The organism is Streptomyces sp. (genome assembly GCF_019510245.1).
Taxonomy (GTDB): Bacteria; Actinomycetota; Actinomycetes; order Streptomycetales; family Streptomycetaceae; genus Streptomyces.
In genome coordinates this window covers 1-56,791 of record NZ_JAEKKT010000146.1, presented here as the reverse complement: position 1 = coordinate 56,791, position 56,791 = coordinate 1, and the positions used below count along the sequence as shown (strand labels likewise).

Here is a 56,791-nt window from a genome sequence, read left to right as displayed (position 1 = left end):
GCCCGTCGGGACTCGCGGAAGTAGTAGCCCTGGTTGTCGCGGTAGCGCCCACCGGCCGGCCAGCCGTCGGCGTCCAGCAGGAGGAGGGTGTTCTGCTGGTGCGCCTCCAGGGCGATGCCGGCCTCGCCGTCCAGCCAGAGGATCGGGCGGACGACCTGCTCCAGGTAGCGCAGGAACCACTCGGCGCTGACGGCACCCACGGGCCGGCCGGTGCGCTCGGCGAGCAGGGAGACCACCCTGGCCAGCCGGGACCGGTACGGGCGGGGCCCGCCGTTCGCCGCCGGGACGTCGAGAGGCCGGGGCGTGACCAGTCCGGCGACACAGGACACGTCGTCGGTGGGGGTGAACGGATTGTGCCGGATCACCACGTCGAGCCCGGGTACGGGCCGGCCGTCCAGGCCGTCGACGGCCAGCCAGGCGGGGTCGCGCAGGATGTCGAAGCCGGGGTGGGCGGCCTGCCACTGCTTCGCGAGGCCGGTACGCAGCAGGCGGTGCACCTCGACACCCCGATGGAGTTCCTTGCGGAGGTTCTCCCGGCGGGAGTTGGTGATGCGCAGGCCGAGGGACAGCTTGAGCATGGCGGGGGCACCGGTGCGGTGGACGGTGCGCACGGAGGAGGTGGGAGACCAGGAGGCGCCGAGCGGTCCGAGGTCGCGCAGGAGCCCGGCGTCGAGGAGGGCGGCGGTCTGCTGGCGGTGCCCGATCTCGCGGACCTGCCAGGGGTGCAGGGGCAGGGCGGCGGCGCAGCCGTCGGGCAGGGGCAGGCCCGTGCCGGCCAGACGTTCCATGAGGTGCGGCGCGGGGACGGGACGGCCTCGCTCGGTCCAGGCCGAGTCGGTGGCGAGCAGGGAGGAGGCGACCGCGATCCAGTGCAGGGGGAAGGAGCCGCGCAACTCCGGTGAGTAGAGCCGGGCTTCGGACTCGGTCAGGCCCTCGCGGCTCTTCGGGGTCGGGTGCAGCGGGTGCCCGAGGAGCAGCGCCTGCTCGGCGGCGAGGAAGCGGTCGGGGCTGTCGGCGGGGCGGGCGCGCCGGTCCGCGATGAAGGTGGCGGTGCGGCGCAGGGAGTCGGCGACCCGGGCCACGAGGTCGGCGGTGTCCGCCGGCCCCGTGGGCGTCTCGCGGGTGAGCAGGGCGGCGAGGGTGACGGCGTCGACGGGTGGGGCGGTGTCGGGGGCGCCGGCCAGCCGGGGCGTGCCGAAGCGGTGCCATCCGGTCGGGGACCAGTGGCGGACCGGGGTGACCAGGGCCGTACCGCTGCCGGGGAGCGGGATGCGGAGGGTGCCGGTGTCGGGCGTGGGCAGGTTCGTCTCGCGTACCCAGCAGCGGAGCAGGTTCTCCACGGCGGCGGCCTCGGCGGCGATGTACGGGTCGGGGTGCTCGAGCAGGTCTCCCGTGTCGTCGCGTGGCCGCTCGGTCGGAAAGGTGCGGCCTCGTTGCTGGGGGACCGCCTCGGCGAGCGGAAGGGGGCGTCCCTGTGCGCCTTGGTCTCCGTTGTCGTCGGGCGCGGGGGTGGCGTTCAAGGCGGGTTCCTCGGGGCTCGGGCGGTGCGGTGTTCGGCGGCGTGCCGGCGACCGGGCTGGTCGGGTGGTGAGTCGACTGGTGAGTGTCCTGGTGAGAGGAGTACGGATGATCCGAGCGGTCCGGACGGCACCGGCCGTCCGAGCGGCCCCGACGGCGGTTCGAGCGGTCCCGACGGCGGTTCGAATGGCCCTGGCGCGCCGGGCGATCCCGGTGACGGGTTTCCTCCGCAGGGTTCGGTCGGCGGGTTCGTGCCGGGGCCGCCGGCCGGTCGGGGCCTTCCCGGTACGCGGGTCAGCCGTCCGGTTCGTTGCGGCCCTCGTCTCGTCGGGGCCGGACGCCGTGGGCGGCCGGGTCGCGGGCCACGGCGGTCACGGCATCGGCGAGGCGGTCCAGTACGGCGGCGGCCTGTTCGTCGGTGATGGTCAGTGGCGGCAGCAGTCGTACGACGCCGGCGTGGCGGCCGCCGAGTTCGACGATCAGGCCCCGTTCCAGGCAGGCGCGCTGCACGGCCGAGGCCAGTTCCGGAGCGGCGGGACGCGGCCCGGGCCGGAGGTCACCGTCCCACCCGTTCGCCGCGGCGTCCCGCGCGGCGATCGCGTCACCGCCCCCGTGGGCGCTCGCCCGACTCTCGTGGTCCTCCGCCTCTCCCGTGGGCTCTTCCCGCTCCGGGTCCACCAGTTCCATCCCGATCATCAGGCCGCGCCCCCGCACGTCTCCCACGCACGCGAAGTCGTCCTGGAGCCGGCGCAGCTGGGCGAGCATCCGGGCGCCGAGCACGCCCGCTCGTTCGGCGAGGGCGTTCTCGCGGACGTGGGCGAGGGTGGCGGTGCCGGCGGCCATGGCGAGCTGGTTGCCGCGGAAGGTGCCGGCGTGGGCTCCGGGCTCCCAGACGTCGAGGTCGTCGCGGTAGACGACGACGGCGAGGGGAAGGCTGCCGCCGATGGCCTTGGAGAGGACCATCACGTCGGGGGTGACGCCGCTGTGTTCGACGGCCCAGAAGGCGCCGGTCCTGCCCACCCCGGTCTGGATCTCGTCGGCGATCAGGGGGATGGCACGGTCGGCGGTGAGCCGGCGCATCCGGCGGAGCCAGTCGTCCGGCGCGGGGATCACCCCGCCCTCGCCCTGGACGGGTTCGAGGATCATGCCGGCCGGGAGGGGGACGCCGGACTTGGGGTCGTCGAGGACGGTCTCGGTCCAGCGGGCGGCGAGTTCGGCGCCGCGGGGGCCGCCGACGCCGAACGGGCAGCGGTAGTCCTGGGGATAGGGCAGCCGGGCGACGCGGACGTCGCCGGCTCCGCCGGAGGCGGCCAGGGCGCCGGTGGTCATCCCGTGGTAGGCGCCGGTGAAAGCGAGGATGCCGGTGCGGCCGGTCGCGGCCCGGACGAGTTTGAAGGCGGCCTCGACGGCGTCCGTGCCGGCGGGCCCGCAGAACTGGACGCGGGCGCGGTCGGCGAGGCCGGGCGGCAGGGTCCGGAACAGTTCGGTGATGAAGGCGTCCTTGACGGGGGTCGCCAGGTCGAGGACGGAGAGTGGGGCACCGGAGTCGAGGACCTTGCGGACCGCTTCCAGCACGACGGGGTGGTTGTGGCCGAGGGCGAGGGTGCCGGCGCCGGAGAGGCAGTCCAGGTAGCGGCGTCCGTCGGCGCCCTCGATGGTCAGGCCGCGGGCCCGCACCGGCACGATGGGCAGGGCGCGCGCGTAGGTGCGTGCCCGCGACTCACGCGCCGACTGACGCCTCAGGATCCCCTCCTGTGCCGCGCGCGCTCCCCCGAAGGTCTCACCGGTCACCGGTTCCGTCACGGCCACGGCTCGCTGTCCTCCCCGCTGTCCAGAGGCGAGTTGATCGGCGGGCACCGGGCACAGGCAGCCGGACCCCCACCGCTACCAACCGCGGACCGCCCAGCGGGTTACGGGTCGTCTCAAGATCATTGCCGAGAGCCGCTGGAACGCGCACTCGCGACGACACCGGTCACCTGCGACGCGTCGATCCCACCTGCGAACCGGGGTCGCCCCGCTGGTGGGGGCCGTAGCAGAACCGTTGCCCATCCATCGGGAGCGCCGCACAGCGAGCGCATAGTGTGTGGCGCTGAAGTTCTTCAGCAACAGGGGGAGTCACCACCATGCGATCCATCCGGCCGTCGTTCGCCCTGCCAGGTGGAGGGGGCGCGCCGCGTGCGGTGGCGGCCGTCGCCCTCGCCTCGGCGCTGGCGCTGACCGCCACCGCCTGCAGCGGCTCCGGGGACGACAACGCCGGCGGCCCGGCGTCCGCGTCCGCCACGGCCGACACCGGTGACGGCAAGATCAGGATCCCGGACGACATCAGGAACAGGCTCAAAGAGCACGGGATCGACATCGACAAGTGGAAGCACGGCGCCTGGAAGAACTGGGACAAGGACGACTGGCTGCGCGAGGCCAACGACTTCATCAACCCCATCATCAAGGGCCTGTGGAACCCGGACCGGATGCGGGACGCCGACGACCCCGACAAGGACAAGGGCGTCGACGACAACGACCTCTCCGGTGACCAGGGGGTCACCGACCCGACGCCGCAACCGGTCCAGGCTACGGCGGTGCGGCCGGCGTACCACGCGAGCGCGGCCACGGCCGGGAAGGTCTTCTTCGACTCCCCCGAGGGCACGATGGTCTGCTCGGCGACGATCGTCGAGGACCCGGCGCACCCGGGCAAGTCCAACCTGGTGTGGACGGCGGGGCACTGCGTGCACGCCGGCAGGAACGGCGGCTGGTACCGCAACATCGCGTTCGTGCCGTCGTACAACGACAAGGGGCTGACCGGTTCGGCGCTGGCGGCGGCGACCCGTGCGGAGGTCGCACCGTACGGCGTCTGGTGGGGCGACGGGGCGCAGACCTCGCAGCAGTGGATCGACCAGGGCGGTGAGACGGGCGGCCAGGGGGCGTCGTACGACTACGCCGTGATCCATGTGACGCCCGAGCAGGGCAGTGGTGGCAAGTCGCTCGAGGAGACGGTCGGTTCGGCGTTGCCGGTGAACTTCGACGCTCCTGCGGTGCCGAAGGTGTCGAAGATGACCGCCACCGGGTATCCGGCGGCGAAGCCTTACGACGGGTCGCTGTTGTACCAGTGCGCCGGCAGGCCCGGGCGGCTGTCGGTGGACGCGGCGGCGCCGACGATGTACCGGATCGGGTGCACGATGACCGGCGGGGCGTCCGGGGGCGGCTGGGTGGAGACGGGTGCCGACGGCAAGCCGGCGCTGGTGTCCAACACGTCGATCGGGCCGGTCAGTTCGGGGTGGCTGGCGGGGCCGCGGTTCGGGGACGTGGCCAAGGGGGTTTACGAGGGGGTCAGCAAGGAGTTCGCCGATCAGTGAGGAAGGTGGGTGTCGCCTTCGCGCCGTGGTGCACCTGGTGCGCCGGCGACTGACTCGCCGTCATGGCTGATCGCGCAGTTGTTCCCCGCGCCCCCAGGAAAGCGAACGGGCCGCCCCCTGAAAAGGGAGCGGCCCGTTCGCTTACGAACTGTCACGCGGCCGGAGCCGGGACGTACGGCGCGAGTTCCGCCGCCAGTTCCTCGTGGACGCGGACCTTGAGGAGGGTGCCCTCGGCGGTGTGCTCCTCCGAGAGGACCTCGCCCTCGTTGTGGGCGCGGGCGACCAGCTTGCCGTGGGTGTACGGGACCAGGGCCTCGATCTCGACCGACGGGCGGGGCAGCTCGTTGTCGATCAGGGCGAGGAGTTCCTGGATGCCCTGGCCGGTGCGGGCCGAGACCGCGAGCGAGCGCTTCTCGTTGCGCAGCAGGCGCTGGAGGACCAGCGGGTCGGCCGCGTCGGCCTTGTTGATCACGACGATCTCGGGTACGTCGGTGGCGCCGACGTCCCTGATCACCTCGCGTACCGCGGCCAGCTGCTCCTCCGGGGCCGGGTGCGCGCCGTCGACCACGTGGAGGATCAGGTCGGAGTCGCCGACCTCCTCCATGGTGGAGCGGAACGCCTCGACCAGGTGGTGGGGCAGGTGACGGACGAAGCCGACGGTGTCCGCGAGGGTGTAGAGCCGGCCGCTGGGCGTCTCCGCGCGGCGGACGGTCGGGTCCAGGGTCGCGAACAGGGCGTTCTCGACCAGGACACCGGCGCCGGTGAGGCGGTTGAGCAGGGAGGACTTGCCGGCGTTGGTGTAGCCCGCGATGGCGACGGACGGCACCTTGTTGCGGCGGCGCTCCTGGCGCTTGATCTCGCGGCCGGTCTTCATCTCCGCGATCTCCCGGCGCATCTTCGCCATCTTCTCGCGGATCCGCCGCCGGTCCGTCTCGATCTTGGTCTCACCGGGACCGCGGGTGGCGAGGCCGCCGCCCTTGCCGCCGCCCATCTGGCGGGACAGCGACTGACCCCAGCCTCGCAGCCTCGGCAGCATGTACTGCATCTGCGCGAGCGAGACCTGCGCCTTGCCCTCGCGGGACTTGGCATGCTGGGCGAAGATGTCCAGGATCAGGGCGGTCCGGTCGATGACCTTGACCTTGACGACGTCCTCCAGCTGGATCAGCTGGCCCGGGCTGAGCTCACCGTCGCAGATGACGGTGTCCGCGCCCGTCTCGACGACGACGTCGCGGAGCTCCAGGGCCTTGCCGGAGCCGATGTAGGTGGCCGCGTCGGGCTTGTCGCGGCGCTGGATGACGCCGTCGAGGACGAGCGCGCCCGCGGTCTCGGCGAGGGCGGCCAGCTCCGCGAGGGAGTTGTCCGCGTCCTGCATGGTGCCCGAGGTCCACACCCCGACCAGCACGACCCGCTCCAGGCGGAGCTGCCGGTACTCGACCTCGGTGACGTCCTCGAGCTCGGTGGAGAGGCCCACGACACGGCGCAGGGCCGCACGCTCGGAGCGGTCGAACTGGTCGCCGTCCCGGTCTCCGTCGATCTCGTGGCTCCAGGCGACGTCCTCTTCCATCAGGGCATCGGCCCGAAGACCGTCGGGGTAGTCCTGCGCGAGGCGCCTGGTGTCCTGGGAAGGGGAAGAAGAGGAGGTCATTGGGTCCTTACGTCGATGGGAGTGCCGAAGCCGGCCTTCGACTTCTCAACGTACGAGTACCCCGGGAGATTCCCCGCGACCCGTACCGTGCGACCTGAGCCGGCCCGAGCCGGCCTGTGGCCGGCGGTGCCGGCCTGTGCCGGCCCCACGATGGTCGCACGGTACGCCCCGTCCCGGCACCGTGTTATTCCGGGGGCCGCCGTGCCGTCACTTCTTGGTCTGCTTCTTCGGGGCCGCGACCTGCTTCCAGTCCGGGTGGCCGGGCATCGGCGGGGTCTTCTCGCCGTACAGCCAGGCGTCGAAGAAGCCGGTCAGGTCGCGGCCCGCGACCGCGGAGGCGAGGCGGACGAAGTCGGCGGTGGTGGCGGTGGCGTCCCTGTGCCGCTGGACCCAGATCCGCTCCAGGCGCTCGAAGGCGGGCTTGCCGATCTCCTGGCGCAGGGCGTAGAGGGCGAGGGCGGCGCCGTCGTAGATGTTGGGGCGGAAGATGCTGATCTTCTGGCCGGGCTCGGGCGCCTTGGGCAGGGCGGGCGGTCCGCCGGCGGCGCGCCAGCGGTCGGAGGCGCCGTACGCGGCCTTCATGCGGTCGATCATGGGCTGGTGGCCCTTCTCCTCGGCGTACAGCTCCTCGTACCAGGTGGCGTGGCCCTCGTTCAGCCAGACGTCGGACCAGACGCGGGGGCTGACGCTGTCGCCGAACCACTGGTGGGACAGCTCGTGCACCATGACCGACTCGATGTACCACTTGGGGTACGCGGGCTCGGTGAAGAGGTTCTTCTCGAAGAGGGAGAGGGTCTGGGTCTCCAGCTCGAACCCGGTGGACGCCTGTGCCATGAGCACGCCGTAGGTCTCGAACGGGTACGTCCCGACCTTGCTCTCCAGCCAGGCGATCTGGTCCGGGGTCTTGGCCAGCCAGGGTTCGAGCTTCTTGGCGTCGGCGCTCGGGACGACGTCCCGGACGGGCAGGCCGTGCGGTCCGGTGCGGTGCAGCACGGCGGAGCGGCCGATGGAGACCTGGGCCAGCTCGGTGGCCATGGGGTGCTGGGTGCGGTAGGTCCAGGTGGTCTGGCCGCCGACCCGGGCGGAGTCGGTGGGCAGGCCGTTGGCGACGACGGTGTAGCCGTTCGGGGCGGTGACGTGGAAGGTGAACATCGCCTTGTCGGACGGGTGGTCGTTGCACGGGAAGACCAGGTGGGCGGCGTCGGCCTGGTTGGCCATGGCGAGGCCGTCGGTGGTGCGCACCCACCCGCCGTCCTGGCCCTTGGCGGAGACCGGGTCACTGGTGTGCTTCACCGTGATCCGCGTCCAGTCGCCCCGCCGCAGCGGCCTGTCCGGCGTGACGACCAGGTCCTCTCCGGCGGCCGCGAAGGCGGCCGGCCGGCCGTCGACCTCGACGGACTCGACCTTGCCGTGTGCGAAGTCGAGGTTGAGGCGTTCCAGGTCGGCGGTGGTCCAGGCGTCGATGGTGGTCACGGCCTGCAGCGGCTTGTCGTTGCTGCCCCGATAGGTGAAGGAGAGGTCGTACGACGCCACGTCGTACCCCGGGTTGCCGAGGTACGGGAAGAGCCGGTCGCCGAGGCCGAGCGGGGCCGGCGGGGCGCTCGCGCCGAGGAGGGCGACGGTGACGGCGGAGGCGAGGAGGGCGGCGGCCCGCCGGTGCCGGAGCGGTCGGGCGGCACGCTGTGACGGGCGGGTGCGGAGGGTGAGCGGCATGGACCACCGCTACCAGCACACCCCACGCTCACGGCGACGACGCGCGACCGAACCACTCGAACGAGTAGGTCACTGGTGTTGCGCTCGGCCGACGTCGTATACACCGGGCACGTTGCGCATCGCGCGCATCAGGGCGGGCAGGTGGGCCGCGTCGGGGAGCTCGACGGTGTACGTGTGCCGGACGCGCTGCTGGTCGGGGGGTTCCACGGTCGCCGAGACGATCTCGGCGCCCTCCTGGGCCATCGCCTCGGTGAGGTCGGCGAGCAGGTGGGGCCGCCCGAACGATTCGGCGACCAGGGTGACCCGGCAGGCGGTGCTGTCGCCCCAGGTCACGGCCACTTCGGGCCGCCCGGTGCCCTTCATGTGCGCCACCGAGGCGCACTCCACGCGGTGCACGGTGACCACTCCGCCGCGCACGGCGAAGCCGGTGACCTCGTCGGGCGGTACGGGGGTACAGCAGCCGGCGAGCCGCACGGTCGCGCCGGGGCGGTCGGCGACCACGGCGCTGGCGGTCCGGGAGGGGGTGCCGGGTGCGGTGCCGGTGGCCGGGAAGTCGGGGACGGGGCGGCTGGGGGCCGGGGCCGGCGGTTCCCCGGTGCTGTCCGGGTGGGCGGCGAGCCAGCGCTGGATGGCGATCCGGGCCGCCGGGGTGTGGGCGTGCTCCAGCCACTCCCGGGAGGGTTCGGAGGCCGGGTCCTGGCCCATCAGGAGCTGGACGGTGTCACCGTCCGTGAGGACGGTGCTGAGGGTCGCGAGGCGGCCGTTGACGCGGGCGCCGATGCAGGCGTGGGCGTCCTCGCCGTACTGGGCGTAGGCGGCGTCGACGCAGGTGGCGCCCTCGGGGAGGCCGAGGGTGCCGCCGTCGGGGCGGAAGACGGTGATCTCGCGGTCCTGGGCGAGGTCCTCGCGCAGGGTGGACCAGAAGGTGTCGGTGTCCGGGGCGGCCTTCTGCCAGTCGAGAAGGCGGGAGAGCCAGCCGGGGCGGGTGGGGTCGGCGCGCTCGCCGTCGGCCGGGGCGTCGGCGGTCTCGGCCGCGGGGGCGTCGGCGGCCGGGGCGTAGGGGTTGCCGAGGGCGACGACGCCGGCCTCGGCGACCTTGTGCATCTGGTGGGTGCGGATGAGGACTTCGGCGACCTGTCCGTCGGCGCGGGCGACCGCGGTGTGCAGCGACTGGTACAGGTTGAACTTCGGTACCGCGATGAAGTCCTTGAACTCCGAGACCACCGGGGTCATGCACGTGTGCAGTTCGCCGAGGACGGCGTAACAGTCCGCGTCCTCGTTGACCAGCACCAGGAGCCGGCCGAAGTCGGCGCCGCGCAGCTCGCCGCGTTTGCGGCTGACGCGGTGGACGGAGACGAAGTGCCGGGGGCGGATGAGGACTTCGGCCGGGATGTCGGCCTCGCGCAGCACGCCGCGCATCTCGTCGGCGATCCCCGCGAGGGGGTCGTCGGTGCGGGCCGCGTTGGCGGCGATCAGCTCCCGGGTGTGCTCATACTCCTCGGGGTGCAGGATGGCGAAGACCAGGTCCTCCAGCTCGGTCTTGAGCGCCTGCACGCCGAGCCGTTCGGCGAGCGGGATGAGGACGTCACGGGTGACCTTGGCGATGCGTTCCTGTTTCTCGCGGCGCATCACGCCGAGGGTGCGCATGTTGTGCAGACGGTCGGCGAGCTTGATCGACATCACCCGGACGTCGCTGCCGGTGGCGACGAGCATCTTCCGGAACGTCTCGGGCTCGGCGGCGGCCCCGTAGTCGACCTTCTCGAGTTTCGTCACCCCGTCGACCAGATAACGGACCTCCTCGCCGAACTGTTCCCGCACCTGGTCGAGGGTCACATCGGTGTCCTCGACGGTGTCGTGGAGCAGAGACGCCGTCAGGGTCGTGGTCTCGGCGCCGAGTTCGGCGAGGATCAGGGTGACCGCGAGGGGATGGGTGATGTACGGCTCGCCGCTCTTGCGCATCTGGCCACGGTGCGAGGACTCCGCCAGCACGTAGGCGCGGCGCAGGGGCTCGAGGTCGGCGTCGGGGTAGTGGGCGCGGTGCGCCTCGGCGACGTGCCCGATGGCGTCGGGGAGTCTGCCGCGAGCGGCGTTCCCGAGCAGCGCGGCCCGGCCGAGCCGGCGCAGGTCGATCCGGGGGCGGGCCTTCCTGCGGACCGCCGCCGCGGGCGCTACGGGACCGGGCGTCGCAGGGTTCGTGGCGTCCGCGCTCATGGGCACCTCCGGCTCGTGGACCGGTGGACGGGGCCCCAGGGCATACGAGGCTCAGGGATTGGCGACGTTCCCCCGTCCGTGCCGGTGCTTGATGCTATCGAGCCCACCGCGCCCGATTGACCGCCTCCCGCCGAGCGTGAAACGGATCACCCAATCGAGCGACAATTTCGAGGTTTACGATTTTGCGCCACCTGTTCGGGGGGTGGCCCACGTTTCTCGCCATGCAGGGCAACGCGAGCCGTGGATCCGGGTGTTGGAGTATCGCCCGGACCACCGATTACGACCTGCGGTCAGCTCAACGGACGGCGTTTTCCAGCCATTCGGCGTCGATCTCGCCCGTGGCGACAATCACTGCGGGGCCGGTCATCTCGATCTCGCCGTCGGGCCGCTCGGTGATGACGAGCCGTCCGCCGGGCACGTCCACGGTGTACGTCGCCGGGGCGCCGGTGACCGAGGGGTCGGCGCCGTCGCGGCGGGCGGCGGCCACGGCGACCGCGCAGGCGCCGGTGCCGCAGGAGCGGGTCTCGCCGGAGCCGCGCTCGTGGACGCGCATCGCGACGTGGCGGGGGCCGCGGTCGACGACGAACTCGACGTTGACCCCTTCGGGGTAGGCCGACGGTGGGCTGAAGGGGGGCGGGGTGCGGAGGTCGCCGGCGTCGGCGAGGTCCGCGACGAAGGCGACGGCGTGCGGGTTGCCCATGTTCACGTTCCGCGCGGGCCAGGTGCGGTCGCCGACGCTCACGGTCACGTCGCCCTCGGGGAGGCGGGCGCTGCCCATGCCGACGGTGACGTCCCCGTCCTTCGCGAGGTGCACGGTCTTGGTGCCGCCGCGGGTGGCGACGGTGAGGTCGCCCTCCGTGACGTGGCCCGCGTGCTGGAGGTAGCGGGCGAAGACGCGGACGCCGTTGCCGCACATCTCGGCGATCGAGCCGTCGCCGTTGCGGTAGTCCATGAACCACTCGGCGTCGGCGGCCATCCCCTTGGCCTCGGGGTGCGCGGCGGACCGTACGACGTGCAGCACGCCGTCGGCGCCGATGCCGGCGCGGCGGTCGCAGAGGGCGGCCACGGCGGCCGGGGTGAGGTCCAGGGCGTTGTCGGGATCCGGGACGATCACGAAGTCGTTCTGGGTGCCGTGGCCCTTGAGGAAGGGGATGCTCATTCTTCGAGGGTAAGGGAGGCGTGGGTGGTGGTTCGGGTGGTGGGTTCGGCTGCGGGCCGGTGGGGGCTGGTCGCGCAGTTCCCCGCGCCCCTTTCGGGGCGCTCCGGTGACGGGCGCTTTCCGCGCAGCCCTACTTCGGCGCGGGTCAGCGCAGGCGCGCTACGCGCCACACCGCCAGGACGGCCACGATCGCCACCAGGACCACGTAGCCGATCACCACGCGCCAGTCGGGCCTGCGGCCCGAGCCCCGGGCCGGGAGGCCGGGCCAGGTGTAGCCGACCTTCCTCGCCGCCATCATGCCCCAGCCCGCCGCGCAGGAGCAGATCAGCAGGCCCAGCATGGCGATCACCGCGCCGCTGTCGCCGAAGTCGAAGGCCAGCGGGAAGGCGAACATCAGGGAGCCGACCGCGGCCAGGCCGACGATGGGGGCCAGCTGCCACAGGCGCAGGCGCCGCTGCGGGCGGAGCTCCACCTCGACCTCGGGGCCGCTCGCGAACATCTCCTCCGGCTCGGGGCCGTCGGCGGTGACGCCGCCGCCCACCGTGTCGTCCGGACCGTCCGGCGAGAGTCGCCCCTCGCCTTCCTCGACGTCACCCGGTTCAAGGGCCTCTACGGCGACGTGCTCGGTGTCGTGTGCGGTGTCGCGAGGGCCGGCCTCCATCGCCACGCGCCCTCCCAACCTAGGACTCCACTTGCGATCGAAGCTCGATGATGGCACGGCGCCGGAGCCCTCGATGACCGGTGGCGCATCCCGATGCCATGACGTGATCAGGCTGTGACCGGTCGTTCGACCAACGCCAGGGCCTGCCGCGGAAGTTCCTCGCGGTCCGCCGCGGCCCCACTCAACCAGTGCACCCGGGGGTCGCGCCTGAACCACGAATCCTGCCGGCGCGCGAAGCGCTTGGTGGCACGGACGGTCTCCGCCCGCGCTTCCGCTTCCGTGCACTCGCCGGCGAGCGCCGCCAGGACCTGCTGGTAGCCGAGGGCACGCGACGCCGTGCGTCCCTCGCGCAGCCCGTGCGCCTCCAGTGCGCGCACCTCGGCCACCAGCCCGGCCTCCCACATCCGGTCGACGCGCAGCGCGATGCGCTCGTCGAGTTCGGGGCGGGCCACGTCGACGCCGATCTGGACGGTGTCGTAGACCGAGTCGTGGCCGGGCAGGTTGGCGGTGAAGGGGCGCCCGGTGATCTCGATCACCTCCAGCGCGCGGACGATACGGCGGCCGTTGCTGGGCAGGATCGCGCGGCCCGCCTCGGGGTCGGCGGCGGACAGCCGGGCGTGCAGGGCGCCGGAGCCCCGCAGGGCGAGCTCGTCCTCCAGGCGGGCCCGGACCTCGGGGTCGGTGCCGGGGAACTCCAGGTTGTCGACGGCGCCGCGGACGTACAGCCCGCTGCCGCCGACCAGGATCGGCCAGCGGCCCTCGGCGAGCAGGGCGTCGATGCGGGCGCGGGCGAGCCGCTGGTACTCGGCGACGGAGGCGGTGACGGTCACGTCCCAGATGTCGAGCAGGTGGTGCGGGACGCCGGCGCGCTCCTCGGGCGTCAGCTTGGCGGTGCCGATGTCCATCCCCCGGTACAGCTGCATGGAGTCGGCGTTGACGACCTCCCCACCGAGCCGCTGGGCCAGGAAGACGCCGAGGTCGGACTTTCCGGCCGCGGTGGGGCCGACGACGGCGATGACACGGGGGGCGGAGGGTGCGCTGCTCACCGCACCAGTCTCGCAAACCTCCGGGACCGGTCTCGAACGAGTTACGTGACGGAGCGTGTCCGGCTTCGTTGCCCGTTGCGAGGCTCCCGCCACCGCCGCCGAGAGGCCGCGACCGGTCCGGCGCAATCGGACGCACCGGGGTCACGCGGGATTTCGCTCGCACGAGTAACGTATGGAGTGGATATGGGCGTTTTTGCACGGTTCCTTGGGAAGAAGCAGAAGGCGTCGGAAGAGCCGAGGACGCCGGAAAAGCCGGAGGTCGAGGCGTCGGCCGGCGCCGAGCCGGACGGGCCCGGACCGGAGAACGCCGCCGAGGAGGCGGCGGAGGCCGTGGCCGAGGCGAAGGGCTCCGGCGAGGACGACGGCCGGGACGCGGACGCGAGGACGGAGACGGAGCGCGCCGCGGCCACCGCCGACACCGAGATCCCCCAGCAGCAGTCCGCCAGGGAAGCCGCCGACAACGAGGCCGGCGAGGGCGCCCGCACATAACGGCCTGCGAGGGAAGCCATAGGGAAGGTAACCATGGGTCTTTTGGACAATTTGAAGGCCAAGCTCGCCCCGGCCAAGGACAAGGCCTCTCACTTCGCGCAGCAGCACGAGGACAAGGTCGACAAGCTCCAGCACGGCATCGACAAGGCCGCACGGGTCGTCGACGAGAAGACCAAGGGCAAGTACAGCGACAAGATCCAGACGGGTACGGGCAGGGCCAAGGGCGCCATGGACCGGTTCGTGCACCCGGACGCCATGGGCGGTACGACGCCCGGCATGGGCGGTACGACGCCCGGCCCCACCGCCCCGACCCGGCCGGAGGGGCCGCCGCCGGCTTCCTGAACCGGGCGGGTCCCGGAAATGATCGGCGGACGGCCGAGAGTCACCCGACTCCCGGCCGTCCGCCGTTTCGGCACGCGTCCGGCACGGGGGCGCGGTGCGGCCGGCGCTCAGGACCAGGTCGCCACCAGGTAGCAGACACCGTACGGTGCGTCGTCGTGGAGGAGGGCCCCGCCGAGGTCCGCGCCCTCGGCCGCGCCGGCGAGGACCTGCCAGGGGGCGCGGCCGGCCGCCTTGAGCTGGTACGCCAGGTCGGCGTCGAGGGCCTTGAGCGCCTCGATGTCGGCCGCGCCGAGCGCCCGGGCGACCTCGGCGTCGAAGGGGGCCGCCCGTTCGTCGAGGTAGCCGGGTGCCTTGAGGGTGCGGCAGGCGCTGGCGTCACCCATGACCAGCATCGCCACCCGCGCGGCCCGGCCGGCGATCTCCCGGCCGGCCCGGACGCACCGCTCGGCCTCCAGCGACTCGCCGACGCCGAGCCCCTCGACGGGGGCGCCGGACCAGCCCATGCGCTCCAGCAGCCAGGCGCCGACGGCGAGCGACGGCGGCAGCTCCCGCTCACCGGCCGCGTCCGGCCCGCCTGCCGGTCCGCCGCCCAGCCGTACGTCGACCTCGGCCCCGAAGCCCCGGAAGGTGCCCCGGCTGCCCTGCGGGAACACGCCCCGCCCCGGCTGTCCGGCGGGCCCCACCACCACCAGGAGGTCCGGCCGGGCGGCGGCGAGCACCCCGAGCGCGTCGGCACAGGCGGCACGCGCGGCGTCCAGCTCGGCCGCGGCCCCCGCGGCGACCTCCGGGACGAGGACGGGCGGGCAGGGACAGACTGCTGCTGCGACAAGCATGATCGGCAGCCTACTGCGGGTACACGGGCGCGGGACCGCTGCTCCACGCCAGTTCCGCCAGCCGGTAGAACACGCGGTGCGTGGACACCATGCCGTCGATGTGGACGTAGTACTCGTCCCCCTCCCCCATCCGGAACACCTCACGGCGCTGCTGGCGCAGGCCCGCGCGCGGGCGGTGGGTGCAGGCGACCTCGTACAGGGTGGCCCGGGCCTGCTCCAAGGTGCCCTCGAAGCGGGTGACCTCCTCGACCCTGTAGTACTCCCCGTTCCCGAACTGCACGACAACCACCCAGCGCGCCATGCTCCGCCCCCGGCTTCTGATCGACGTGGGGAGTATGGCGCGTGTTCAGTGCGCCGCACAGCCTCCGGTGACCGCCGGCAGCGGCTCCGGCACGCCGATCTTCGGCAGCCCCAGCAGCACGCCGGCCGGCTTGGCCGCCTCGGCCGCGTTCCGCTTCTCCCAGGCGTCGCCGGCACGGGTGCGGCGGACGGCGAGCGTCGGGCCCTCGGCGAGGAGGTGGTGCGGGGCGGCGTAGGTGATCTCGACCGTGACGACGTCGCCGGGGCGGACGTCCTGGTCGGGCTTGGTGAAGTGGACCAGGCGGTTGTCGGGGGCGCGGCCGGAGAGGCGGTGGGTGGCGCCGTCCTTGCGGCCCTCGCCCTCGGCGACCATCAGGTCCAGCGTGCGGCCGACCTGCTTCTTGTTCTCGTCCCAGGAGATCTCCTCCTGGAGGGCGACGAGACGCTCGTAGCGCGCCTGGACGACCTCCTTGGGGATCTGGTCCTCCATGGTCGCGGCGGGGGTGCCGGGCCGCTTGGAGTACTGGAAGGTGAAGGCCTGCGTGAAGCGGGCCTCGCGCACGACGTGCATCGTCTGCTCGAAGTCCTCCTCGGTCTCGCCGGGGAAGCCCACGATGATGTCGGTGGTGATCGCCGCGTGCGGGATCGCGGCCCGCACCTTCTCGATGATCCCGAGGTAGCGCTCCTGCCGGTAGGAGCGGCGCATCGCCTTCAGGACGGTGTCCGAGCCGGACTGGAGGGGCATGTGCAGCTGCGGCATCACGTTCGGGGTCTCGGCCATGGCCGCGATCACGTCGTCGGTGAAGTCACGGGGGTGCGGGGAGGTGAACCGGACCCGCTCCAGGCCCTCGATGCTCCCGCAGGCCCGCAGCAGCTTGCTGAACGCCTCGCGGTCGCCGATGTCGGAGCCGTACGCGTTGACGTTCTGGCCGAGCAGGGTGATCTCGGAGACGCCTTCGGCGACCAGGGCCTCGATCTCGGCGAGGATGTCGCCGGTGCGCCGGTCCTTCTCCTTGCCGCGCAGGGCCGGGACGATGCAGAAGGTGCAGGTGTTGTTGCAGCCTACGGAGATCGACACCCAGGCCGCGTAGGCGCTCTCGCGCCGGGTCGGCAGGGTGGAGGGGAACGCCTCCAGCGACTCCGCGATCTCCACCTGGGCCTCTTCCTGGACCCGGGCGCGCTCCAGCAGGACCGGCAGCTTGCCGATGTTGTGCGTGCCGAAGACGACGTCGACCCAGGGCGCCTTCCGCACGATGGTGTCGCGGTCCTTCTGCGCCAGGCAGCCGCCGACCGCGATCTGCATACCGGGGCGGGACGCCTTCCTCGGCGCGAGCCGGCCGAGGTTGCCGTAGAGCCGGTTGTCGGCGTTCTCCCGGACCGCGCAGGTGTTGAACACGACCACGTCGGCGTCGCCGTCCGAGCCCTCGGGGGCGCGCACGTAACCGGCGTCCTCCAGCAGCCCGGACAATCGCTCGGAGTCGTGGACGTTCATCTGGCACCCGTAGGTGCGCACTTCGTAGGTCCTGGGTGCCTGAACGTCCACTACCGGGCTCCGGTCGCTGCTGCTGGTCATGGCTCAAGGGTAGGCGGTCGTGAACGCGGCCCGTGTCGGCCGCCGCCGCTTCACCGACGCACCGGGAACACGCACTCCCCTGCCCTGCCGATGTCCCGGTTGCGACCTGAGTCGTGCTGGTGGGCAGGCGGTCCCCGGAGACCCAGGTCCCGGCCCTTCGGGCAGGGCGCACCGTCAGGCGAAGGCGACTGAGCGGAACGCGTCGCGGATGTGACCGAGGGGTCCGGGGTCGCCGGCGTAGTAGAGCTCGTTGGTCAGCAGGACGGCCCAGCGGCCCTGTTTCGGAGAGAGCCAGGCACCCGCCCCTGCGGGGCCGTGGGGCACCCAGATGTCGTCGGTGCCGGGATCGGTGCCCGGGGCAGGGCGCCAGAACAGTCCGCCGGCGGATGTGGGGTCGTCGCCGGTCCTGATCCGCAGCGACTCCCGGGTCCAGGCGGGGCCGAAGCCGGGTCGTCCGCCGTCGTGGCCCGGCTGCAGCACGTGGCGGAGGAAGGCCGCGAGGTCGGGGAGGGCGGAGAACGCACCGCAGCTGCCGCAGACTCCGCCCAGCAGCCGCGCGGGCCGGCCGTGGGCGGTGCCGCGCAGGCGGGTGCCCGTGACGTCGTCGAGTCCGGTCGGTGCGCAGCGGGCGGCCGCCTCGCCGGGCAGGGGTCCGTAGCAGGTGCGTGTCATGCCGAGGGGCTGCCACACGCGGGTGGCGGCGAGGGCGTCGAGGCCCTGGCCGGAGACTTCCTCGGCCAGGAAGCCGAGGACGAGGGCGGCGCGGTCGGTGTGCTCCACGGCCTCCCCGGGTGGACGGCGCACGGCTTCGCGGAGGACGCCGTCGCGGATGTCCCGGGGGCGGGTGCCGTACAGGTCCCCGAGGTCGGTGAGGGGCGGGACGCCTGTGGTGTGGGTGAGCAGGTGGCGGGCGGTCACCCGGCCCAGGGGGTGGCCGCGCACCTCGGACCAGAAGTCGCCCAGTTGCTCGTCGAGGTGCAGCTTGCCGTCCTCGACGAGGGCTCCGACGACCGGCCACACCGCGAGGATCTCCGTGAGGCCGCCGACGTCGAAGACGGTGTCGTGCCGCATCGGTTCGTCGGGGCGGTCGGGATCCAGGACGCCCGGGGTGCCGATGACCATGTTCGAGCGGTCGCCGACGGCCCAGACGGCGCCGGGGTAGACCTTGTCGCGGACGCCTTCGCCGACGAGCCGGCGGATGCGGTCGATGTCTAGGTCGAGGGCCATGGTCTCCCGATCTGTCCGTCCTGGGCCGTGCGGCCTCGCGTCGCTCAGCGTAGTGAGATGCGTGCGGAGGGTGTGGCTGCGCCACGGGCGGGCCTTGCACGCAGGCCGCCGAGGCGGCGGGCGCGGCGTGCCGGCCACCGGGGCGGCGCGCCTGCCGGCGCGGCGTTGCACGGGTGGCGGGCGCCGCCGACCGGCTGAGGTCGCGCCGCCAACCGGCGGGATCTCGGTGCCGGTAGCCGGGAGGACGGCTTGCGCGGGGTACGCCTCGACAGGGCATGCGAGGAGCGGAGCGCACGTGATCCGGGTACTGGTGGTCGATGACGAAGCCCTGATCCGCACGGGCTTCACGCACATCCTCGAAACGGCGGACGACATCGAGGTCGTCGCGGCGGTGGCGGGGGGCCAGGCGCTGCGCACGGTGCGGGAGCTGCGGCCCGACGTCGTCCTGCTCGACATCCGGATGCCGGACGTGGACGGGCTCACGATTCTGTCCGACCTCCGCCGCATGCCGCAGGCTCCGGTGGTCGCCATGCTCACCACCTTCGACACCGACGAGTACGTGGCGACCGCTCTGCGCTCGGGCGCCGCCGGCTTCCTGCTCAAGGACACCGACCCCGAGCAGCTTCCCCATCTGGTGCGCACCCTGGCCGAGGGCGGGACCGTACTGTCGTCCAAGGTCACCCGCCTGGTGGTGGGCGGCTACCTCGACAACAGCGTCCGTGAGCCCGGCGCCGTCCGCCTCACCGCCCGGCTCACCGAGCGGGAACGCGCCGTGCTCGTCCTCATGGCCGAAGGACTCGCCAACACCGAGATCGGCGAACGGCTGCACCTGAGCACCGGCACCATCAAGGGCCACGTCGCCAACGTCCTCGGCAAGCTGCGGGTGAGCAGCCGTGTCCAGGCGGCTCTCATCGCCGAGCGCGCGGGCCTGCTCACCCCTTCGCAGGACGAGAGCGTCCGGTGAGTCGCCGACAGCGGTCGGCCGTGCTCCTCGACGTCGGCTTCGTCGGGATCGCGCTGGCGGACGCCTGGGCTCACGTCCCCGTCGAGGACCAGCCGGCCGCCACGTGCGCGCTGCTCGGCGCCGTCGCCCTGATGCTGCGGCACCGGCTGCCCCTGACGACCTTCGCCCTGACGTTGCCCACCGCCCTGGTCACCGACGCGGTGGTCGCCCCCATGGCCGCGCTGTACACGCTCTCCTCCCTCAACCGCCACCGTCTCCTGCTGGCCGGCTGCGCGCTGGCCTACGCGATCATCGACTTCCTGCCGTGGCCGTGGTCGTCCCTGGACGCCACCGAGCTGTCCCAGACGAACAACCTGTTCCACCTCAGCTACACCCTGGCCACCGCGGCCGCTCCCGTCTTCCTCGGCCAGCTCGTGCAGGCCCGGCGTGAACTGTCGCTGCGGCTCGCCGACATCTCCGAGGCCCGCGAGCAGGAGCGGCTGCTGACCGCCCAGAGCGTGCTGGCGAAGGAGCGCGCCCAGCTCGCCCGGGAGATGCACGACGTGGTCTCCCACCAGGTCAGTCTCATCGCCGTACAGGCCGGAGCGCTCCAGGTGAGCGGCCGGGACGCCGAGACGCGACAGGCCGCGGCCACGATCCGCCGCCTGAGCGTGCAGACCCTGGAGGAGCTGCGGCACATGGTCGGCGTGCTGCGGGCCTCCGGCAGCAGGCCTACGGAGCTCACCCCGCAGCCTTCGCTCGCCGACCTGGAGCACCTGGTCGGGGCCAGCGGCATCGAGGCGAAGCTGGAGACCGACCTGCCCGAAGAGCTTCCGCCCACGGTGCAGCGCGCCGTCTACCGCACCGTCCAGGAGGCGCTGACCAACGTCCGCAAGCACGCCCCCGGCGCCGCCGCGACCGTCCGCGTCCGGCACCGGGACGGTGTCCTTCGTGCCACCGTCACCAACACCGCCCCCACCCGGCCGGCCTTCGCCCTGCCGAGCGCCCAGAACGGGCTGGTCGGCCTGGCCCAGCGGGCGGAGCTCCTCGGCGGCACCGTCGCGTCGGGCCCCACGGCCCACGGGGGCTACGAGCTCCGCCTCGAACTGCCCGTCGAGCGGAACCGGTGAACGATGCCGGTTCGCGCCCCCAGCGCACGGCGGCCTGGCCAGTCGGCGGGGTGGTTCCGGCCACCTGGCGGATGGTCCGGCCGGGGGGCCCGCACCGACTCTGGAACACATGAGGCAGCACGTTGTCTCAGCCGATCCGTCCGAAGCCGTGCCGGGCCAAGGCCGGGCCAAGAGGGAGGCCGGTCCCATGTCGATCAACCTGATGCTTCTGTGCGCGCCCGGCGGTGACGCCACTGTGGACCCGCTCCTCGGCGACGCCCCGCTGAACGAGTACGGCCTGCGCCTGGCCGGTGCTGCGAGAGCAGTGCTCTCTCCCCATGAGCAGGCCGTTCGGGCGCCCTCCACCCGTTGCTCGCAGACCGCCGACGCCATCGGCCTGGCGGCGCTGTCCGAGCCCATGCTGCGCGATCTCGACGTGGGCCGATGGTGCGGCCGCACCGTCGGTGAAGTCGCCGCGAGCGACCCCGACGGATTCAGCGCCTGGCGCACGGATCCGGATGCCGCGCCCCACGGAGGGGAGTCCGTACGCCAGCTCTGCCGCCGCTCGGCGGACTGGCTGGGCGGCATGGCGCCCGGCACCGGCCACGCGGTGGCGATCACCGAGGCGGCCGTCGTGCGAGCCGCGCTCATCCATGCCCTCGCCCTGCCGGCACGGGCCTTCTGGCATCTCGCCGTGCCGCCCCTGTGCACGGTCTTCCTCACCTGGCGAGGCGGCTGCTGGGACGTCCAGTCCGGCCGAGTCCTCCCCCAGGAGCCCCGGCGACGGCTGCTCTCACGGCCCCCGGCGCCCGCGGCCGCCGGCAGCGCCCGGCCGGCGACAGTCCGCCCGGACACCGCGACAGGCTCCGGCCACCTGCCGGAATGGACCCTCGCCGGCTGCGGCTAGGACCTGGCGGCGAGGGTCGGGGCCGTCGGGCCGGTGAAGCGTTCCCCGTAGTGGACCGGGGTCACCGTGTTGACGGCGGCGACCACCGGGATGGTTGGCCTGGCCGCCGCAGGTGACCATGTTGGCGTTCGGGGCGTCCAGGTGGGCGTCGCCGTTGACGGGCGGGACGACGTACGGGCCGAGCGCGGCCGGGGTGAGGTCGACGACCGTGCGGCCGAGGGCGCGCAGCACCTCGTCGTGGCGGCGGTGGGCGGCGGCGGAGGTGGCGTCGAAGACGATCGACACGTCCTCGAAGGCGTCGAGGGCGACCAGCCCGTCGACGCCCTCGTGGGTGGTGGCCACCTTCAGGCGCCGGGCGCGGGCCAGGCCGTCGGACTCGGGGTCGAGGCCGGCCATGGCGGCGATCTCCAGGCTCTCCGACAGCCGCAGGATCTTGATCATCAGGTCGGTGCCGATGTTCCCGGATCCGATGACGGCGACCTTCGTGGTCATGCTGCTCCCTCGGTGCCGAAGGCGACCCCGACCGTGCCGAGGCCCTCGATGCGGGCGGTGAACTCGTCGCCCTCGGTGGCGACCGCCATCGGGCCGAGCGCGCCGGTGAGGAGTCGTCGGCCCTCAGCGAATCGCCGAGGCCGGCCAGGGTGGCGGCGAGCCAGCGGGCGGCGGTGAGCGGGCTGCCCAGGCAGTCGGCACCGGTGCCCCGCGAGACGGTCTCGCCGTTCCTGGCCAGGGTCATCCGGACCCCGCGCAGATCGACCTCGGTGGCGGTACCGTGCGACCGCTTCCGCCCGGCGCAGCTGGCCCCGGCGGTACGCACGGCGGCCCTGGGCCTCTCCCGGGCACTGCGCGGGGTCAGGCACCCGACGGGACCGGCGTGAACAGGCCCGTGACCGGCGCTTTCCCGGCAATCCGGTCGGCCGGAGGTCCGGGCCTCTCTGGAGGACCCGGCCGCCGCGGCGCGATCGGTGCGCACGGAGCTGTCACCGGCTCCTGGCGCGGGCGCCGGACGGCGTACTGTCGTGCGCGTCCGGCACCCGCCGACACCGGCACCTGCGGTACGACCGAGGAGGAACCTCCACCGTGACCTGCCGAGTCATCCTCGTGGCCCCCGCCTTCACCCCCTCGCTGCGGCGAGCCCGCTTCGACGACGGCGACTCGATCGAGAAGCCCGAGACGGTGGCCCTGTCCCTGCCGGCCGCGGGCGAGGAGGTCAGCTCCCCCAGCGTGCGCTGCCGGGAGACGGCCGCCGCGCTGGGCCTCGACGCCTCGGCGGAGCCCGAGCTGTCGGGCCTGGACGCGGGGCGCTGGCGGGGCCGGACGCTGGAGGAGGTCGGCACCGCCGAACCCGACGCCCTGCTCCAGTGGCTGACCGACCCGGGGGCCGCGCCTCACGGGGGTGAGTCGGTACGGGAGTTGTGCGCGCGGGCCGCCGGCTGGCTGGAACGGACGGGCCTGACCATCGGCAGGACGATCGCCGTGGTGGAGCCGGAGGTGGTGCGCGCCATGGTGCTGCACGTGCTGGGGGCGCCCGACGCGGCGTTCTGGCGCCTGGACGTCCCGCCGCTGTCGGCGACGGAGATCACGGGCGGGCCGGGGCGCTGGAACCTGCGGCTCGGCCAGGTCGGCGGGTAGAGGCCCGGCGGGCCGGGGTCCGGCGGGCGCCGGAAATGCGGTGGAGCGGTGCCCCCGTCCTGCCTAGGGTCGCGCCATGACCACCCGCACCTTCCGCGTCACCGTCCGCGGCGTCTTCGACGGCCTCAGCGCCGGGCAACGCGCCGAACTGCTCGCCCGGGCCGCCGAGCACGACGTGCTGCGCGCGGCCTTCACGCCCGAAGGCCACCTCAGTTACGACATCACCGCCCGTCCGGCCTTCACCTTCCGCTTCCAGGACACCGGGAAGGAAGAGGAGGACATCCTGGTGGCGGCCGAGCGCGCCGAGGAGGCCGCCAGGGCGTGGCTCACCGGGCGCGGGTACGGCTACAAGAACCTCAGGTCCAGCGCGCAGGACCTCTCCCAGGCGCCCCTCGGCAAGCGGCAGCGCCGGGCGGCCGCGCAGCGGCAGGACTGACTCCGGCCCCCGGCTCCGGCCTTGACTCCGGCCTTCGTGGATGCGGCCACGGCGGCCTGAAGTCGCCGTGGTTCAGGTCACGTCGGGATGTGACCGGATCGTGGGGAGCCTGTGCGGCGGGCGTGGCATGCTCTTGCCACACCGAGTTACCGGCCGGTTCTACTCACCGGTAATCATGGTCGGTGCCTCTTCGCCACCCCCTCCCTCAGGACTGACCTTGCGCAGACGCACAAGGCTCGGGCATGCCCTCGTGCCCGCCTTCGCCGTGACCGCCCTCCTCCTCGCCGCCGACTGTTCCGCGCCGCAGCACCGGGCCGCCGCCGACGGCCACGCCCAGGAGGCCGCCGCGGTCTCCGACGACTCCACCGCCACCGCCCGCACGGACGGCCGGACACTCGCCGTCGCCGCCGCGCCGGCCACCGCCGCGACCGCGGGCTCGGCCACGGCCGCGGGCTCGGCGAGCGCGGGCCGGCCGGCGCACCGCACGACGCTCACCGTCAGCTCGTACGACAGCAGGACCCGACGGGCCGTCATATCCCCGGCCGAGAAGGGGAATGCGCCGGGCCGTTCGGCGGGTGGTGCGGCGGGCCGGGGCCATACGGCGTCCCCGGCCGGCTCCCCCGGCCCGTCGGCGCCACCGTCGTCGCCGGCGTCGCCTTCGGCCGCCGCGCGGCAGGCCGCCGTCGGTGACGTCATCGCCAGCGCCCCCGCGCCCGGCGCCCCGGACGGCCTGCTCGCCAAGGTGACCGAGGTGCTCGGCGAGACCGACGCGGGCACCGAGGTGCAGACCGAGCCCGCGACCCTCGACGCCCTGCTCGGCGACGACACCGCGAAGGGCACCGTGCCCGTCGACCCGGCCGCCTTCGCCGTCGACAAGCTGCTTCCGAACGTCAAGGTCTCCTGGTCCAAGGCCGGTGACGTGCACGTCGGCCCCAAGGGCGCCACCGTGCCGCTCGGCAGCCTCCGCCTGGACGTCAGCACGGAGGTACCGGCCGCGGAGGGGGCGCCGACCTCCGCCGCGGCCTCGGTCTCCGGCTTCGTCCAGGTCGCCCCGCAGGTCGACTTCGCCTACGGCGGCGCGGGTACCGGCACCGCGCCCGGCTCCGCCTACCTCGGCGTCTCCGGCGACTGGGACTCCGGCTGGGCGGTCAGGGGCCGGGCCGGCGCCACGGCCACCCCGCTGCGCATCCCGTTCGCCAGGCTGCACGCCGACCCGGTCCTCCAGGTCGGCGCGGTCCCCGTCGTCGTCAACCTCGACCTGACCTGCTACCTCCAGGTGAGCGGTGACGGGAAGATCACGGTCGACGTGGAGCAGAACCTGAAGGGCGGCTTCAAGGCGGGCGGCACCTTCGGCTCCGCCCAGGGCTGGACGCCGGTCAGCAGCTCGACCATGACGAGCACGCCGGTGCGCACCTCGGTCACCACCGCCGGAAGCGTCCGGACCACGCTGGGCGCAGAGGCCTCCGTCGGCCTCTACGGCAGCGTGGGCGTCACCGCCGACCTGGCGCCGTACCTGCGCGGCCAGGCCACCGGCACGGTCACCGCCACCTCCGCGACCCCGGGCGCGGACGCGCAGGGCACCTGGAACCTGTACGGCGGTGTCGACCTCTCCGGCACTCTCCGCCTCCAGCTCTCGGTCTTCGGCACACCGGTGCTGGAGCGGAGCATCCCGCTGGGCGCCCTGCACCGCGAGTGGAAGCTGGCGGGCGGCACCCTCTGACCCCGGGTCAGGCCACGCCGCCCGGTATCCAGCCCTGGCGGCGCAGCACCGCCGAGACGTCCGGCGCCCGGTAGTGCTCCCCCTTGAGCACCTTGCCGTCGGCCCGGCGGGCCACCTGCCCGTCGGGCCCCAGCTTGCTCATGTTGGACCGGTGAATCTCGGCGAGCACCGCGTCGAGATCGATCCCGTGCACCAGCGCGGTGCCGTACGCCACGTAGACCACGTCCGCCAGCTCGTGCGCGAGCCGGTCGAGGGGCCCGCCGACCGCGACCTCGGCGACCTCCGCGGCCTCCTCGGCGAGCAGCTCCCCGCGGTGCGCGGCCAGTTCGGCGGACACCTCGGTCGGCGTGGTGCGGGCGTCCAGGCCGAAGGCGTGGTGGAACTCCCGGACGAGGCGGGCGGGCGAGGTACCGGTCGGGGCACCGGGGACGGAGCTGGTCATGCGGACGACTGTAGCGGCCGCCACTGACAGTCACGGTCCGCCGCCCTGCCCCCGCCCCGGCACCGGCCCCGACCCCGGCCCTGGTCAGGACGGTGACCGGCTGGCAGGATCGCGCGCATGCCCAAGCTGCTTCCCCGTATCGGCAGACGCCGTGCCCTCCAGTGTGCGACCGCCGGCGTCGTCGCGTTCGGCCTGCTGCTGTGGTGGCTGCTGCCGCTGGGCGAGAAGCCGCCGACCGGGACGATCGTCTTCAGCACCGGGACGCTGCGCGGCGTCTACCAGGAGTACGGCGAACGGCTGCGCACCGAGCTGCGCAAGGACATGCCGGGCCTGAAGGTGAAGCTGGTGCAGAGCAACGGGTCGTACGAGAACGTGCGGCGGGTGGCGACCGGCCACGCCGACTTCACCATCGCGGCGGCCGACGCGGTGGAGACGTACGAACTGAACGGCGGCCAGGATGCCGGACTGCTGCGCGGGGTGGCCCGGCTCTACGACGACTACGTCCAGCTCGTCGTACCCCGCGACTCCGGCGTCACCGACGTCGCGCAGCTGCGGCACAAGCGGGTGGCGGTCGGGCTGCCCAACTCGGGGGTGCGGCTGATCGCCAACCGGGTGCTCAGGGCTGCCGGGATGGACCCGGCGAAGGACATCACACCGGTGTCCGACGGCATAGACACCGGCCCGGACCAGTTGCGGCGCGGCAAGATCGACGCGTTCTTCTGGTCGGGCGGCCTGCCGACCAAGGGGCTGCTGGACCTGGCGGAGAAGTTCAGCTTCACGTTCGTGCCGATCGGCGGGAACCTCGTCACCAGGCTGCACACCGAGGGGGAGGCCGCGCTCTACTACCGGGCGACCAACATGCCGGAGTCGGCGTACCCGTCCGTGCAGCGGGGCACGACCGTGCCCACGATCGCGGTGTCCAACGTCCTGATGACCCGAAAGGACGTCGACCCGCGGCTGACCGAGTGGGTGACCCGTACCGTCATCAAGAGCCGCGACGACATCGGCTACCACGTCCACTCGGCCCAACTGGTGGACCTGCGCACGGCGATCTACACGGACCCGCTGCCGCTGCAGGAGGGAGCCAGGCGGTACTACCGCTCGGTGAAGCCCTGAGGTTCTTCGGCTGCAGCGCCCCGCACCGGACCCGCAACCGCGCCCACCCCCGTCTCACCCACCCCGCGGCACCTTCACGGTCACCCGCAACCCCCGCGGCTCACCGTGCTCGTACTCGATCGCACCCCCGCCCGCCGCCAGCAACGCCCGCGTGATCGACAACCCCAGCCCCGACCCCTTCACGTTCTGATGCCGCCCGCTCCGCCAGAACCGGTCCCCCACGCGCGCGAGTTCCTCGTCCGTCAGCCCCGGCCCCGAGTCGGTCACCACGACCGTGGACACGTCACCGTCGGCGGCCACGGTCACCTCCACCGCACCGCCCTCCGGCGTGAACTTCACCGCGTTGTCGATCACCGCGTCGAGCGCGCTGGACAGCGTCACCGGGTCGGCCCACCCGGTGGTCGGCGGGCAGTTGCCGGTCAGCCGGACCCCCTTCGCCGCGGCGGCCGGTGCCCACGCGGCGATCCGCTCCTCGGCCAGCCTGCCGAGGTCGGCCGTCATCAGGTCCGCCTCGGCGTGCTCGGCCAGCGCCAGGTCGAGCAGGTCGTCCAGGACCTGGGCGAGCCGCTTGCCCTCGGTGCGGACCGAGGCGATCTCCTCGTTGTCCTCGGGCAGTTCGAGGGCGAGCAGTTCGATGCGCAGCAGCAGCGCAGAGAGGGGGTTGCGCAGCTGGTGGGAGGCGTCGGCGACGAAGGCCCGCTGCTGCTCCAGCACGTCCTCGACGTTGTCCGCCATCTCGTTGAACGCCCGGGCCAGCCGTCTGAGTTCCGGCGGGCCGCCGGCCGCCGCGACCCGGGACTTGAGCCGGCCGCTGGCGATCGCATGCGTGGTGGCGTCGAGCACCCGTACCGGCCGCAGCACCCACCCGGTCAGCCGCAGCGCCGCGCCGACGGCGAGCAGCATCGCCGCGCACTCGCCGGCGCCGATGAGCAGCCAGTCCCGCAGGGTGCGGGAACGCATCGGGCCGGTGGGCGAGTCGGTGACCACCACGGCGACGACGTCACCGTCCCGGATCACCGGCGAGGCCACCACCAGCCGGGTGCGCTGCCAGGGCCACACCTGCGCGGGGTCGTGGCTGCGGCGGCTGAGCAGGGCCTCGCCGAAGGCCTCCCGGACCTCGCCGGTCGCGGGCAGCACCCAGTCCTCGGGGGCGTTGGCCATGGAGGAGGCGTTCCGGTAGAAGACGCCCGCGCGGATGCCGTAGACGCCGTAGTAGCTGGCGAGTTCGCGGCGGAGGGTCTCCAGGCGGTCGTCCGTGCTCATGGGGCGCGCGGTGGTGGGCGTGTCGGTCACGAACTGAGCGAGCGCCGCGAACCGCGCGGTGTCGTCGATGCGGTCGACGACGACCTTCTGCTGCTGCGCGGAGGCCGTGCTGACGGCGAGCGGAACGCCGAGCGCGAGCAGCACGGCCGCCATCAGGACGATGAGCAGCGGAAGGAGACGTGTGCGCACCCGTCCCCGCTACGCGGCCGGGGCGACGAGCCGGTAACCCACGCCGCGTACGGTCTCGATGAGCGCGGGCATGCGCAGCTTGGCGCGCAGGGAGGCGACGTGCACCTCCAGGGTGCGGCCGGTCCCCTCCCAGCTGGTGCGCCAGACCTCGCTGATGATCTGCTCCCGGCGGAAGACCACGCCGGGCCGCTGCGCGAGCAGCGCGAGCAGGTCGAACTCCTTGCGGGTGAGCTGGACGACCTTGCCGTCCACGCTGACCTGGCGGGTGGGCAGTTCGATGCGGACGGCGCCGAGCCGCAGCGCGCTGTCGCCGTCGGCGCCGGCCTGGCCGTCCTCGTGGTGGGTGCGCCTGCTGACGGCGTGGATCCGGGCGAGCAGTTCCCCGGTGTCGTACGGCTTCACCACGTAGTCGTCGGCGCCGAGGTTGAGGCCGTGGATGCGGGAGCGGACGTCGGAGCGGGCCGTCACCATGATGACCGGGGTGCTGGTGCGCTTGCGGATCTTGCCGCAGACCTCGTAGCCGTCCTGGTCGGGCAGGCCGAGGTCGAGGAGGACCACGTCGTAGCCGTCGCTCTCGGGGACGAGGGCCCGCAGGGCCTCCTCGCCGCTGCGGGCGTGGGTGACGGAGAACCCGTGCCGGGCCAGGACCGCGGAGAGTGCGGCGGCGACGTGGTTGTCGTCCTCGACGAGCAGCAGTCTCATCCCGGCCCCCTCCGGTTCAGTGGTCGTACGGTCGTGGTCCGTCGGCGGCTCCCCCGTGGAAAACCCGCGCATTGTAGAAAACGCGCGCACGCGCGCGTGCCCGAGGAGCAGTCACGCTGATGGACGCCGACGGCGTCAAGTGGGTTCCGGTGGCGGGCGGGTTCCGTTACGCGGCCGATACCCGGGCGGCCGCCGGTGCTACGACACGTGTCCGCCTGCTACCGGATCGTGATGCTCAGATCTCCCTCAGATGTAATGACGCTGGTCATCCGCGAAAACTACATTCCTCCGAAACCGATGAGGACGGAGCCCGAAAGCGATGACCGAAGTATCGGTGGCCAAGGAGGACGTGGCCGCGACCGGCGAACTGGTCGTCCTGAAGAGCGTGAACAAGCACTTCGGCGCGTTGCACGTGCTCCAGGACATCGACCTGACGATCGCCCGCGGGGAGGTCGTCGTGGTGATCGGGCCCTCCGGGTCCGGCAAGTCGACTCTGTGCCGCACCGTCAACCGCCTGGAGACCATCGACTCCGGAACGATCACCATCGACGGCAGGCCGCTGCCCCAGGAGGGCAAGGAGCTCGCCCGGCTGCGCGCCGACGTCGGCATGGTCTTCCAGTCCTTCAATCTCTTCGCGCACAAGACGGTTCTGGAGAACGTGATGCTCGGCCAGGTCAAGGTCCGCAAGGCGGACCGGCGAGGCGCCGAGGAGAAGGCCCGCACCCTGCTCGACCGGGTCGGCGTGGGCACCCAGGCCGACAAGTACCCCGCCCAGCTCTCCGGCGGCCAGCAGCAGCGCGTCGCCATCGCGCGGGCGCTGGCGATGGACCCGAAGGTCATGCTCTTCGACGAGCCGACCTCGGCCCTCGACCCCGAGATGATCAACGAGGTCCTGGAGGTCATGCAGCAGCTGGCCAGGGACGGCATGACGATGATCGTCGTCACGCACGAGATGGGCTTCGCCCGCTCGGCCGCGAACCGGGTGGTCTTCATGGCCGACGGCCGGATCGTCGAACAGGCCACCCCGGACGAGTTCTTCAGCAACCCGAGCAGCGACCGGGCCAAGGACTTCCTGTCGAAGATCCTGCACCACTGAGGAACAGCGGGCCCCGCTCCTCTTTCGCAGACGTCCCCCACGGACGTCTCCCCGGCGTGTGCACAGCCGTCTTCAAAGCCGCGTGCAAGGCCGTCTCCAACGCCGTCTTCAAAGCCGTCTTCACCAAAACGAGGGATGTTCATCATGCAGCTCCGCAAGGTCACCGCCGCCTCGGCCGCCGTGCTCGCGCTCGCCCTGTCCGCCACGGCGTGCGGCGGCGGCGACAAGGACGACAGCGGTTCCTCGGGCGGCGGCAAGATCAAGGTCGGCATCAAGTACGACCAGCCCGGTCTCGGCCTCCAGGAGCCCGACGGATCTTTCTCCGGCTTCGACGTGGACGTGGCCACCTACGTGTCCGGTCAGCTCGGTTACAAGCCGAACCAGATCGAGTTCGTGCAGACCAAGAGCGCCGACCGGGAGAACGCCCTGGCGCGCGGCGACGTGAAGTTCATCGCGGCCACCTACTCGATCACCGACGAGCGCAAGGCGAAGGTGGACTTCGCCGGACCGTACCTGCTGGCCCACCAGGACCTGCTGGTCAAGAAGGACTCGACGATCGCCAAGGGCGCGGACCTCAACGGCAAGAAGCTGTGTTCGGTGACGGGTTCGACCTCCGCGCAGAACATCCAGAAGACGATCGCCCCGAAGGCCAACCTCAAGGAGGTCGGCACCTACTCGGAGTGCATCGCCGGCCTGCAGAGCGGCGCCGTCGACGCGGTGACCACGGACGACTCGATCCTCGCGGGCTTCGCCGCGCAGGACAAGTACAAGGGCCAGTTCAAGCTCGCCGGCCTGAAGCTGAGCAACGAGAACTACGGAATCGGCGTCAAGAAGGGCGACTTGACGACCGTCGACAAAATCAACAAGGCGCTGGAGAAGATGGTGTCCGACGGCTCCTGGGACAAGGCCGTCGCCAAGAACTTCGGCCCGGCCGGCTACAAGAACGAGCCCGCCCCGAAGACCGGCGTGATCGTCAAGTAAGGCTTCGCGCAAGGCGGAACCGAACCCTGCGCGCCGCCGCCACCGCTTCCCCGGCGGCGGCGCGCCATGCCCTCCCCGTACGCCACACACCCGGAAGCGCGGGAAATCGTGTTCGACTTTCTTCAAGGCTACGACGTCCTAGGGGCGTTCTGGACGACGGTGGAACTGACCGTCCTCTCCGCCGTCGGCTCCCTGGTCTGGGGCACCCTGCTGGCCGCGATGCGGGTCAGTCCGGTACCGCTGATGCGCGGGTTCGGCACCGCCTACGTCAACATCGTCCGGAACATCCCCCTGACGGTCATCATCATCTTCACCTCGCTCGGCCTCGCCGACATCTTCGGCGTGACGCTGGGCGCCTCCGACTTCAAGGTCCAGGGCTTCCGCCTCGCGGTGCTCGGCCTGACCGCCTACACCGCGGCCTTCGTCTGCGAGGCGATCCGCTCCGGCATCAACACCGTGCCCCTCGGACAGGCCGAGGCAGCCCGCGCGATCGGGCTGAACTTCTCGCAGACCCTGCGGCTGATCGTGCTGCCGCAGGCCTTCCGCGCGGTGATCGGCCCGCTGGCCAACGTCCTGATCGCGCTGACGAAGAACACCACGGTGGCAGCCGCCATCGGCGTCGCCGAGGCCGCGGCCCTGATGAAGACGATGATCGAGAACGAGGCCCAGACACTGGCCATCGGCGCGGTCTTCGCCTTCGGCTTCGTGGTCCTGACCCTCCCGACCGGCCTGTTCCTCGGCTGGCTCGCCAAGCGCCTGGCGGTGAAGCGATGAGCTCCGTCCTGTATGACACCCCCGGGCCGCGCGCCAAGCGGCGCAACGTGGTCCTCTCCGTCGTCTTCGTGCTGCTCCTCGCCCTCGCGGCCTGGTGGGTCTGGCGGAAGATGGACGACAAGGGCCAGCTCAAGTGGGACCTGTGGCAGCCCTTCGCCACCTCCGAGGCGTGGACCACGTACCTGCTGCCGGGCCTCGGCAACACGCTCAAGGCCGCGGCGCTCGCCATGGTCATCGCCCTCCCGCTGGGCGCGGTCTTCGGCATCGCCCGCATGTCCGACCATGCCTGGGTGCGGATACCGGCCGCCTGGATCGTGGAGTTCTTCCGCGCGATCCCGGTCCTGCTCCTGATGCTGTTCGCCAACGAGTTCTACGTCCGCTCCACCGACGTCGGCAGCGACGAACGGCCGCTGTACGCGGTCGTCACCGGCCTGGTGCTCTACAACGCCTCGGTGCTCGCCGAGATCGTACGGGCCGGCGTCCTCGCGCTGCCCAGGGGGCAGACGGAGGCGGCGTACGCGATCGGGCTGCGCAAGGGGCAGACGATGACCGGCATCCTGCTGCCGCAAGCGGTCACCGTGATGCTGCCGGCCATCGTCAGCCAGCTCGTGGTGATCGTGAAGGACACCGCGCTGGGCGGGGTGATGCTGCAGTTCACGGAGCTGCTCACGGCGCGCGGCACGCTGGCCGCCAACTACGCCAACGTCATCCCGAGCTTCGTCGTCGTCGGGGTCGTCTTCATCGTGCTGAACCTCGCGCTCACCACGTTCGCCTCCTGGCTGGAGCGCCGGCTGCGGCGCAGCAAGCGGGGCACGGGCGCGGTCCTCGGCCCGGAGGACGTCCACGACCTGAACGCGGCCGAGGTGGCCGGAGCCTACGGCTCGGGAGCCTCCGCCTGACCCGGAGTCAACCCGCGCACCGGGTAAGGGGGCGGCAGCCGCCAGGCCGCCGCCCCCGCCGCGTTCCAGCGGCCCGACGGGGTCCGCGCGCCCGCCATGCTGACGTGTCCCCGGGTGCGCCGCTTGACCGGGTGGCGCCCAGTCTGTTGCATACGTTCTGTGATCGTGCACCCTGCTCCACCCACTTGTTCATCGATGTCCGTCGGGACTTGCGTACGGGCAGGGGGCGCCGCGCCGTGGACCCGGTGATCATCGTCGGAGCGGGGCCCGTCGGGCTCACGCTCGCCCTGGCGCTGGCCCGCCAGGAGGTGCCGTCCGTCGTCCTGGACGAGGGCCCGGGCAAGGACGAGCCGCGCCCGGCGCGCACGGTGGTGCTCCGCGAGGACACCGCCGCCCTGGTGGCGCGCCTGTCCGGCGCCCCGCTGGACGACCTGGGCGCCCGCTGGACCGGCTGGCGGTCGATGCGGCGCCGGCAGGTACTGCGCGAGGTCGTCTTCGACGACGCCCGCGAGCCGTCCCCGCTGCACCTCGCGCAGCACGTGCTGACCGACGCCCTGCGCGCCGCGATCGCCGACGAGCCGCTTGTCGAGGTGGCCACCGACAGCCGCCTGGACGCCGTCGAGCAGGAGCGCTCCGGAGTCAGCGCGCACACCCGGGGTCCCAAGGGCACCTGGTGGCGCGGCAGTTATTTGGTGGGCTGCGACGGCCCCCGCTCGACCGTGCGCAAGCTCCTGGACATCCGTTTCCCGGGCCGTACGGCGGTGGAACGGTACGCGGTCGCCGCGCTGCGCACGGAACTTCCGTGGCCCGGCCAGGCGTTGCTCCATCGGACACCGCCGTGGCGGACGACCGGGCCCTCAGTCGGCGAGGTGACCGCTCGTCCCCTCCCGGACGGCGTGTGGCGCGTGGACTGGCTGCTGCCGCCCGGCAAGGACCTGGTCACGCCCGAGCTGCTCGTGACCCGGATCCGCGAGACCCTCGCCGGCTGGACGGGCGGCACCACACCGCCGTACGACCTGCTCGACACCGGCGTCCACACCGTGCACCACCGCCTCGCCCGCAGGTGGCGGGCGGGCCGGGTGTTCGTCGCCGGGGACGCCGCGCACCTGCTCGGCGCGCTCGGGACGCACGGCCTGGACGAGGGGCTGCGGGACGTGGACAACCTCGCCTGGAAGCTGGCCCCGGCCTGGCACCACGGCCCGCACGAGGCGCTGCTGGACAGCTACCAGACCGAGCGGCGCGCGGTGATCGCGGCCCGGCTGCGCGCGGCCGACCAGGCGCTGCCGGTGCTGCGCGGCGGTGGCGGGCTGCGCGGGTTCGTCCCCGGCGCGTCCCGGGGGCACGACGCGCTCCTCACGGAAGGTCACCTGGGGCAGGGTCCGCTCGGTGCGCCGGGGACGTACGCCGACTCGCCCCTCGCCCCCCGGCACCTGGAGCACGAGATCCCGGTCGACACCCCGCCGGGGACACCGGTCACCGATGTCCGCGTCACCGCGGAGGACGGCACCTTCGTGCAACTGCGCTCCCGTCTCGGCCGCGGCGCGCTGCTCGTCGTCCTGATCGCGCCCGGTACCGGGGTGTGGGACCGCAAGCACTGGGTCTCCGCGGGGATCATGCCCCGGCTCGCGGCGGCCGTGACCGCGCTGCCGCACCCCGCCGAGCTGCTGGTCGCCGAGGCCTACCCGGGCGCACCGGCGCACACCGTGCTGCTCGTGCGCCCCGACGGCCATCTGGTCACCGCCCTCAACGGGGTCCGCCCGGCCGACCTGTACGCGGCGGCCGAGGCGACGCTGGGCGGCAAGGACCGGGAGGAGAGCGGGCAGGCGGAACAGAAGACCGGGGCGGAGGCCGGCTCCCCCACGCGGTGACCGGGCGGTCCACATGGTGACGGTGAGTTGACCGGCCCGCACCGGCGTGGTGTACTCCGCATCGTGAACGACACCACTGTGCGCCTGTGGCGGAAGGTCCATGTGGACCTGGTCCGCTATGCGGGCTGCGTGTGTCTTCCGTCCTGCTGACTTCGCATTCCTCTTCTCTCTCCGGGCGCCGTCTGCGCCCCGTTCTGCGAACCCTCATCAGGATCGGTGCACGTGTCTGCCTCTCTCTCGTCGTCCTCCGTTTCCCCGTCCGCCCCTGCGTCCGGCGCCGCGCCCACCCAGGCGGACCTCCTCGACTTCGTCCGTCGTACGGCCGCCGACGCCGAACTGATCGCCTCGCTCCCGCTCGACCCCGAGGGCCGCACCTGGGTACGGCTCGACGGCCCCGCCGGCAGCGAGGCCTGGCTGATCGGCTGGCCCCCCAGCACCGGCACCGGCTGGCACGACCACGCCGAGTCGGTCGGCGCCTTCCTCACCGCCGCCGGTGAGCTGAAGGAGAACTCGCTGGCCACCCGGCTGCCCACCGACGGCTGGCGGACCCTGGAGCTCTCCGAGGGCGTCGACCGCGAGCGCCGGCTGCCGGCCGGGAAGGGCCGCTCCTTCGGCCGCGACCACGTCCACGAGGTGCTCAACGAGTCCACCGAGCACCACGCGGTCTCCGTCCACGCGTACTACCCGCCGCTGCCGCGGATCCGCCGCTACAGCCGCGCCGGACAGGTGCTGCGCCTGGAGCAGGTGGAGCGCCCGGAGGACTGGCAGTGAGCGGCACGGAACCGGTGGAGCCGCGCCCGGTCGGCATCGACGAGCTGCTGGAGCGGGTGCGCGCGGGCTACCGGCGCATCGAGGCGCAGGAGGCGTACGAGGCGGCGCGCACCGGTGAGGCCCTGCTCGTCGACATCCGGTACGCGGCACTGCGCGAGCGGGACGGGGTGATACCCGGTGCGCTCGTCATCGAGCGCAACGAACTGGAGTGGCGGCTGGATCCCCAGGGCAGCCACAAGACCCCGGAGGCCACCGGCCACGACCTCCGGGTCGTCGTGATCTGCAACGAGGGCTACGCGTCCAGCCTGGCCGCCGCCTCCCTGCACCAGTTGGGCCTGCACCGGGCGACGGACCTGATCGGCGGCTTCCAGGCGTGGAAGGCGGCCGGTCTGCCGGTCACGCCCCATCCGTCCCGGTCCTCGCCGTCGTCGTAGTCCTCCGACCTCCCGGTCGTCTTGGTCTCCTTGGTCTCCTTGGTCGCCCTGGTCGTCCTGGTCGTCCCATCGTCCTAGTCGTCCTGGTCGTCCTGGTCGTCCTGGTCGTCCGCGGGGCGGTACAGCGGCGCGAGATCCGCGGTGTCCCTGACGACCAGACGGATCCGCGCCCCATGCCGGCGGCGGCGGAGTTGGAGACCGTGGCGGCGAAGCGTCCGTCCTCGAGGGCCGCCGGCCCCTCGTCCGTGCCGTTGACGGTGCCGATCTTCACGCGCGTGGCCCCGGCCGCGTCGCCGCCCGGCCCAGGCCGTCGGGCGTTCGGGAGGTGGCCGTGCGGGGCCGGCTCTAGTCCTTCACCGTCGCCGCCGTCACCACCGGCACCCGCAGGGCCACTCGGCCGGGAAGAGCCGCGGCCACCAGCGCGAGCAGCGCGGCGATCGCCACGACGGTCACGTACAGCAACGGCGTGACCGTCGCTGCGGCGTGGCCCGTCATGCCGGCACTGAACCCGGTCAGGACGGCGAGCGCGATGCCGCTGCCGAGCGCGGTGGCGAGCGCCAGCACGGACAACACCTCGGTGCGCAGCATCCGGAGCACCTGGCGGCGGGTGGCACCGGCCAGCCTGAGCAGCGCGAACTCCCGCCCCCGGTCGGCGACCGACATGGCGAGCGTGTTCACGACGGCGATGGCGGTGAAGGCCAGGACCAGCCCCATGGCCAGGTAGTCGACTTCGGCGTTGTCCTGCCGGCGCTCGGCCCGGAGGTCGTCGGCGGCGGTCCGCGAAAGAATGTCGAGCCCCGGGAACTCACGCAGCGTAGTCGCGAGTTGTGCATGTGTACGGGCGGTGCTCACGAGGACGGAGGAGGCGAGCGGGTTGTCCACGTGGTGCGAGACGAGGTCGTGGGCGAAGGTGAGGTCGCCGAAGCCGAGACCCCGGGCGTAGACGGCGGCGACGGTGAGGGTGGCGGGCGTGCCGTCGCCGAGGGTGAGTTCCAGGGAGCTGCCGGGTTTCAGGTGGTGCTGGTCGGCGGCCAGTTCGCTGACGGCGACGGTGCGGTCGGTGAGCCGGTCCAGGGAGCCGGCGGTGACGTCGGGGTCCCAGGTGCGGGTGAGGCCCTCGGGGGTGACGCCCTGGGCCGGGTACTTGTCGAGCCCGACGCGGACGGTGGTGCGGACCACCTCGGTGACGGCGTCGTGGTGCGCCCGCAGCCGCCGTGCCGCGTCGGCCGGGACGCCCGGGCCCTGTGCGGTGACGACCCAGTCCGCGGTGACTCCGGCGCGGGCCTGGGCGCCGGCGGCGGCGTCGAGCGTGGACTGGACGAACAGCACGGTGCAGGTCATGCCGATGAGCAGGGTGAGGGGGGTGACGACGGAGGCCATCCGGGCGGCGTTGCCGCGCAGGTTGGCGGTGGCGAGCCGGCCACCGTGACCGGTGAGCCGCAACGGGCCGGCGAGCAGCAGCGCGGCCGCCCTGACCAGCAGCGGACCGAGCAGGGCGACGGAGATGGCGAGGACCACGACGGCGAGGAAGGTGACGGGGGTCGAGGCGGGTTCGGTACGCAGGGAGGTGAGCAGCACGACGAGGACGACTCCGCCGGTGAGCAGCAGCAGACCGGCGGCGATCCTGCCCCGGGCGGGCCGGGCGGGCTCGACGCGGGACTCGGCCAGCGCCTCGGTCGGCCGGATCCGGGTGATGCGCCGGGAGGCGATACGGGCCGCCGTCCAGGCCCCCGCCAGGGTCGCGGCGAGCGCGGCGAGGGGCGGGACGACACCGGTGGTGTGCTGAAGCGCGGCGGGTACGGCGCCGAGCGCGACGAACCTGGTGTGCAGCCAGGCCCCCAGAGGCAGGCCGAGGAGCGCACCGAGCGTGCCGGCGACCGCTGCGACGATCAGTGCCTCGCGGCCGAGCAGGCGGCGGATCTGTCCCGGGGTGGCGGCGACGGCACGCAGCAGGGCGAGTTCGCGGTGGCGCTGCTGGACGGTGAGCACGAAGGTGCCGACGACCACCAGGACCGCCACGAGCAGCGAGGTCCCGCCCATGGCGCCGCCCATGCTGACCAGTCGGACCCGGGCGGCGGCCGCGTCCAGGAACTCGACGGGGCCGCGGGCGTCCCCGGTGGAGACCTGGGCGGTGGTTCCGCGCAGCGTGTGCGTCACGGCCTGCTTCAGCCGCTGCGGGTCGGTGCCGTGCGCGGGCAGCACACCGAACGCGGTGACCTGCCCGGGGTGCGCGGCCAGCCTGCGGGCCTCGGCGGCGGAGAAGAAGAGGGCCGTCTGGTGGCGTACCTCCGTGGCCGGGGCGGCGATTCCGGTGATCCGGTACGTGCGCGGGGCCTGCGTCGACTGCACGGCAAGGGTGTCGCCGGGCCGCAGCCGGGCACGGGCGGCGAGATCGCGGTCCACCACCAGGTCGGTGGCGGTCTGCGGCGCGGTACCGGTGACCAGCCGGTACGGGGTGAGCGCGGCGGACTCCCAGGCGTGCCCGTAGGCGGAACGGCCGCCGGTGCCGGCCGGGGTCAGCGGCTGGGCGAGGAAGGTGAGTTCGGGCACCACCCGGGCGACGCCGGGTGTACGGGCCAGTCGAGCCTCCAGGCCGGCCGGCAGCCAGGCGCGCTCGGCGATGGGTTTCGCCTTGTGCTTGACCTTGGTCTTGCCCTTCTTGTGCTTGACGGTGGTCCGGTGGACGTACTGGTCGGCGGAGACCACGACCGGGGTCGCCGCGTAGCGCTCGGTGCGGATCGTGCCGCGCAGCCCGGTGTCGAGGAGGGTGCCGCAGGCCGTGATCAGGGCGGCCGCGCAGAACAGGGCGAGGAAGGCGCCGAGGAAACCGGCCTTGCGGGCACGGATGGTCTTGAGGGCGTAGCGCAGCAGCATCATGACGTACACCGTCGTCGACACACGGGGCCCGGGGCACTGCGGCGGTCCGGTGTCCTGACGGGGGGTTAACCCCACTGCCGTGGCGGCTGTCGCCCCGTCAGAAGTCCCCGCCCTCCAGGAACTCCGTGTCCTCGCCCTCCTCTTCCAGCGCCCGCCGGACGACCCGGAGGGCCATGCCCTCGGGGTACCCCTTGCGGGCGAGCATGCCGGCGAGCCGGCGGATCCGCTTGTCGCGGTCGAGGCCCCGGGTGGAGCGGAGCTTGCGGGCGACGAGTTCGCGGGCCGTCTCCTCCTCCTGCTCGGAGTCGAGCTGGGCGACGGCCTCGTCGACGAGCGCCGAGTCGACACCCTTGGTGCGCAGTTCCTGGGCGAGGGCGCGCCGGGCCAGTCCCCGGCCGTGGTGCCGTGACTCCACCCAGGCGCCGGCGAACGCGCTGTCGTTGATCAGCCCGACCTCCTCGAACCGGGACAGCACCTCCTCGGCGACGTCGTCCGGGATCTCCCGCTTGCGCAGGGCGTCCGCGAGCTGTTTGCGGGTGCGCGGGGTCCCGGTGAGCAGGCGCAGACAGATCGCCCGCGCCCGCTCAGCCGGGTCCGCAGGAGGTTCCCCCTGCTCGGCCCTCGACGAGGAGGAGGAACCTCCGTCCTCACCGGACGGCTCCCCGAAGCCACGTCGACGGCGCGTCCCGGACTTCCGCGAGCCACGGCCGGGTGACCCGTGCCCGCGGGGCCCGCCCGGGCCGCCGTGCGTGCCGTCGCCGTACAAGCCGTCGGCGTACGCGGCGTCGCCCCCGTTTGTGCCGCCTCCGTGGTTGTCGCCGCCCGTGCCGTAGGCCTCGTCACCGTCCCCGGTGGAGCCCGGGTCGCCCCCGGTGCCCCTCCCCCGTGGGGCACCGGGGGACGCGTACTCGTGGTCGGCCCAGTCGGTTCGTCGTGTCACGGCGTCAGCTCTTGGCGGTGGCGGCCTTGGGCTTGGTGACCTTGGCGGCGGCCGGGACGGGCACCGTCTTCGCGGCGTCGTCCGTGGCCGTGGCGGTGGTGACCGCCGCGTCCGCGCCCGGCTCGGCGGCGGGCGTCTCCGGGCGGACACCGACGCCCAGCTTCTCCTTGATCTTCTTCTCGATCTCGTTGGCCAGGTCGGGGTTGTCCTTGAGGAAGTTGCGCGCGTTCTCCTTGCCCTGGCCGAGCTGGTCGCCCTCGTACGTGTACCAGGCGCCGGCCTTGCGGACGAAGCCGTTCTCCACTCCCATGTCGATCAGGCCGCCCTCGCGGCTGATGCCCTGGCCGTAGAGGATGTCGAACTCGGCCTGCTTGAAGGGCGGTGCGACCTTGTTCTTGACGACCTTGACACGGGTGCGGTTGCCGACCGCCTCGGTGCCGTCCTTCAGGGTCTCGATGCGGCGGATGTCGAGTCGCACCGAGGCGTAGAACTTCAGCGCGCGGCCACCGGTCGTGGTCTCCGGGGAGCCGAACATCACGCCGATCTTCTCGCGGAGCTGGTTGATGAAGATCGCGGTGGTCTTGGACTGGTTGAGCGCGCTGGTGATCTTCCGCAGCGCCTGGCTCATCAGACGGGCCTGAAGGCCGACGTGGCTGTCCCCCATCTCGCCCTCGATCTCCGCGCGCGGGACGAGCGCGGCGACGGAGTCGATCACGATGAGGTCGAGGGCACCGGAGCGGACCAGCATGTCCACGATCTCCAGCGCCTGCTCGCCGTTGTCCGGCTGGGACAGGATCAGGTTGTCGATGTCGACGCCGAGCTTCTGCGCGTACTCGGGGTCGAGAGCGTGCTCCGCGTCCACGAACGCGACCTGACCGCCCGCCTTCTGCGCGTTGGCCACAGCGTGCAGGGTCAGGGTCGTCTTGCCGGAGGACTCCGGTCCGTAGATCTCCACGACGCGGCCTCGCGGCAGGCCACCTACGCCCAGGGCGACGTCGAGTGCGGTCGACCCGGTCGAGATGACCTCGATGGGCTCCTTCGTCCGGTCACCCATGCGCATGACCGCGCCCTTGCCGAATTGCCGTTCAATCTGAGCGAGCGCGGCGTCGAGCGCCTTCTCGCGGTCGGTTCCTGCCATGGGTTCCACCCGGTTTGCTTGAGTCGATCGCTTCACGTCAAAGACGCTAACGCCTGCCACTGACAATGCGCCCCGACGCCGGTTCGGCCTGTGGACAACTCGGGGACTTCTCTACCGAAAACGTGTCGAAATGCCGTTGACATCCCCACCCGGAGCCTCACCGGAGCTCCCATAAGAATGGATGTTCGATTTTCGTGTCAAGCGCACCACGCGGTACTCCCGCCACTTCCCCGCAGGGTGCTCACCCACCGCTCACCCATCGGACGCGGGCGGCGAGCACGGGACCTGCGCGACCCGAGGGCGGGCGCGGGACGGCCCCGCACGGAGCGCGAGGCGGAGCCGGCCGGCGCCCCGGAGGCGGGCGTGCGCGGCCCGCGGGCGGGAGCGTGCGGCGCGCCGGGGGCGGCAGCCGGAAGGAGGCCCGCGGTGCGGTCCACCGCACCACCCCGCGGGGCGTTCACCCGATCGTGAGTTTCCGTCTGCCCGTGCCCGTCCTGCCGCGATGCTCGAAGAGGCGGCCGGGGAGAGCGCCGCCTCTGGTGCCGTGGGTGGGAGAGCGCATGACACATGAGACGGGACGACGCGGTCTGGACGAGCAGGCCGTGCTGCTGGCGGCGGGGCTGGCCGATCTGGCGGTGAGCACGGTGGGCACCGCCTTCGGGACGTTACGGGGGCTGCTGCGCCGCTCGGACGCCGGCGCGCTGGCGGCGGAGGCCGAGCACGACCTCACCGCACGGGGGCGCCTGGTCCTGGACCGGTACGCGGCCGTGCCCTCGGCCCATCTGGAGATCCTCGCCCGGCACGCCCTCGCCCGGCGGGCCGCCGGCGATGACTGACCGGTGGGATCCGGCCCCCTTCAAGAACCGCGTCGACGACGTGCTGCGCCGGTTCGTCGCCGAGGAGGCCGACCTGTTCGCGGCGGTCGACCCGCTCCTGGCCCCGGTGGCGGAGCAGCTGGAAGCGGCGGTCACGGACGGCAAACGGCTGCGGGCGGCGTTCTGCTACTGGGGCTGGCGTGCCGTGGGCCAGCCGGACAGCGACGCGCTGGTGCGGGCGGCGGCCTCCATGGAACTGGTGCACGCCGCCGCCGTCGTCCACGACGACCTCATCGACGACAGCCCGCTGCGGCACGGCCGCCCGACCCCGCACATCGCCCTGCGTGCCGCCGTACCGGACCGTCCGGGCGCCGACGACACCGCGCGGTCGCTGGCGATGCTCGTGGGCGATCTGCTGATGTCACTGGCCGGGCAGCTGTTCGCGACCTGCGGGCTGCCCGCCGCCTACCTCGCCCGGGCCCGCCCCCTGTGGTCGGTGCTGGCCCGGGAGCTGATCGCGGGCGAGTGCCTGGAGATCCTGCGCACCGGAGCCGGTCCGGACACCGCCGCCTCGCTGAAGGTGGTCCGGTACAAGACCGCCAAGTACACCGTGGAGCAGCCTTTGCTGATCGGCGGCGCCCTGGCCGGGGCCGGCGAGCGGCTGCGCGCGGGGTACTCCGCGTACGGACTGCCGCTGGGCGAGGCCTTCCAGCTCCGCGACGACCTGCTCGGCCTGTTCGGGGCACCGGAGCACACCGGCAAGGCCAACGCCGACGACGTCCGCGGCCACCGGCCCACCGCCCTGCTGGCGGAGACCTGGCGCCTCGCCCGTGCCGACGACCGGGAGCGGCTGGGCGCGCTATTCGGCAGCCGTGATCTCGACGCGGACGGCCTGGACGCGGTCCGCGAGGTGATGTGCCGGCTCGGGGCACCCGACCGGATCGAGCACATGATCGGCGCACGGGTCGTGGAAGCGCTGGACGCCCTCCACGGACTGAACCTGCCGGCCTCCGCCACCGGAGCCCTGACCTCGCTGGCCCACTCGGCCGCGGTCCGCCTGTCCTGACCCCCACGGGTGGCCCGGACGGCGCCCGCGACGACAAGGAGCCCTGCCGTGATCCACACCGAGGCCTCGCTGGACACCCTGCGGCACGCCGGTGACGAACTCGCCGACGCCACGGTCGCCGCCCTCTTCGAGCGCGGGGAGGTGGGCACGTTCAACACGCTGATGCGCTACGTCTCCACCGCCGGCGCGCCCCTGCCGGACGGGCTGCCCGACGTCGCGCGGGAGTACCTGGAGGCCACCCGGGTGCCGCCGTCCTGGGTGGACTGGGGCGAGATGGAGAAGGCACGGCTGTTCTTCATCGACAACAACGTGCACATCTCGACCGCGCTGTCCTTCGCCGCCATGCCCGCCTGTTACGTCGTCCCGCGCGTGGCGAAGCTGCTGTCGGCCACGCACGGGCTGAAGTACCCGTCCAAGCGCATGGCGGAGACCGGTCAGTTCACCGTCTACCTCATGCGGCCCGACGCCTTCGAGGCCGGCAGCCGCTTCGTCCCGGCCGCCCAGAAGGTGCGCCTGCTGCACGCCTCCATCCGGCACCACCTCGAGCGGGAAAACCGCTGGGACACCGAGGCGCTCGGCACGCCGATCTGCCAGGAGGACATGATCGGCGGGCAGATGTTCTTCTCCATGCTGGTCCTCGACAGCCTGCACCGGCTGGGCATCCACCTGTCCACGGAGGGCGCGGAGGCGTACTACTACGCGTGGCGGGTGGTGGGCGCCATGCTCGGCGTCGACCAGGAGGCCGTCCCGAAGACCCTCGAGGAAGCGCGCGTCTTCCTCGACCTGTACATGGTCCGGCACATGGGCCCCTCCGAGGAGGGCGCGGTCCTGACCCGGCAGCTCATCGACCTCTACGAGGAGGTCGTCCCCGGCACCTTCTTCGACCCGGTCGTCTCCGCCCTGATCCGCCACCTGGTCGGCGACACCTGCGCCGACTGGCTGGAGGTGCCGCGCACCCCGTGGGACACCGTCGTCAGGGCCGTACCGCACCTCCTCGGCGTCCTGGAGACCATCGAGGACCGCTCCCCGCTCGGCGCCTGGGCCCTGGACCGCCTCGGCCACCTCACCACCGTCCTCGAACTGTCCTCGCTCACCCGCGGCCGCGTCATGCACTACGCCATCCCCGAACACCTCAGGAAGGACTACGGCGTCCCCGGCGGCGTGCCCCGCACCCGGCGGTGGACCCCGCCGGCCGCCACGGTCTCCTGACCCCTACTCCCCAAGGCGTACGGCGGGTGCCTTCGGCCGGACGACGACCATGCGGACGGGCCCCGGGAGGCTGGGCGCATGTCCTCCTCCCTGAAGAGTCCGCCCCGCAGGCCACCGGCGAACCCGCTGACCGGGATCCTGACCGGGGCGCGGCCCGCCGAGCGTCTCTGTCACGCGACCGGCGTGCTGCTCGTCGTCTCCGGTCTGGCGCATCTGGTGGTGTTCGCGGTCGACGGCGGCCCCTGGTACGGGCCGGTCTCCTGGCGCAAGCCCGTCACGTTCGGGCTCTCCTTCGGGCTGACGCTGATGGCGGTCACCTGGGTCACCTCCTACCTGAGGGCCGGGGAACGGCTGCGGACCGTCCTGCTGCTCGTGTTCGCCGCCGACTGCGTGGTGGAGGTCGGCGGGATCACCCTGCAGGCGTGGCGCCGGGTGCCCTCGCACCTCGACATGGAGACGCCCTTCGACACCTCGGTGTCGATGATGCTCGCGGTGGGCGGCGGGGTGCTGGTGGTGCTGCTCACCGTCTTCGCGGTGGTGTCCTTCCGGAGCCGGCCGGCCGGTCCCGTCGGCATGGCGCTCGCGGTGCGCTCCGGGTTCGCGGTCCTGCTGGTGGCGCTCGCCTCGGGAGCGGCCATGATCGCCCGCGGGGTGGTGCTCGTCCGGACCGGGCACCAGCAGGCGGCGTACGACTCGACGGCCCCGCTCAAGCCGCTGCACGGGGTCAGCCTGCACGCGGTGCTGGTCCTGCCGGCCCTGGCCTGGCTGCTGTCCCGCACCACGTGGAGCGAGCAGACCCGCCGGCGGGTGGTGACCGCGGCGGTGGGCTGCTACGCGGCCGCCGTCGCCGCCGCCGGGGTGTGGGCGGTACTCACCTTCTGATCGCGGCGGCGGTCAGGACGGAGTGTCTGCGGAGCTCTCGGCCGGCCGCTGCTGCCATATCAGGCGCTGCACGAGGCGCCGCGCGCGTGTGAACAGCCCGGGGCCGCCCGTGCCCCGCCGGCGGTGCCCCTGCACCCGGGGGTCGTCCGTGACGTCGTACCGCTTCACGTAGGCGCTCAGGAACGCCTGGAGCGTGGCGACCGCCGGGATGGCGATCAGTGCGCCGACCGCGCCGAGGAGCGCGGTGCCCGCGATGACCGAGCCGAAGGCGACCGCCGGGTGGATGTCGACCGACTTGGACGTCAGCTTGGGCTGGAGCATGTAGTTCTCGAACTGCTGGTAGATCACGACGAACACCAGCACCCACACCGCGTACAGCGGGTTGACGGTGAACGCGATCAGCATCGGCAGCGCGCCCGCGAGATAGGTGCCGATGGTGGGGATGAACTGCGAGACCAGCCCCACCCACACGCCCAGCACGGGCGCGTACGGCACGCCGAGGGCCTCCAGCAGGATGTAGTGCGCGATTCCGGAGATCAGCGCCATCACACCGCGCGAGTACAGATAGCCGCCGGTCTTGTCGACGGCGATCTCCCAGGCGCGCAGCACCTCGGCCTGGCGGGCGGGCGGCAGCACGGAGCACAGGGTGCGGCGCAGCCGGGGGCCGTCGGCGGCGAAGTAGAAGGCGAACAGCGTGATCGTCAGCAGCTGGAAAAGGCCGCCGAGCACCTGCCCGGACACGTCGAGCGCACCGGCCGCGCTGTTCTGCGCGTACTTGCGCAGCCAGTCGGAGTGCAGCAGGCCCTCCTGGACGTCGACCCGCTTCAGTTCGGTGTGGAAGCTGTGGTTGACCCAGTTGATGACCGAGTCCAGGTAGTCGGGGAAGTCCTCGACGATCTTGATGATCTGTCCGGCCAGCATCGAGCCGAGCAGGGTGATGAACCCCGCGGTGGCGATCGCCAGGCCGAGGAAGACCAGGAAGGTCGCGAACCCGCGGCGCATGCCGCGGGAGGCCATCCAGCTCACCGCGGGCTCGATGGCGAGCGCCAGGAAGAACGCGATGAGGATGTTGATCAGCAGTCCGGTGAGCTGGTGGAAGGCCCAGCTGCCCAGCTGGAAGGCGGCGACGAAGGCAAGCGCCAGCACCATGGCACGCGGCAGCCAGCGCGGCATGCGGGCGCCCGGCGCCGCGGCGCCGGGCGCCGGTGATCCGGCGCGCGGCGTCGGGCCGGCCGGGGATGCGTCCTGGGCGGTCCGCCCGTCCTCGTCAGTGGTTGCCACGGTGCAAGTCTCGCCCACGCCACTGACAACGCGTGGCCCGTACCCGATCTCCGCGCACGGTCAGCGCCTCTCCCCCGGAACGTTCATGACCGTGCAGACCACGCGCCACACGTCCTTGGCCTCCCAGCCGGCGTCCAGCGCCTCGTGCACCGTCAGCCCGCCGAGCTCCGTCATCACGTGATCGCGCGCGAAGGTGTCGGCGTACCCGGAACCGAAGTGTTCCGCCATCCGCTGCCAGAAAACCGTCAACCGCATGAAACCAGTATCCCGCCCCTGAGAGTGGGCCCTGCCCGGGAGCGCTTGCCGAGACCGCTTTCCGCCCTACGGTCTTGCGCATGGCCGAAACCGGAGCTTCCCCACTCCCCCCTACGCCCCCGGCGCACTCCCCGCTCTTCCGCGCCGAACAGTTCATGTGGCTCACCGCGCGCGTGCTGGAGCAGCGTCTCTTCTCGTACCACTTCCTGAACGGCGGCCCCGATCCGGTGGAGACCGCACTGGACGCCTACCGCAACGAGGACGGCGGCTACGGACACGCGCTGGAGCCGGATCTGCGGGGCCCGGTGAGCCAGCCGCTGCACACCGGGCACGCACTGCGGGTCCTGGACGCCATCGGGCGGTGCGGCGGGCAGCGGGTGGAGCGCGTGTGCCGTTACCTGACGGCCGTCTCCACGGCGGACGGGGCGCTGCCGGCGGTCCGTCCCAGCCAGCGCGGCTATCCGGCGGCGCCGTTCGTCCCGGTCGTCGACGACCCTCCCAGCGAGCTCCTCGCCACCGGTCCGGTGGTGGGCCTGCTGCACCGCAACGAGGTGTGGCACGCGTGGCTGTTCCGGGCCACCGATTTCTGCTGGCAGGCGATCGAGTACCTGGAGAAGTCGCACCCCTACGAGATCGAGGCGGCGGTCGCCTTCCTGGACACGGTGCCCGACCGCTCACGCGCGGAGGCGGCCGCCGACCGGCTGGGCCGCCTGGTGCGCGAGCAGCGCCTGGCCGCTCTGGACCCCAGGCGCCTCGAGGCGCACCCGGTCGCCCCCGGCTACGCCCCGCGCGAGCACCACTTCCCGCACGACTTCGCGAAGTCCCCTGACTCGCTCGCGCGCGCGTGGTTCACCGACGAGGAGATGACCCGCTCGCTCGACTTCCTCGCCGCCGAACAGCAGGCGGACGGCGGCTGGCCGATCCGCTGGCGCCAGTGGACACCGGCCGCCGCCCTGGAGGCCCGCCCCGGGGTGACGATCGAGGCCCTGCACACGCTCAGGGCGTACGGCCGCTTCGTGGGGTGACGGGAGCCGGCTGCCCGGCGCCGACCGAGGAGAGCCGGGTGACGGAAGTCTCAGCCGGTGACGGCGCGCAGCCCCGCCGTGACCGCCACGGCGACCCCGACGACGACCAGGAAGGGCGCGCGCAGCACCAGCGCCACGGCCGCCGCCCCGAGCCCCGCGGCCCGGGCGTCCAGCACGAGCGCGTGGCCGTCGGCGAACGTCTGCTGGGCCGTGAGGGCGGCGAGCAGGGCCACGGGCAGCAGGGCGGCCAGCCGTCGCACGAGCGGCCGCTCCAGCACGCCCGCGGGCACCAGCAGTCCGGCGAGCTTGACGACGTAGCAGCCGAGGGCGGTCGCGCCGATCGCGATCCAGACGTTCACCTGGTCTCCTCGGAGGCCTCGTCGCGGGTACGGTCGCGGCCGGACCGGCGGCCGGAGACGAACAGCGCGGCCGGTGCCGCCAGCGCGGCCACCAGCACCGGCACCCCGGCCGGCAGCACGGGCAGCAGGCCGAGCCCCAGCAGCACCGCAAGGGCGGCGACCGCGCGGTCGGTCGTGGTCTTCAGCATGGGGGCGAGCAGGGCCAGGAAGACGGCGGGCCCGGCCGCGTCCAGGCCCCAGGCGCCGGTGTCCCCGACCGCCTTGGCGCCGAGCGCGCCCAGCAGGGTGGTGAGGTTCCACAGCACGTACAGGCTGAGCCCGGTGACGGTGAAACCGATCCGGGCGGCGCGCCGCTCCGGCTGGGCCAGGGTGACCGCGGTGGTCTCGTCGATCACCCACTGGGCGGCGAACGGCCGCACCGCGCGCGGGAGGGCCAGCACCTGCGAGAGGCGCAGCCCGTAGAACGCGTTGCGCACCCCGAGGAAGAAGGCGCCGGCCGCCGCGGTGAGCGGGTTGCCGCCGGCCGCGAGCGCGCCCACCAGGGCGAACTGGGAGGCGCCGGTGAACACCAGGAGGCTGAGCGCGCAGGTCTGGAGCAGGCCGAGCCCGCTGCCGGCCGAGGTCACCCCGAAGGCGAACCCGGAGAGTCCCACGGCGACGCCGACCCCGAGGGCGTCCCTGACGACGGCGGCGTCCGGCTTCGGCCCGTCCTCGCCGCGTATGTCTGCGAGTGCTGTCTGTTGTGCCACGCCCAGGACGCTACGGACGGCCGACCCGCGCGTCTTGTACGTTCTTGCGCTCCCGCTGGTAGGCGCCCGGCGGGACGCCGACGATCCGGGCGAAGTGCCGGTTGAGGTGCGGCTGGTCGGTGAAGCCGACGGCGACGGCCGCCTCGGCGGGTGCGGTGCCGGCGTCCAGCAGCAGCCGGGCGCGGCGCACCCGGGCGTCGGTCAGCCAGGTGTGCGGGGGCATGCCGTAGACGTCGCGGAACGCCCGCAGCAGCGCGAAGGGGCTGGTGCCGAGGTCGGTGGCGAGCCGCTCCAGGGTGGGCGGCTCGGCCATCCGCTCCTCCAGCACCGCACGCGCGCGTGCGGCCAGCCGGGCGCCTGCGGTACGCACCTGCCGCTGCGGCAGCGGACCGCCGTTCAGCCGCAGCAGCCGGGTGATCGCGACCCGCAGCAGGGTGTCGGCCGCGAGCGCGTTGCCCTCGTCGGCGGCGCGCAGCACCCGGTGCACGAGGGCGACGCTGTACGGATCGTCCAGCACGGGGCTGACGAAGCCGGGGGCGCCCCGGACGGCGGTGGTCTCGGCGGCGATCTGCGCCACGAGGTCCGGCGCCGGGTAGACGGCCCCGTACCGCCAGCCCTCGGGCACGCCGGCCCGGCCGGTGTGCGGGGTGTCCGGGTTGACCAGCGCGAGCGCGCCCGCCCCCGCGGACACGTCGGAGCCCCGGTGGTGGAAGACCTCGACGCCGTCCGCGATGGCGGCGATCACGAAGTGCTCGTGGGTGTGCCGCACGAACGTCTTCCTGATGTACCGGGCACGCAGCAGATCGACCCCGGGCAGCGCCTCGTACCGCCAGTGCCGCGCCCGCTCCTCCGATCCCGCCATACCCCCATTGTCGACCGCCCCACCCCACCTGGCCGCTCCCAGCCCCCACTCCCGCTCCCGCCCAGCCGCCCCCACTCCCACCCGACCTCGCCCGGCCCCCTGCCACCACTCCATGCCACCATCCCCGCGCCACGCCCCACCATCCGCAACCACCACCCTGCTTCCGCTTCCCGACCACCCGGCATCTCCGCCCCCCACCGACCACCCGCCACGGCCACATCCCCGTCCGGCCCTCGCGAGCCATGGCCCGCACCCACCCGCTTCGCGCGGTCGCTGACGGCGCGTCCGCCCCACGGGTCCCACCCGCACCCGACGAAGAGCCCGGCACGGGTGGTGCGGGTGGGAACACAACGGCCGAAGGCGAAGCCGAGGACATCTCCGCAGGTCAGACCGGACTGTCAGTGGCCGGGTGCAGGATGGACGCATGGCGAAATCCGCACACCGGGCCCTCGACGGCTTCTCCCCCGCGACCCGCGGCTGGTTCACGGGGGCGTTTTCCGCGCCCACCGCGGCTCAGGCGGGCGCGTGGCAGGCCATCGGCGCGGGCTCGGACGTGCTGGTCGTCGCCCCGACCGGCTCCGGTAAGACGCTGGCCGCCTTCCTCGCCGCCCTGGACCAGCTGGCCTCCGCCCCACCCCCGGCCGATCCCAAGAAGCGCTGCCGCGTGCTGTACGTGTCACCGTTGAAGGCCCTCGCGGTCGACGTCGAGCGGAACCTGCGCAGCCCGCTGACCGGCATCCGCCAGGAGTCCGTCCGGCTCGGCCTGCCCGAGCCGGAGGTCAGGGTCGGCATCCGCTCCGGCGACACCCCGGCCGCCGAACGCCGCGCCTTGTCCACCCGTCCGCCGGACATCCTGATCACCACCCCGGAGTCCCTGTTCCTGATGCTGACGTCGGCCACGCGCGACGCACTGACCGGCATCGAGACGGTGATCCTGGACGAGGTGCACGCGGTCGCCGGCACCAAGCGCGGCGCGCACCTCGCGCTCTCCCTGGAGCGGCTGGACGAACTGCTGCCGAGGCCGGCCCGCCGCATCGGCCTGTCGGCGACCGTCCGCCCGGTCGACGAGGTGGCCCGCTATCTCTCGCCGCGCCGCAAGGTGGAGATCGTCCAGCCGAAGTCCGGCAAGGAGTTCGACCTCTCCGTCGTCGTCCCGGTGGAGGACATGGGAGAGCTGGGCGGCTCCCCGGCCACCGACGGCGCCGAGGGCGCGGAGAAGCCGTCGATCTGGCCGCACGTGGAGGAGCGGATCGCCGACCTGGTGCAGGCCCACCGCTCGACGATCGTGTTCGCGAACTCCCGCCGCCTCGCGGAGCGGCTGTGCAACCGGCTCAACGAGATCGCCTACGAGCGCGCGACCGGCGAGCCGCTGGACGAGCACCACGCCCCGGCCGAGCTGATGGGCGGCTCGGGCGCGGCCCAGGGCGCCCCACCGGTCCTCGCCCGCGCGCACCACGGCTCGGTCTCCAAGGAGCAGCGCGCCCTGGTGGAGGAGGACCTGAAGGCGGGCCGGCTGCCCGCCGTGGTGGCCACCTCCAGTCTCGAACTGGGCATCGACATGGGCGCGGTGGACCTGGTCGTACAGGTCGAGTCCCCGCCGTCGGTCGCCTCCGGCCTCCAGCGCGTCGGCCGCGCGGGGCACCAGGTCGGCGCGGTCTCCACCGGCGTGGTCTTCCCCAAGTACCGGGGCGACCTGGTGCAGGCGGCCGTGGTCACCGAGCGGATGCGCACCGGCTCCATCGAGTCCCTGAAGGTCCCGGCCAACCCGCTCGACGTGCTGGCCCAGCAGCTGGTCGCGATGACCTCACTGGACACCTGGCAGGTCGACGACCTGCTCGCCACCGTCCGCCGCGCGGCGCCCTTCGCCTCGCTGCCGGAGTCGGCGTTCACCGCGGTCCTCGACATGCTCGCGGGCCGCTACCCGTCGGACGCGTTCGCCGAGCTGCGCCCGCGTGTGGTCTGGGACCGGGTCGCGGGGACGATCACCGGCCGCCCGGGCGCCCAGCGGCTCGCCGTCACCTCCGGCGGTACCATCCCCGACCGCGGCCTCTTCGGCGTCTTCCTGGCCGGCGCCGACCCCAAGAAGGGCGGCGGCCGGGTAGGCGAGCTGGACGAGGAGATGGTGTACGAGTCCCGGGTGGGCGATGTCTTCACCCTGGGCACCAGCTCCTGGCGCATCGAGGACATCACCCGCGACCGCGTGCTCGTCTCCCCCGCCCCGGGTGTCCCGGGCCGGCTGCCCTTCTGGAAGGGCGACCAACTGGGCCGCCCGCTCGAACTGGGCCGCGCGGTCGGCGCGTTCCTGCGCGAGGTCGGCGCGCTCCCCAAGGACGACGCCCGGCTGCGCCTCCTCGCGGCGGGCCTGGACGCCTGGGCTGCGGACAACGTGCTGTCGTACCTGGACGAACAGCGCGAGGCCTGCGGCCATGTCCCCGACGACCGCACGATCGTGGTCGAGCGCTTCCGCGACGAGCTGGGCGACTGGCGGGTCTTCGTCCACTCCCCCTTCGGCGCCCAGGTCATGCACGCCGACGACGGCATCGTGCTGCGGCTGCCGGACGCCGACCTGATGGGCCTCGACCTGCTCGACCAGGCCCCCATGAAGGCCGGTTCGGAGTACGACGCCGAGCAGGCCCCCGTGGGCGCGGCGGACGTCGCCTTCGACAAGGGCGAGGTCGACCAGATCGTCACCGACCAGGTCGGCGGCTCGGCCCTGTTCGCCTCCCGGTTCCGCGAATGCGCCGCCCGTGCGCTGCTGCTGCCGCGCCGCAACCCCGGCAAGCGCACCCCGCTGTGGCAGCAGCGCCAGCGCGCCGCCCAGCTGCTCCAGGTGGCCAGCGAGTTCGGGTCGTTCCCGATCGTCCTGGAGGCCGTCCGCGAGTGTCTCCAGGACGTCTTCGACGTCCCCGGGCTCGTGGAGCTGATGGGCGACCTCGAATCCCGCAAGGTCCGCCTGGTCGAGGTCACCACCCCGGAGCCGTCCCCGTTCGCCCGTTCCCTCCTCTTCGGCTACGTCGCCCAGTTCCTGTACGAGGGTGACTCCCCGCTCGCCGAGCGCCGCGCGGCCGCGCTCTCCCTGGACTCCCGGCTGCTGGCCGAGCTGCTGGGCCAGGCGGAGCTGCGGGAGCTGCTCGACGCGGAGGTGCTGACCGAGCTGGAGCGCGAGCTCCAGTGGCTGGCCGAGGACCGCCGGATCAAGGACCCGGAGGGCGTCGCCGACGTGTTGCGGCTGCTCGGGCCGCTCACGGACGCCGAGTTGGCGGAGCGGGGCGCCGAGCCGCAGTGGGCCGCGGAGCTGGCGCGTGCCCGGCGGGCCATCAGGGTCCGGATCGCCGGTGCCGAGCACTGGGCGGCGGTCGAGGACGCGGGCCGGCTGCGCGACGCCCTCGGCACGGCCCTGCCCGTCGGCGTCCCCGAGGCCTTCACCGAGCCCGTGAAGGACCCGCTCGGCGACCTCCTCGCCCGGTACGCGCGCACCCACGGCCCGTTCACGTCGACCACCGCGGCCGCCCGCTTCGGGCTCGGGGTGGCGGTCACGGAGGGCGTGCTGCAGCGGCTCGCCGGGAGCGGGCGGGTGGTGCAGGGCGAGTTCCATCCGGCGGGCATCGGCCAGGAGTGGTGTGACGCGGCGGTGCTGCGCAGGCTGCGCCGCCGTTCGCTGGCCGCGCTCCGGCACGAGCTGGAGCCGGTGGCACCGGCCGCGCTCGCCCAGTTCCTGCCGCAGTGGCAGCACATCGGGAAGGGGCACGGGCTGCGCGGCGTCGACGGACTGGTGCGCGCCGTGGAGCAGTTGCAGGGCGCGTCCGTACCGGCGTCCGCCCTGGAGAAGCTGGTGCTGCCGTCCCGCGTGGCGAACTACGCGCCCGCGATGCTCGACGAACTCACCGCGGCCGGCGAGCTCGTGTGGGCCGGCGCGGGCGCCCTGCCCGGCAAGGACGGCTGGGTCTCCCTGTACCTGGCGGACGCGGCCCCCGTGCTCCTCCCGCCGCCGCACCCGCTGGAGCTCACCGCCCTCCACCAGTCCGTCCTCGACGCCCTCTCCGGCGGCTACGGCCTGTTCTTCCGTCAGATCGCCGACCAGGTCCGCGCCACCACCCACCCCGACGCCACCGATCCCCAACTGGCCGATGCCGTCTGGGACCTGGCCTGGTCCGGGCGGCTCACCAACGACACGCTGGCGCCGATGCGCTCGCTGCTCGGCTCGGGGCGTACCGCGGGCTCCACGGCGCACCGTGCCAAGCGCGCCGTCCCGCGGGGCCGCTACGGCTCCCTGACGGCCGCCGCCCGGCCCGCCTCCCGTACCGGCCCGCCGACCGTCGCCGGACGCTGGTCCCTGCTGCCGCAGCGCGAGCCGGACACCACCGTGCGCGCCCACGCCCTGGCCCGCACCCTCCTCGACCGGCACGGTGTGGTGACCCGCGGCGCGGTCGCTGCGGAGGGCGTCGAGGGCGGTTTCTCGGCGGTGTACCGGATCCTGTCGGCGTTCGAGGAGAGCGGGCAGGCACGCCGGGGTTACGTCGTGGAGGGCCTGGGCGCGGCCCAGTTCGCGATGGACGGCGCGGTCGACCGGCTGCGCGCGGTGTCCAACGCCCGTGAGCGGGGCGAGAGACGCGACCGGTCTGCCCGACCTGGACGGTGACTTCACCTGGCCGCCCGAGCCGCCCACCGCCCCCGGTGACTACGTCTCCCCCAAGGATCTCGCCCCCGCCGACCCGTTCGCCGCCCCCGGCTACGGCGGTCCCCGAGGCGGCAGCCCCGCGAACCCCTACGGCCCGAACCCGTACGCCCACGGCAACCGCCACACCCGCTCCCCCGCCGCCCCCGACCCCAGAGCCGTGGTCCTCGCCGCCGCCGACCCGGCGAACGCCTACGGTGCCGCCCTCGGCTGGCCCGAGCCCCCGACCGGCGCCGGGCACAAGCCGGGCCGCAAGGCCGGCTCGCTCGTCGTCCTGGTCGACGGCGAGCTGACCCTCTACATGGAGCGGGGCGGCAAGACCCTGCTGGCCTGGCCGACCACCCCGGACACGGCCGCCACCGACGACACCCGGCTCCGTACGGCGGCGGAGGCCCTCGCGGCCGCCGCCCGCGCCGGCACCCTCGGCACGGTGACGGTGGAGCGGGTGAACGGCACCTCGGCGCTGACCTCCCCGCTCGGCACCCTCCTGGAGGCAGCGGGCTTCATCGCGACCCCGCGCGGCCTGCGCATACGGGCGTGAAGCACGGCGCGCACCTCACCTGCCGCCCCCTCGTGCCACCCTTGACCCATGCCCGAGGGTGACACGGTCTGGCAGGCCGCGAAGCGCCTGCACGACGCGCTCGCCGGCCAGGTGCTGACCCGCAGCGACTTCCGCGTGCCCAAGTACGCCACGGTCGACCTCGGCGGCCGTACGGTTTTCGGCACCACCGCGCGCGGCAAGCACCTGCTCACCCGGTTCGAGGGCGGCCTGACCCTGCACACGCACCTGCGGATGGAGGGCGCCTGGAAGGTCTACGGCGCCGGTGAGCGCTGGCGGGGCGGTCCCGCGCACCAGATCCGGGCGATCCTGTCCACCGCCGACCGCACGGCCGTCGGGTACCGCCTCCAGGTCCTGGAGCTTCTGCGCACCGGCGAGGAGGAGCGCGCCGTGGGCCACCTTGGCCCCGATCTGCTGGGCCCCGACTGGAACCCCGACCGCGCCCTCGCCAACCTCCTCGCGGACCCCGCCCGCCCGCTCGGCGAGGCACTGCTCGACCAGCGCAACCTCGCCGGGATCGGCAATATCTACAAGAGCGAGCTCTGCTTCCTGATCGGCGCGACCCCCTGGCTCCCGGTCGGTGCGCTCCCCGCCGACCGCGCCGCCCGGCTCCCCGGCGTCGCCCAGCGCCTCCTGGAGGCCAACCGCGACCGCGTGGTCCGCCGCACCACCGGTCTGCGCGACCACGACCTCTACGTCTACGGCCGCGCTCCCCGCCCCTGCCTGCGCTGTGGCACCCCGATCCGGCTCGCCGACCAGGGCGACGGCTCCCGCGAGCGCCCCACCTACTGGTGCCCCGCCTGCCAGACCGGCCCGGCTCCCGCCCCCGGCGCCCGGCGCGCCCACGGAACCCGCCCTCGCACGACCAATTGACGACCCGTCAGAAACGCTCGTACCGTCCCCTCATGTCCCTCAAGGCGTACGACCTCACCGGACGCACCGCATTCGTCACCGGCGCCGCCGGAGGCATCGGCCGGGCGTCCGCCGTGCTGCTCGCCGAGGCGGGAGCGACCGTGCACTGCGCCGACCGGGACGCGGACGGCCTGCACGAGACGGCGGCGCTGGTCGAGGACCGGGGCGGCACCGCCCGCACCCACACCCTCGACGTCACCGACCGGGCGCGGCTCGGGGAGGCCGTGCGGTCCTGCGGGCGGCTGGACGTCATGGCGGCGATCGCCGGGATCATGCACCGCAGCACGGTCCTGGAGACCAGGGACGAGGACCTCGACCGGGTGCTGGGCGTCAACTTCAAGGGCGTGCTGTACGCCTGTCAGGAGGCGGTCCGGCTGATGCTGGCCGGGCGGAGCGGGGGCAGCATCATCACCATGGCCTCCGGGGCGATCGACACCGGCGGCCCCGGCCTGCTCTGCTACGGCGCGGCCAAGGCGGCCGTGGTCCAGCTGACCAAGACCCTCGCCAACGAGGTCGGCCGCCAGGGCATCCGGGTCAACGCGGTCGCCCCGGGCTGGACCCGCACCCCCATGACCGACCGCGACGACGGCGCGGAGCAGCAGCGGACGGAGGCCCGGATGGCCCGGATGTCGCCGCTGGGCCGGGTCGGCGAGGCGGCGGACGTCGCGCACGCCGTGCTCTATCTGGCGTCCGACGCCTCCTCGTTCACGACGGGCCAGATCCTGCGCCCGAACGGAGGGGTGGCGATGCCCTGGTAGCCCCTTGGGTCCGCCAGGCAGTCCGCCAGCGCGCCGGCCCGAGGGCCCCCGCCGCCCGGGCCCTCGGCACGCAGTTGACGGGCAGCAGGCTCAGTCCCCACCCGCCGGCGGCCACGGTCCCCTCCAGCGCCCCGGCGCCGTCGGCGAAGGTGATCCGCAGCACGGCCCACCACCACAGCGCCGCGAACCCCAGCGCAACCCCCCAGCGCACTATCCGCCCCACCATGGCCGTCACCTCCAGCCGGACGCTAGAACGCCGCCCGGCCCACCGGGGAGGCGCATCGAGGGCTCACCGATGCAACGGCGGTGGACCGGCATCGGCCTCTGCTACTCGTTCTCCGCCTGGAACATCCGGTGCCGCCTCTCGAGATCCGCCGTGATCCCGATGAAGAGGCCTGGGGTGACCGGGGCGGCCTCCTCGGCCGCCGACGCCCGCTCCGTCCCGCACCGCCTCGGCCACGGCCTGGGGCCGCGTCGGACAGCGGGCTCTTCACGACGTGCATGCGTTGTCTCCGGTCGTCAGCCCCCGGTCAGCGTTCCTCCACCATGACCGGGCGGGCGGACTCCGGCAAATGGACGCATGCGGTCCACAGACGCACGAAGGCCCCGGCCGCACCTTCCCGGGTCTCCCCGGGAGGGCCCCGGCCGGGGCCTCGCGCACTTCTTCGACGCCAGGTCGGCGCCGCATCGGTCTACGTCCGCGCAGGTGTCACGCGGCGACCACGTCCACCGCCTCGGCGGGCGCCTTGATGGTCACCCGTTCCGGTGGCACGCCGGTCACCGAGACGGTACCCAGCATCGGCCGAACCGGCGTGGGCACGGGCTCGGTGGCCTGGGCGGACTGGGCCAGCTCCGCGAGGGCGAGTTCGTCGCTCACTTCTCGCATGAGCTCGGACATCCGTACGTCCAGCGCGTCGCAGATGGCGGAGAGCAGCTCGGAGGAAGCCTCCTTCTGCCCCCGCTCCACCTCGGAGAGATAGCCGAGTGAGACTCGGGCGGACGAGGAGACTTCGCGCAGAGTACGGCCCTGGCGCTGGCGCTGCCGACGCAGCACGTCACCCAGCAGGCGACGGAGCAGAATCA

The 56,791-nt window shown here is 73.2% G+C and carries 50 protein-coding genes and 4 pseudogenes (1 of these 54 cut by a window edge); 27 read left to right on the top strand and 27 right to left on the bottom strand.

Annotated features, from left to right (window positions below; all coding sequences use genetic code 11):
- Positions 1–1,520 carry the 5' portion of an IucA/IucC family protein gene (locus tag JF597_RS25450; protein WP_293999107.1) on the bottom strand. The gene continues 373 nt to the left of window position 1, outside the view, so the window shows 1,520 of its 1,893 coding nt (coding positions 1–1,520); the start codon lies at positions 1,518–1,520; its stop codon lies beyond the left edge, outside the window.
- Between the two features lie 292 nt (positions 1,521–1,812).
- Positions 1,813–3,327, bottom strand: a complete 1,515-nt coding sequence (locus JF597_RS25445) for a diaminobutyrate--2-oxoglutarate transaminase family protein (RefSeq protein WP_293999104.1) — start codon at positions 3,325–3,327, stop codon at positions 1,813–1,815.
- A gap of 314 nt (positions 3,328–3,641) precedes the next feature.
- Here JF597_RS25445 and JF597_RS25440 point away from each other — a divergent pair, with 314 nt between their 5' ends.
- The gene (locus JF597_RS25440) at positions 3,642–4,865 is read left to right on the top strand and encodes a hypothetical protein (protein ID WP_293999101.1); all 1,224 of its coding nucleotides are present in this window, start codon (positions 3,642–3,644) and stop codon (positions 4,863–4,865) included.
- A gap of 151 nt (positions 4,866–5,016) precedes the next feature.
- Here JF597_RS25440 and hflX read toward each other — a convergent pair whose 3' ends face one another.
- The 6 genes from hflX to miaA form a co-directional block, all read right to left on the bottom strand.
- Positions 5,017–6,510: a GTPase HflX gene (gene hflX / locus JF597_RS25435; RefSeq protein ID WP_293999098.1), complete on the bottom strand. Its 1,494-nt coding sequence runs from the start codon at positions 6,508–6,510 to the stop codon at positions 5,017–5,019.
- Positions 6,511–6,717: 207 nt separating this feature from the next.
- The gene (locus tag JF597_RS25430) at positions 6,718–8,223 is read right to left on the bottom strand and encodes a M1 family metallopeptidase (RefSeq protein ID WP_293999095.1); all 1,506 of its coding nucleotides are present in this window, start codon (positions 8,221–8,223) and stop codon (positions 6,718–6,720) included.
- Positions 8,224–8,292: 69 nt separating this feature from the next.
- Positions 8,293–10,434, bottom strand: a complete 2,142-nt coding sequence (locus JF597_RS25425; protein WP_293999093.1) for an HD domain-containing protein — start codon at positions 10,432–10,434, stop codon at positions 8,293–8,295.
- Positions 10,435–10,729: 295 nt separating this feature from the next.
- On the bottom strand, positions 10,730–11,593 hold the full coding sequence (dapF, locus tag JF597_RS25420) for a diaminopimelate epimerase (protein ID WP_293999091.1): 864 nt from the start codon (positions 11,591–11,593) through the stop codon (positions 10,730–10,732).
- Positions 11,594–11,738: 145 nt separating this feature from the next.
- Complete coding sequence (locus tag JF597_RS25415) at positions 11,739–12,254, bottom strand: hypothetical protein (protein ID WP_293999125.1); 516 nt, start codon at positions 12,252–12,254, stop codon at positions 11,739–11,741.
- Between the two features lie 107 nt (positions 12,255–12,361).
- Positions 12,362–13,300 carry a tRNA (adenosine(37)-N6)-dimethylallyltransferase MiaA gene (gene miaA / locus JF597_RS25410; RefSeq protein WP_293999089.1) on the bottom strand — a complete coding sequence of 313 codons (939 nt, stop codon included), beginning with the start codon at positions 13,298–13,300 and terminating at the stop codon, positions 12,362–12,364.
- Positions 13,301–13,483: 183 nt separating this feature from the next.
- Here miaA and JF597_RS25405 point away from each other — a divergent pair, with 183 nt between their 5' ends.
- Complete coding sequence (locus JF597_RS25405) at positions 13,484–13,789, top strand: hypothetical protein (RefSeq protein ID WP_293999087.1); 306 nt, start codon at positions 13,484–13,486, stop codon at positions 13,787–13,789.
- A 33-nt stretch (positions 13,790–13,822) separates the two neighbouring features.
- Positions 13,823–14,131, top strand: a complete 309-nt coding sequence (locus JF597_RS25400; protein WP_293999085.1) for an antitoxin — start codon at positions 13,823–13,825, stop codon at positions 14,129–14,131.
- 107 nt (positions 14,132–14,238) lie between these two features.
- Here the strand turns inward: JF597_RS25400 and JF597_RS25395 are convergent, their stop codons facing one another.
- The 4 genes from JF597_RS25395 to JF597_RS25380 form a co-directional block, all read right to left on the bottom strand.
- Entirely contained in the window at positions 14,239–14,964 is a 726-nt protein-coding gene (locus JF597_RS25395) for a class III extradiol dioxygenase subunit B-like domain-containing protein (protein WP_293999082.1), read from the bottom strand.
- Between the two features lie 10 nt (positions 14,965–14,974).
- On the bottom strand, positions 14,975–15,265 hold the full coding sequence (locus JF597_RS25390; RefSeq protein ID WP_293999079.1) for a hypothetical protein: 291 nt from the start codon (positions 15,263–15,265) through the stop codon (positions 14,975–14,977).
- Between the two features lie 45 nt (positions 15,266–15,310).
- On the bottom strand, positions 15,311–16,837 hold the full coding sequence (gene miaB / locus JF597_RS25385; RefSeq protein ID WP_293999077.1) for a tRNA (N6-isopentenyl adenosine(37)-C2)-methylthiotransferase MiaB: 1,527 nt from the start codon (positions 16,835–16,837) through the stop codon (positions 15,311–15,313).
- 174 nt (positions 16,838–17,011) lie between these two features.
- Entirely contained in the window at positions 17,012–18,064 is a 1,053-nt protein-coding gene (locus tag JF597_RS25380) for a serine hydrolase (protein ID WP_293999074.1), read from the bottom strand.
- A 295-nt stretch (positions 18,065–18,359) separates the two neighbouring features.
- Here JF597_RS25380 and JF597_RS25375 point away from each other — a divergent pair, with 295 nt between their 5' ends.
- The 3 genes from JF597_RS25375 to JF597_RS25365 all read left to right on the top strand — a co-directional run bounded on the left by JF597_RS25375 (position 18,360) and on the right by JF597_RS25365 (position 21,023).
- Entirely contained in the window at positions 18,360–19,028 is a 669-nt protein-coding gene (locus JF597_RS25375; RefSeq protein WP_293999071.1) for a response regulator transcription factor, read from the top strand.
- Positions 19,025–20,137 carry a histidine kinase gene (locus JF597_RS25370; protein ID WP_293999067.1) on the top strand — a complete coding sequence of 371 codons (1,113 nt, stop codon included), beginning with the start codon at positions 19,025–19,027 and terminating at the stop codon, positions 20,135–20,137. Before JF597_RS25375 ends, JF597_RS25370 begins: the two co-directional genes overlap by 4 nt.
- A 187-nt stretch (positions 20,138–20,324) precedes the next feature.
- On the top strand, positions 20,325–21,023 hold the full coding sequence (locus JF597_RS25365; protein ID WP_293999064.1) for a histidine phosphatase family protein: 699 nt from the start codon (positions 20,325–20,327) through the stop codon (positions 21,021–21,023).
- A 41-nt stretch (positions 21,024–21,064) separates the two neighbouring features.
- Here JF597_RS25365 and JF597_RS25360 read toward each other — a convergent pair.
- Both JF597_RS25360 and JF597_RS25355 read right to left on the bottom strand, forming a co-directional pair.
- A pseudogene (locus tag JF597_RS25360) lies at positions 21,065–21,515 on the bottom strand (acetaldehyde dehydrogenase (acetylating)); the annotation flags it as partial.
- A pseudogene (locus JF597_RS25355) lies at positions 21,512–21,780 on the bottom strand (fumarylacetoacetate hydrolase family protein); the annotation flags it as partial. The pseudogenes JF597_RS25360 and JF597_RS25355, both read right to left, overlap by 4 nt.
- On the opposite strand from JF597_RS25355, the gene JF597_RS25350 reads away from it, so the two are divergent.
- From JF597_RS25350 to JF597_RS25335, 4 genes are all read left to right on the top strand, one after another.
- Positions 21,665–21,901 carry a hypothetical protein gene (locus tag JF597_RS25350; protein WP_293999127.1) on the top strand — a complete coding sequence of 79 codons (237 nt, stop codon included), beginning with the start codon at positions 21,665–21,667 and terminating at the stop codon, positions 21,899–21,901. The pseudogene JF597_RS25355 and the gene JF597_RS25350 sit on opposite strands and share 116 nt — an antisense overlap.
- Positions 21,902–22,103: 202 nt before the next feature.
- A complete protein-coding gene (locus JF597_RS25345; RefSeq protein WP_293999061.1) occupies positions 22,104–22,655 on the top strand; it encodes a histidine phosphatase family protein in 552 nt (183 codons plus the stop codon).
- A 76-nt stretch (positions 22,656–22,731) separates the two neighbouring features.
- Entirely contained in the window at positions 22,732–23,091 is a 360-nt protein-coding gene (locus tag JF597_RS25340) for a DUF6204 family protein (protein WP_293999058.1), read from the top strand.
- 217 nt (positions 23,092–23,308) lie between these two features.
- Entirely contained in the window at positions 23,309–24,811 is a 1,503-nt protein-coding gene (locus tag JF597_RS25335) for a hypothetical protein (protein ID WP_293999056.1), read from the top strand.
- 7 nt (positions 24,812–24,818) lie between these two features.
- Here the strand turns inward: JF597_RS25335 and JF597_RS25330 are convergent, their stop codons facing one another.
- A complete protein-coding gene (locus JF597_RS25330; RefSeq protein ID WP_293999054.1) occupies positions 24,819–25,253 on the bottom strand; it encodes a MazG nucleotide pyrophosphohydrolase domain-containing protein in 435 nt (144 codons plus the stop codon).
- Positions 25,254–25,370: 117 nt separating this feature from the next.
- Here JF597_RS25330 and JF597_RS25325 point away from each other — a divergent pair, with 117 nt between their 5' ends.
- Positions 25,371–26,369, top strand: coding sequence for a TAXI family TRAP transporter solute-binding subunit (locus JF597_RS25325; RefSeq protein ID WP_293999052.1), 999 nt, complete (start codon positions 25,371–25,373; stop codon positions 26,367–26,369).
- A gap of 54 nt (positions 26,370–26,423) precedes the next feature.
- Here JF597_RS25325 and JF597_RS25320 read toward each other — a convergent pair whose 3' ends face one another.
- Both JF597_RS25320 and JF597_RS25315 read right to left on the bottom strand, forming a co-directional pair.
- On the bottom strand, positions 26,424–27,821 hold the full coding sequence (locus JF597_RS25320; protein ID WP_293999049.1) for a HAMP domain-containing sensor histidine kinase: 1,398 nt from the start codon (positions 27,819–27,821) through the stop codon (positions 26,424–26,426).
- 9 nt (positions 27,822–27,830) lie between these two features.
- Entirely contained in the window at positions 27,831–28,523 is a 693-nt protein-coding gene (locus tag JF597_RS25315) for a response regulator transcription factor (protein WP_293999046.1), read from the bottom strand.
- Positions 28,524–28,842: 319 nt separating this feature from the next.
- Here JF597_RS25315 and JF597_RS25310 point away from each other — a divergent pair, with 319 nt between their 5' ends.
- The 8 genes from JF597_RS25310 (at position 28,843) to JF597_RS25280 (ending at position 35,346) form a co-directional block, all read left to right on the top strand.
- Complete coding sequence (locus JF597_RS25310) at positions 28,843–29,619, top strand: amino acid ABC transporter ATP-binding protein (RefSeq protein WP_293999044.1); 777 nt, start codon at positions 28,843–28,845, stop codon at positions 29,617–29,619.
- A 144-nt stretch (positions 29,620–29,763) separates the two neighbouring features.
- A complete protein-coding gene (locus tag JF597_RS25305) occupies positions 29,764–30,600 on the top strand; it encodes a glutamate ABC transporter substrate-binding protein (RefSeq protein WP_293999041.1) in 837 nt (278 codons plus the stop codon).
- Positions 30,601–30,708: 108 nt separating this feature from the next.
- Positions 30,709–31,374 (top strand): amino acid ABC transporter permease, encoded by a 666-nt coding sequence (locus tag JF597_RS25300; protein ID WP_293999038.1) that lies wholly within the window; start codon positions 30,709–30,711, stop codon positions 31,372–31,374.
- The gene (locus JF597_RS25295) at positions 31,371–32,273 is read left to right on the top strand and encodes an amino acid ABC transporter permease (RefSeq protein ID WP_293999035.1); all 903 of its coding nucleotides are present in this window, start codon (positions 31,371–31,373) and stop codon (positions 32,271–32,273) included. Before JF597_RS25300 ends, JF597_RS25295 begins: the two co-directional genes overlap by 4 nt.
- A gap of 236 nt (positions 32,274–32,509) precedes the next feature.
- On the top strand, positions 32,510–34,141 hold the full coding sequence (locus JF597_RS25290; protein ID WP_293999032.1) for an FAD-dependent monooxygenase: 1,632 nt from the start codon (positions 32,510–32,512) through the stop codon (positions 34,139–34,141).
- A gap of 63 nt (positions 34,142–34,204) precedes the next feature.
- Positions 34,205–34,291 carry a putative leader peptide gene (locus JF597_RS55665; RefSeq protein ID WP_350779852.1) on the top strand — a complete coding sequence of 29 codons (87 nt, stop codon included), beginning with the start codon at positions 34,205–34,207 and terminating at the stop codon, positions 34,289–34,291.
- 72 nt (positions 34,292–34,363) lie between these two features.
- A complete protein-coding gene (locus JF597_RS25285) occupies positions 34,364–34,912 on the top strand; it encodes a cysteine dioxygenase (protein ID WP_293999029.1) in 549 nt (182 codons plus the stop codon).
- Positions 34,909–35,346, top strand: a complete 438-nt coding sequence (locus JF597_RS25280) for a rhodanese-like domain-containing protein (RefSeq protein WP_293999026.1) — start codon at positions 34,909–34,911, stop codon at positions 35,344–35,346. The genes JF597_RS25285 and JF597_RS25280 overlap by 4 nt, the downstream gene beginning before the upstream one ends.
- Positions 35,347–35,691: 345 nt before the next feature.
- Here JF597_RS25280 and JF597_RS25275 read toward each other — a convergent pair whose 3' ends face one another.
- From JF597_RS25275 to recA, 3 genes are all read right to left on the bottom strand, one after another.
- A complete protein-coding gene (locus tag JF597_RS25275) occupies positions 35,692–38,220 on the bottom strand; it encodes an ABC transporter permease (protein WP_293999123.1) in 2,529 nt (842 codons plus the stop codon).
- A gap of 100 nt (positions 38,221–38,320) precedes the next feature.
- Complete coding sequence (recX, locus tag JF597_RS25270) at positions 38,321–39,163, bottom strand: recombination regulator RecX (RefSeq protein WP_293999024.1); 843 nt, start codon at positions 39,161–39,163, stop codon at positions 38,321–38,323.
- A 4-nt stretch (positions 39,164–39,167) separates the two neighbouring features.
- Positions 39,168–40,301, bottom strand: a complete 1,134-nt coding sequence (gene recA / locus JF597_RS25265; protein WP_366916444.1) for a recombinase RecA — start codon at positions 40,299–40,301, stop codon at positions 39,168–39,170.
- 560 nt (positions 40,302–40,861) lie between these two features.
- Here recA and JF597_RS25260 point away from each other — a divergent pair.
- From JF597_RS25260 to JF597_RS25245, 4 genes are all read left to right on the top strand, one after another.
- On the top strand, positions 40,862–41,137 hold the full coding sequence (locus JF597_RS25260; protein WP_293999021.1) for a polyprenyl synthetase: 276 nt from the start codon (positions 40,862–40,864) through the stop codon (positions 41,135–41,137).
- A complete protein-coding gene (locus tag JF597_RS25255) occupies positions 41,130–42,182 on the top strand; it encodes a polyprenyl synthetase family protein (protein WP_293999019.1) in 1,053 nt (350 codons plus the stop codon). The genes JF597_RS25260 and JF597_RS25255 overlap by 8 nt, the downstream gene beginning before the upstream one ends.
- Before the next feature lie 48 nt (positions 42,183–42,230).
- Positions 42,231–43,391, top strand: a complete 1,161-nt coding sequence (locus tag JF597_RS25250; RefSeq protein WP_293999016.1) for an oxygenase MpaB family protein — start codon at positions 42,231–42,233, stop codon at positions 43,389–43,391.
- A gap of 78 nt (positions 43,392–43,469) precedes the next feature.
- The gene (locus JF597_RS25245) at positions 43,470–44,273 is read left to right on the top strand and encodes a hypothetical protein (protein WP_293999013.1); all 804 of its coding nucleotides are present in this window, start codon (positions 43,470–43,472) and stop codon (positions 44,271–44,273) included.
- Positions 44,274–44,285: 12 nt separating this feature from the next.
- On the opposite strand, the gene JF597_RS25240 is transcribed toward JF597_RS25245, so the two are convergent.
- Both JF597_RS25240 and JF597_RS25235 read right to left on the bottom strand, forming a co-directional pair.
- Positions 44,286–45,554, bottom strand: a complete 1,269-nt coding sequence (locus JF597_RS25240; RefSeq protein ID WP_293999010.1) for an AI-2E family transporter — start codon at positions 45,552–45,554, stop codon at positions 44,286–44,288.
- Positions 45,555–45,614: 60 nt separating this feature from the next.
- On the bottom strand, positions 45,615–45,809 hold the full coding sequence (locus JF597_RS25235) for a DUF3046 domain-containing protein (protein WP_293999007.1): 195 nt from the start codon (positions 45,807–45,809) through the stop codon (positions 45,615–45,617).
- An 80-nt stretch (positions 45,810–45,889) separates the two neighbouring features.
- Here JF597_RS25235 and JF597_RS25230 point away from each other — a divergent pair, with 80 nt between their 5' ends.
- Positions 45,890–46,834 (top strand): hypothetical protein, encoded by a 945-nt coding sequence (locus JF597_RS25230; protein ID WP_293999004.1) that lies wholly within the window; start codon positions 45,890–45,892, stop codon positions 46,832–46,834.
- A 50-nt stretch (positions 46,835–46,884) separates the two neighbouring features.
- Here the strand turns inward: JF597_RS25230 and JF597_RS25225 are convergent, their stop codons facing one another.
- Genes JF597_RS25225 through JF597_RS25215 form a run of 3 tightly spaced genes read right to left on the bottom strand, consistent with a single transcriptional unit; the run spans position 46,885 to position 48,804 of the window.
- A complete protein-coding gene (locus JF597_RS25225) occupies positions 46,885–47,193 on the bottom strand; it encodes an AzlD domain-containing protein (RefSeq protein ID WP_293999001.1) in 309 nt (102 codons plus the stop codon).
- On the bottom strand, positions 47,190–47,942 hold the full coding sequence (locus JF597_RS25220) for an AzlC family ABC transporter permease (RefSeq protein WP_293998999.1): 753 nt from the start codon (positions 47,940–47,942) through the stop codon (positions 47,190–47,192). Before JF597_RS25220 ends, JF597_RS25225 begins: the two co-directional genes overlap by 4 nt.
- Before the next feature lie 10 nt (positions 47,943–47,952).
- Positions 47,953–48,804 carry an AraC family transcriptional regulator gene (locus JF597_RS25215; RefSeq protein WP_366916443.1) on the bottom strand — a complete coding sequence of 284 codons (852 nt, stop codon included), beginning with the start codon at positions 48,802–48,804 and terminating at the stop codon, positions 47,953–47,955.
- Between the two features lie 424 nt (positions 48,805–49,228).
- On the opposite strand from JF597_RS25215, the pseudogene JF597_RS25210 reads away from it, so the two are divergent.
- The 3 genes and pseudogenes from JF597_RS25210 to JF597_RS25200 all read left to right on the top strand — a co-directional run bounded on the left by JF597_RS25210 (position 49,229) and on the right by JF597_RS25200 (position 55,708).
- A pseudogene (locus JF597_RS25210) lies at positions 49,229–54,020 on the top strand (ATP-dependent helicase).
- Positions 54,021–54,068: 48 nt separating this feature from the next.
- Positions 54,069–54,911: a DNA-formamidopyrimidine glycosylase family protein gene (locus JF597_RS25205; protein ID WP_293998997.1), complete on the top strand. Its 843-nt coding sequence runs from the start codon at positions 54,069–54,071 to the stop codon at positions 54,909–54,911.
- 32 nt (positions 54,912–54,943) lie between these two features.
- Entirely contained in the window at positions 54,944–55,708 is a 765-nt protein-coding gene (locus JF597_RS25200; RefSeq protein WP_293998994.1) for an SDR family NAD(P)-dependent oxidoreductase, read from the top strand.
- A gap of 327 nt (positions 55,709–56,035) precedes the next feature.
- On the opposite strand, the pseudogene JF597_RS25190 reads toward JF597_RS25200, so the two are convergent.
- Together JF597_RS25190 and JF597_RS25185 are read right to left on the bottom strand one after the other, a co-directional pair.
- Positions 56,036–56,125: pseudogene (locus JF597_RS25190) on the bottom strand (DNA starvation/stationary phase protection protein); the annotation flags it as partial.
- A gap of 292 nt (positions 56,126–56,417) precedes the next feature.
- Entirely contained in the window at positions 56,418–56,789 is a 372-nt protein-coding gene (locus tag JF597_RS25185; protein WP_293998989.1) for a helix-turn-helix transcriptional regulator, read from the bottom strand.
- Positions 56,790–56,791: the final 2 nt, after the last annotated feature.

Excerpts from the sequence above, each read along its gene's own strand:
- JF597_RS25440 (WP_293999101.1), top strand. The coding sequence starts at position 3,642 with ATGCGATCCATCCGGCCGTCGTTCGCCCTGCCAGGTGGAGGGGGCGCG.
- hflX (WP_293999098.1), bottom strand. The coding sequence starts at position 6,510 with ATGACCTCCTCTTCTTCCCCTTCCCAGGACACCAGGCGCCTCGCGCAG.
- JF597_RS25430 (WP_293999095.1), bottom strand. The coding sequence starts at position 8,223 with ATGCCGCTCACCCTCCGCACCCGCCCGTCACAGCGTGCCGCCCGACCG.
- JF597_RS25425 (WP_293999093.1), bottom strand. The coding sequence starts at position 10,434 with ATGAGCGCGGACGCCACGAACCCTGCGACGCCCGGTCCCGTAGCGCCC.
- dapF (WP_293999091.1), bottom strand. The coding sequence starts at position 11,593 with ATGAGCATCCCCTTCCTCAAGGGCCACGGCACCCAGAACGACTTCGTG.
- JF597_RS25415 (WP_293999125.1), bottom strand. The coding sequence starts at position 12,254 with ATGGAGGCCGGCCCTCGCGACACCGCACACGACACCGAGCACGTCGCC.
- JF597_RS25405 (WP_293999087.1), top strand. The coding sequence starts at position 13,484 with ATGGGCGTTTTTGCACGGTTCCTTGGGAAGAAGCAGAAGGCGTCGGAA.
- JF597_RS25400 (WP_293999085.1), top strand. The coding sequence starts at position 13,823 with ATGGGTCTTTTGGACAATTTGAAGGCCAAGCTCGCCCCGGCCAAGGAC.
- JF597_RS25395 (WP_293999082.1), bottom strand. The coding sequence starts at position 14,964 with ATGCTTGTCGCAGCAGCAGTCTGTCCCTGCCCGCCCGTCCTCGTCCCG.
- JF597_RS25390 (WP_293999079.1), bottom strand. The coding sequence starts at position 15,265 with ATGGCGCGCTGGGTGGTTGTCGTGCAGTTCGGGAACGGGGAGTACTAC.
- miaB (WP_293999077.1), bottom strand. The coding sequence starts at position 16,837 with ATGACCAGCAGCAGCGACCGGAGCCCGGTAGTGGACGTTCAGGCACCC.
- JF597_RS25380 (WP_293999074.1), bottom strand. The coding sequence starts at position 18,064 with ATGGCCCTCGACCTAGACATCGACCGCATCCGCCGGCTCGTCGGCGAA.
- JF597_RS25365 (WP_293999064.1), top strand. The coding sequence starts at position 20,325 with ATGTCGATCAACCTGATGCTTCTGTGCGCGCCCGGCGGTGACGCCACT.
- JF597_RS25340 (WP_293999058.1), top strand. The coding sequence starts at position 22,732 with ATGACCACCCGCACCTTCCGCGTCACCGTCCGCGGCGTCTTCGACGGC.
- JF597_RS25330 (WP_293999054.1), bottom strand. The coding sequence starts at position 25,253 with ATGACCAGCTCCGTCCCCGGTGCCCCGACCGGTACCTCGCCCGCCCGC.
- JF597_RS25325 (WP_293999052.1), top strand. The coding sequence starts at position 25,371 with ATGCCCAAGCTGCTTCCCCGTATCGGCAGACGCCGTGCCCTCCAGTGT.
- JF597_RS25315 (WP_293999046.1), bottom strand. The coding sequence starts at position 28,523 with ATGAGACTGCTGCTCGTCGAGGACGACAACCACGTCGCCGCCGCACTC.
- JF597_RS25310 (WP_293999044.1), top strand. The coding sequence starts at position 28,843 with ATGACCGAAGTATCGGTGGCCAAGGAGGACGTGGCCGCGACCGGCGAA.
- JF597_RS25305 (WP_293999041.1), top strand. The coding sequence starts at position 29,764 with ATGCAGCTCCGCAAGGTCACCGCCGCCTCGGCCGCCGTGCTCGCGCTC.
- JF597_RS25295 (WP_293999035.1), top strand. The coding sequence starts at position 31,371 with ATGAGCTCCGTCCTGTATGACACCCCCGGGCCGCGCGCCAAGCGGCGC.
- JF597_RS25275 (WP_293999123.1), bottom strand. The coding sequence starts at position 38,220 with ATGCTGCTGCGCTACGCCCTCAAGACCATCCGTGCCCGCAAGGCCGGT.
- recA (WP_366916444.1), bottom strand. The coding sequence starts at position 40,301 with ATGGCAGGAACCGACCGCGAGAAGGCGCTCGACGCCGCGCTCGCTCAG.
- JF597_RS25260 (WP_293999021.1), top strand. The coding sequence starts at position 40,862 with ATGACACATGAGACGGGACGACGCGGTCTGGACGAGCAGGCCGTGCTG.
- JF597_RS25255 (WP_293999019.1), top strand. The coding sequence starts at position 41,130 with ATGACTGACCGGTGGGATCCGGCCCCCTTCAAGAACCGCGTCGACGAC.
- JF597_RS25245 (WP_293999013.1), top strand. The coding sequence starts at position 43,470 with ATGTCCTCCTCCCTGAAGAGTCCGCCCCGCAGGCCACCGGCGAACCCG.
- JF597_RS25235 (WP_293999007.1), bottom strand. The coding sequence starts at position 45,809 with ATGCGGTTGACGGTTTTCTGGCAGCGGATGGCGGAACACTTCGGTTCC.
- JF597_RS25230 (WP_293999004.1), top strand. The coding sequence starts at position 45,890 with ATGGCCGAAACCGGAGCTTCCCCACTCCCCCCTACGCCCCCGGCGCAC.
- JF597_RS25215 (WP_366916443.1), bottom strand. The coding sequence starts at position 48,804 with ATGGCGGGATCGGAGGAGCGGGCGCGGCACTGGCGGTACGAGGCGCTG.
- JF597_RS25205 (WP_293998997.1), top strand. The coding sequence starts at position 54,069 with ATGCCCGAGGGTGACACGGTCTGGCAGGCCGCGAAGCGCCTGCACGAC.
- JF597_RS25200 (WP_293998994.1), top strand. The coding sequence starts at position 54,944 with ATGTCCCTCAAGGCGTACGACCTCACCGGACGCACCGCATTCGTCACC.